This is a genomic window from Rheinheimera oceanensis (genome assembly GCF_018831085.1).
Lineage (GTDB): Bacteria > Pseudomonadota > Gammaproteobacteria > Enterobacterales > Alteromonadaceae > Alishewanella > Alishewanella oceanensis.
The window spans coordinates 1-57,671 of record NZ_JAGPNM010000013.1 but is presented as its reverse complement, the minus strand read 5'-3'; the positions used below and the strand labels follow the sequence as shown (position 1 = coordinate 57,671).

Annotated in this window: 51 protein-coding genes and 2 pseudogenes (1 of these 53 running past the window's edge); 24 read left to right on the top strand and 29 right to left on the bottom strand. The window is 46.8% G+C overall.

Going from position 1 to position 57,671, the window contains the following annotated elements; all coding sequences use genetic code 11:
- On the top strand, window positions 1–1,425 hold the 3' portion of the coding sequence (locus tag J3B89_RS19475; protein WP_215399305.1) for an esterase/lipase family protein. 549 nt of this gene lie to the left of the window's left edge; only the last 1,425 of its 1,974 coding nucleotides appear in the window; its start codon lies beyond the left edge, outside the window; it ends in the stop codon at window positions 1,423–1,425.
- Window positions 1,426–1,466: 41 nt separating this feature from the next.
- Here the strand turns inward: J3B89_RS19475 and J3B89_RS19470 are convergent, their stop codons facing one another.
- From J3B89_RS19470 to J3B89_RS19460, 3 genes are read right to left on the bottom strand one after another with little or no spacing between them, the layout of a single operon-like run.
- Window positions 1,467–2,591, bottom strand: coding sequence for an ABC transporter permease (locus J3B89_RS19470; protein ID WP_215399304.1), 1,125 nt, complete (start codon window positions 2,589–2,591; stop codon window positions 1,467–1,469).
- Window position 2,592: 1 nt separating this feature from the next.
- Window positions 2,593–5,316 carry a ribosome-associated ATPase/putative transporter RbbA gene (rbbA, locus tag J3B89_RS19465; RefSeq protein ID WP_215399303.1) on the bottom strand — a complete coding sequence of 908 codons (2,724 nt, stop codon included), beginning with the start codon at window positions 5,314–5,316 and terminating at the stop codon, window positions 2,593–2,595.
- A complete protein-coding gene (locus J3B89_RS19460; RefSeq protein ID WP_215399302.1) occupies window positions 5,313–6,386 on the bottom strand; it encodes an HlyD family secretion protein in 1,074 nt (357 codons plus the stop codon). The genes rbbA and J3B89_RS19460 overlap by 4 nt, the downstream gene beginning before the upstream one ends.
- A 545-nt stretch (window positions 6,387–6,931) precedes the next feature.
- On the opposite strand from J3B89_RS19460, the gene J3B89_RS19455 reads away from it, so the two are divergent.
- The 7 genes from J3B89_RS19455 (at window position 6,932) to J3B89_RS19430 (ending at window position 11,187) form a co-directional block, all read left to right on the top strand.
- Window positions 6,932–7,942, top strand: coding sequence for a phospholipase A (locus J3B89_RS19455; RefSeq protein ID WP_215399301.1), 1,011 nt, complete (start codon window positions 6,932–6,934; stop codon window positions 7,940–7,942).
- An 18-nt stretch (window positions 7,943–7,960) separates the two neighbouring features.
- Window positions 7,961–8,566 (top strand): LysE family translocator, encoded by a 606-nt coding sequence (locus J3B89_RS19450; protein WP_215399300.1) that lies wholly within the window; start codon window positions 7,961–7,963, stop codon window positions 8,564–8,566.
- 154 nt (window positions 8,567–8,720) lie between these two features.
- Entirely contained in the window at window positions 8,721–9,389 is a 669-nt protein-coding gene (locus J3B89_RS19445; protein ID WP_215399299.1) for a TetR/AcrR family transcriptional regulator, read from the top strand.
- A gap of 41 nt (window positions 9,390–9,430) precedes the next feature.
- Entirely contained in the window at window positions 9,431–9,622 is a 192-nt protein-coding gene (locus J3B89_RS19440) for a hypothetical protein (protein ID WP_215399298.1), read from the top strand.
- A 217-nt stretch (window positions 9,623–9,839) separates the two neighbouring features.
- Window positions 9,840–9,950: a hypothetical protein gene (locus tag J3B89_RS21610; protein ID WP_349814238.1), complete on the top strand. Its 111-nt coding sequence runs from the start codon at window positions 9,840–9,842 to the stop codon at window positions 9,948–9,950.
- Between the two features lie 270 nt (window positions 9,951–10,220).
- A complete protein-coding gene (locus J3B89_RS19435; RefSeq protein ID WP_215399297.1) occupies window positions 10,221–10,421 on the top strand; it encodes a hypothetical protein in 201 nt (66 codons plus the stop codon).
- Window positions 10,414–11,187 (top strand): type I restriction enzyme endonuclease domain-containing protein, encoded by a 774-nt coding sequence (locus J3B89_RS19430; RefSeq protein WP_215399296.1) that lies wholly within the window; start codon window positions 10,414–10,416, stop codon window positions 11,185–11,187. Before J3B89_RS19435 ends, J3B89_RS19430 begins: the two co-directional genes overlap by 8 nt.
- Window positions 11,188–11,588: 401 nt before the next feature.
- Here J3B89_RS19430 and J3B89_RS19425 read toward each other — a convergent pair.
- Window positions 11,589–12,581: pseudogene (locus J3B89_RS19425) on the bottom strand (IS3 family transposase); the annotation flags it as partial.
- Between J3B89_RS19425 and J3B89_RS19420 the strand changes: the two are divergent.
- From J3B89_RS19420 to J3B89_RS19400, 5 genes are all read left to right on the top strand, one after another.
- Window positions 12,556–12,978: a hypothetical protein gene (locus J3B89_RS19420; RefSeq protein WP_215399294.1), complete on the top strand. Its 423-nt coding sequence runs from the start codon at window positions 12,556–12,558 to the stop codon at window positions 12,976–12,978. The pseudogene J3B89_RS19425 and the gene J3B89_RS19420 sit on opposite strands and share 26 nt — an antisense overlap.
- Before the next feature lie 390 nt (window positions 12,979–13,368).
- A complete protein-coding gene (locus J3B89_RS19415; RefSeq protein WP_215399293.1) occupies window positions 13,369–14,115 on the top strand; it encodes an SIR2 family NAD-dependent protein deacylase in 747 nt (248 codons plus the stop codon).
- Window positions 14,112–14,855: a hypothetical protein gene (locus J3B89_RS19410; RefSeq protein WP_215399292.1), complete on the top strand. Its 744-nt coding sequence runs from the start codon at window positions 14,112–14,114 to the stop codon at window positions 14,853–14,855. Before J3B89_RS19415 ends, J3B89_RS19410 begins: the two co-directional genes overlap by 4 nt.
- 283 nt (window positions 14,856–15,138) lie before the next feature.
- On the top strand, window positions 15,139–15,384 hold the full coding sequence (locus tag J3B89_RS19405) for a hypothetical protein (RefSeq protein WP_215399291.1): 246 nt from the start codon (window positions 15,139–15,141) through the stop codon (window positions 15,382–15,384).
- 36 nt (window positions 15,385–15,420) lie between these two features.
- The gene (locus J3B89_RS19400) at window positions 15,421–15,987 is read left to right on the top strand and encodes a DUF2262 domain-containing protein (RefSeq protein ID WP_215399290.1); all 567 of its coding nucleotides are present in this window, start codon (window positions 15,421–15,423) and stop codon (window positions 15,985–15,987) included.
- A 127-nt stretch (window positions 15,988–16,114) separates the two neighbouring features.
- Here the strand turns inward: J3B89_RS19400 and J3B89_RS19395 are convergent, their stop codons facing one another.
- Genes J3B89_RS19395 through J3B89_RS19385 form a run of 3 tightly spaced genes read right to left on the bottom strand, consistent with a single transcriptional unit; the run spans window position 16,115 to window position 18,083 of the window.
- Window positions 16,115–16,537 carry a hypothetical protein gene (locus J3B89_RS19395; protein ID WP_215399289.1) on the bottom strand — a complete coding sequence of 141 codons (423 nt, stop codon included), beginning with the start codon at window positions 16,535–16,537 and terminating at the stop codon, window positions 16,115–16,117.
- Between the two features lie 50 nt (window positions 16,538–16,587).
- On the bottom strand, window positions 16,588–17,283 hold the full coding sequence (locus tag J3B89_RS19390; protein WP_215399288.1) for a hypothetical protein: 696 nt from the start codon (window positions 17,281–17,283) through the stop codon (window positions 16,588–16,590).
- A 14-nt stretch (window positions 17,284–17,297) separates the two neighbouring features.
- Window positions 17,298–18,083, bottom strand: coding sequence for a PP2C family protein-serine/threonine phosphatase (locus J3B89_RS19385; RefSeq protein WP_215399287.1), 786 nt, complete (start codon window positions 18,081–18,083; stop codon window positions 17,298–17,300).
- 164 nt (window positions 18,084–18,247) lie between these two features.
- On the opposite strand from J3B89_RS19385, the gene J3B89_RS19380 reads away from it, so the two are divergent.
- Window positions 18,248–18,982 (top strand): hypothetical protein, encoded by a 735-nt coding sequence (locus J3B89_RS19380; protein WP_215399286.1) that lies wholly within the window; start codon window positions 18,248–18,250, stop codon window positions 18,980–18,982.
- Window positions 18,983–19,020: 38 nt separating this feature from the next.
- On the opposite strand, the gene J3B89_RS19375 is transcribed toward J3B89_RS19380, so the two are convergent.
- From J3B89_RS19375 to J3B89_RS19315, 13 genes and pseudogenes are all read right to left on the bottom strand, one after another.
- A complete protein-coding gene (locus J3B89_RS19375) occupies window positions 19,021–19,689 on the bottom strand; it encodes a DnaA ATPase domain-containing protein (RefSeq protein WP_215399285.1) in 669 nt (222 codons plus the stop codon).
- 56 nt (window positions 19,690–19,745) lie between these two features.
- Window positions 19,746–20,750 (bottom strand): helix-turn-helix transcriptional regulator, encoded by a 1,005-nt coding sequence (locus tag J3B89_RS19370; RefSeq protein WP_215399284.1) that lies wholly within the window; start codon window positions 20,748–20,750, stop codon window positions 19,746–19,748.
- A 55-nt stretch (window positions 20,751–20,805) separates the two neighbouring features.
- Window positions 20,806–21,744: an FtsZ/tubulin family protein gene (locus tag J3B89_RS19365; protein ID WP_215399283.1), complete on the bottom strand. Its 939-nt coding sequence runs from the start codon at window positions 21,742–21,744 to the stop codon at window positions 20,806–20,808.
- Between the two features lie 107 nt (window positions 21,745–21,851).
- Window positions 21,852–25,037 (bottom strand): site-specific integrase, encoded by a 3,186-nt coding sequence (locus J3B89_RS19360; RefSeq protein WP_215399282.1) that lies wholly within the window; start codon window positions 25,035–25,037, stop codon window positions 21,852–21,854.
- Window positions 25,016–27,553: a hypothetical protein gene (locus J3B89_RS19355; protein WP_215399281.1), complete on the bottom strand. Its 2,538-nt coding sequence runs from the start codon at window positions 27,551–27,553 to the stop codon at window positions 25,016–25,018. Before J3B89_RS19355 ends, J3B89_RS19360 begins: the two co-directional genes overlap by 22 nt.
- Window positions 27,546–28,259, bottom strand: coding sequence for a hypothetical protein (locus J3B89_RS19350; protein WP_215399280.1), 714 nt, complete (start codon window positions 28,257–28,259; stop codon window positions 27,546–27,548). Before J3B89_RS19350 ends, J3B89_RS19355 begins: the two co-directional genes overlap by 8 nt.
- Before the next feature lie 206 nt (window positions 28,260–28,465).
- Window positions 28,466–28,768 carry a hypothetical protein gene (locus tag J3B89_RS19345; protein WP_215399279.1) on the bottom strand — a complete coding sequence of 101 codons (303 nt, stop codon included), beginning with the start codon at window positions 28,766–28,768 and terminating at the stop codon, window positions 28,466–28,468.
- A 10-nt stretch (window positions 28,769–28,778) separates the two neighbouring features.
- The gene (locus J3B89_RS19340) at window positions 28,779–29,933 is read right to left on the bottom strand and encodes a tyrosine-type recombinase/integrase (protein WP_215399278.1); all 1,155 of its coding nucleotides are present in this window, start codon (window positions 29,931–29,933) and stop codon (window positions 28,779–28,781) included.
- A 765-nt stretch (window positions 29,934–30,698) separates the two neighbouring features.
- Window positions 30,699–30,881: pseudogene (locus J3B89_RS19335) on the bottom strand (YfhL family 4Fe-4S dicluster ferredoxin); the annotation flags it as partial.
- 2 nt (window positions 30,882–30,883) lie between these two features.
- Complete coding sequence (trhP, locus tag J3B89_RS19330) at window positions 30,884–32,194, bottom strand: prephenate-dependent tRNA uridine(34) hydroxylase TrhP (RefSeq protein ID WP_215399276.1); 1,311 nt, start codon at window positions 32,192–32,194, stop codon at window positions 30,884–30,886.
- Window positions 32,195–32,390: 196 nt separating this feature from the next.
- Entirely contained in the window at window positions 32,391–32,831 is a 441-nt protein-coding gene (locus tag J3B89_RS19325; RefSeq protein ID WP_215399275.1) for a nucleoside deaminase, read from the bottom strand.
- Between the two features lie 86 nt (window positions 32,832–32,917).
- Window positions 32,918–33,877 carry a GlxA family transcriptional regulator gene (locus tag J3B89_RS19320; protein ID WP_215399274.1) on the bottom strand — a complete coding sequence of 320 codons (960 nt, stop codon included), beginning with the start codon at window positions 33,875–33,877 and terminating at the stop codon, window positions 32,918–32,920.
- A 365-nt stretch (window positions 33,878–34,242) separates the two neighbouring features.
- On the bottom strand, window positions 34,243–34,773 hold the full coding sequence (locus J3B89_RS19315) for a DinB family protein (RefSeq protein WP_215399273.1): 531 nt from the start codon (window positions 34,771–34,773) through the stop codon (window positions 34,243–34,245).
- A gap of 303 nt (window positions 34,774–35,076) precedes the next feature.
- On the opposite strand from J3B89_RS19315, the gene J3B89_RS19310 reads away from it, so the two are divergent.
- Entirely contained in the window at window positions 35,077–35,754 is a 678-nt protein-coding gene (locus J3B89_RS19310) for a class I SAM-dependent methyltransferase (protein WP_215399272.1), read from the top strand.
- A gap of 181 nt (window positions 35,755–35,935) precedes the next feature.
- Here the strand turns inward: J3B89_RS19310 and J3B89_RS19305 are convergent, their stop codons facing one another.
- The 7 genes from J3B89_RS19305 to J3B89_RS19275 all read right to left on the bottom strand — a co-directional run bounded on the left by J3B89_RS19305 (window position 35,936) and on the right by J3B89_RS19275 (window position 46,766).
- Window positions 35,936–36,337: a YbaN family protein gene (locus J3B89_RS19305; RefSeq protein WP_215399271.1), complete on the bottom strand. Its 402-nt coding sequence runs from the start codon at window positions 36,335–36,337 to the stop codon at window positions 35,936–35,938.
- A gap of 159 nt (window positions 36,338–36,496) precedes the next feature.
- On the bottom strand, window positions 36,497–37,303 hold the full coding sequence (locus tag J3B89_RS19300; protein ID WP_215399270.1) for a LytR/AlgR family response regulator transcription factor: 807 nt from the start codon (window positions 37,301–37,303) through the stop codon (window positions 36,497–36,499).
- A complete protein-coding gene (locus J3B89_RS19295; protein WP_215399269.1) occupies window positions 37,291–38,361 on the bottom strand; it encodes a sensor histidine kinase in 1,071 nt (356 codons plus the stop codon). Before J3B89_RS19295 ends, J3B89_RS19300 begins: the two co-directional genes overlap by 13 nt.
- 108 nt (window positions 38,362–38,469) lie before the next feature.
- Window positions 38,470–41,001, bottom strand: coding sequence for a glycoside hydrolase family 3 protein (locus J3B89_RS19290; protein ID WP_251372584.1), 2,532 nt, complete (start codon window positions 40,999–41,001; stop codon window positions 38,470–38,472).
- Between the two features lie 62 nt (window positions 41,002–41,063).
- On the bottom strand, window positions 41,064–41,843 hold the full coding sequence (locus J3B89_RS19285; protein ID WP_215399268.1) for a family 16 glycosylhydrolase: 780 nt from the start codon (window positions 41,841–41,843) through the stop codon (window positions 41,064–41,066).
- Between the two features lie 83 nt (window positions 41,844–41,926).
- A complete protein-coding gene (locus tag J3B89_RS19280; RefSeq protein ID WP_215399267.1) occupies window positions 41,927–44,617 on the bottom strand; it encodes a TonB-dependent receptor in 2,691 nt (896 codons plus the stop codon).
- Window positions 44,618–44,849: 232 nt separating this feature from the next.
- Window positions 44,850–46,766: an acetyl-CoA hydrolase/transferase C-terminal domain-containing protein gene (locus tag J3B89_RS19275; protein WP_215399266.1), complete on the bottom strand. Its 1,917-nt coding sequence runs from the start codon at window positions 46,764–46,766 to the stop codon at window positions 44,850–44,852.
- Window positions 46,767–47,344: 578 nt separating this feature from the next.
- On the opposite strand from J3B89_RS19275, the gene J3B89_RS19270 reads away from it, so the two are divergent.
- From J3B89_RS19270 to J3B89_RS19240, 7 genes are all read left to right on the top strand, one after another.
- Window positions 47,345–48,805: an aldehyde dehydrogenase family protein gene (locus J3B89_RS19270; RefSeq protein WP_215399265.1), complete on the top strand. Its 1,461-nt coding sequence runs from the start codon at window positions 47,345–47,347 to the stop codon at window positions 48,803–48,805.
- Window positions 48,806–48,903: 98 nt separating this feature from the next.
- Window positions 48,904–50,028 carry an alkene reductase gene (locus tag J3B89_RS19265; protein WP_215399264.1) on the top strand — a complete coding sequence of 375 codons (1,125 nt, stop codon included), beginning with the start codon at window positions 48,904–48,906 and terminating at the stop codon, window positions 50,026–50,028.
- An 87-nt stretch (window positions 50,029–50,115) separates the two neighbouring features.
- Window positions 50,116–51,354 (top strand): MFS transporter, encoded by a 1,239-nt coding sequence (locus J3B89_RS19260; protein ID WP_215399263.1) that lies wholly within the window; start codon window positions 50,116–50,118, stop codon window positions 51,352–51,354.
- 112 nt (window positions 51,355–51,466) lie between these two features.
- Window positions 51,467–52,048: a TetR/AcrR family transcriptional regulator gene (locus J3B89_RS19255; RefSeq protein ID WP_215399262.1), complete on the top strand. Its 582-nt coding sequence runs from the start codon at window positions 51,467–51,469 to the stop codon at window positions 52,046–52,048.
- Between the two features lie 113 nt (window positions 52,049–52,161).
- A complete protein-coding gene (locus J3B89_RS19250; protein ID WP_215399261.1) occupies window positions 52,162–52,851 on the top strand; it encodes a type 1 glutamine amidotransferase domain-containing protein in 690 nt (229 codons plus the stop codon).
- Between the two features lie 125 nt (window positions 52,852–52,976).
- A complete protein-coding gene (locus J3B89_RS19245) occupies window positions 52,977–53,717 on the top strand; it encodes an SDR family oxidoreductase (protein ID WP_215399260.1) in 741 nt (246 codons plus the stop codon).
- A gap of 85 nt (window positions 53,718–53,802) precedes the next feature.
- Complete coding sequence (locus J3B89_RS19240; protein WP_215399259.1) at window positions 53,803–54,456, top strand: SDR family oxidoreductase; 654 nt, start codon at window positions 53,803–53,805, stop codon at window positions 54,454–54,456.
- 126 nt (window positions 54,457–54,582) lie between these two features.
- On the opposite strand, the gene J3B89_RS19235 is transcribed toward J3B89_RS19240, so the two are convergent.
- Entirely contained in the window at window positions 54,583–55,164 is a 582-nt protein-coding gene (locus J3B89_RS19235) for a TetR/AcrR family transcriptional regulator (RefSeq protein WP_215399258.1), read from the bottom strand.
- Between the two features lie 148 nt (window positions 55,165–55,312).
- Between J3B89_RS19235 and J3B89_RS19230 the strand changes: the two genes are divergently transcribed.
- Window positions 55,313–55,711, top strand: a complete 399-nt coding sequence (locus tag J3B89_RS19230; protein ID WP_215399257.1) for a RidA family protein — start codon at window positions 55,313–55,315, stop codon at window positions 55,709–55,711.
- A 119-nt stretch (window positions 55,712–55,830) separates the two neighbouring features.
- Here J3B89_RS19230 and J3B89_RS19225 read toward each other — a convergent pair whose 3' ends face one another.
- The gene (locus J3B89_RS19225) at window positions 55,831–56,736 is read right to left on the bottom strand and encodes a LysR family transcriptional regulator (protein ID WP_215399256.1); all 906 of its coding nucleotides are present in this window, start codon (window positions 56,734–56,736) and stop codon (window positions 55,831–55,833) included.
- A gap of 322 nt (window positions 56,737–57,058) precedes the next feature.
- On the opposite strand from J3B89_RS19225, the gene J3B89_RS19220 reads away from it, so the two are divergent.
- Window positions 57,059–57,571, top strand: a complete 513-nt coding sequence (locus J3B89_RS19220) for a DoxX family protein (RefSeq protein ID WP_215399255.1) — start codon at window positions 57,059–57,061, stop codon at window positions 57,569–57,571.
- Window positions 57,572–57,671 lie beyond the last annotated feature (100 nt).

Sequence of the window (57,671 nt, the reverse complement as noted above, 5' to 3'; positions counted from 1 at the left end):
GTCAGTTCTGACATCGCCCCATTTTCCATGAGTGGCTGGTTAATCAAAACAGATTTGTCAGGAACCAATATTGCGCAAAGTGAGCAACCGATCCATAACTTATTTGCCGCTCCCTCTCTAGCTTTTACGGGGCTTCGCAGTCAGTATCGACGCGATGGTTTTGGTGCAGAGTTGGTTGCTGACCGAAGCGTGAAAACTAATGCTGGCGTTCTAACCAGAAATAGCGATAGCAAAGATCACGTTGCAGCCAGACCGACCTGGAGCGAGATGCCGTACCCGGTTGTTACCGCTTTATTGCGCTTTGAAAGTGATTCCCTTGCAGATATTTTAGCCACTACTGAAGTGACTTTCGCGGTGTATGATCCTTACCGGTACTTTGCTACCCAGCTATACGAGCAACATATCCCTTTAGCCGGACACTTTACCGCAGGCTATGGGCTGTGGCTGGCTCAGGCGGGTTTTGCCCGGCAGTCGATACGTACCTTACTGGGCCGTGAGCAAAACTTCGACAAACCACATGTATACTTGATGCAGCCATATGATCCGGATCGAAGGGTTATCTTAATGATCCATGGACTGGCTAGCAGCCCTGAGGCCTGGGTAAATGTAGCAAATGAAATAATGGGTGATGAAATACTGCGCGAAAAGTTTCAGGTGTGGCAGGTATATTATCCCACTAATATTCCTATTCCGATTAACCACTTCGAGATCCGTAATGCCATCAATGCCGTGTTTCATCATTATGATCCACAAGGCTCGGCCACCGCATCAAACAACATGGTCGTGATAGGCCACAGCATGGGCGGTGTTATAGCGCGGCTAATGGTTTCGTCTAGTGACAACCTAATGCACGAATTGCTCCAGGATGTTGAGTTCAAACCCAAACAGCTGCAGCGCATTGAAGAGCGCTTAGGCCCAATATTAAAATTCTCTCCTATGCCTGAAGTGTCTCGGGCAATCTTTATTACCGCACCTCACCGAGGTACTCCCTTTGCAGGACAAAGATTAGGCCGTTTTGTCGCAGGCATGATCAAACTGCCGTTAACTATTCTTGAGGATTTTGCTGATGTACTGCAGGGCAGCGCTGATGCTAGCGGAACAAACCCAAAGCATCGGCTATACCTCCCAAACAGTATTGATAACTTAAAAGCAGATGATAGCTTTATTTTAGCCTCTGCTAAGCTTCCAATTTCCTCGACAGTGGACTATCACTCTATCATTGCCAGAACGCACTCTGATGGAAAGCTAGAAGACAGTGATGATGGCTTAGTTCCCTACCAAAGCGCTCACCTGCCTGAAGCGGTATCTGAAACAGTTATTGTCTCTGGCCACAGTGTTCAGGAAACCGCTGCGGCTATTTTAGAGATTAAGCGTATCCTGTTTGACGATTTAGAAAACACTGCAGCCATTAATATTATAAATTAAACCTAAGAAATAAACGTATGCTGGCCTTAGCAGACAGTTGGTCACGCCATTTGCGTAATAGCTTTACGAAAACGTGATAATGAAAAGGTAAATAAAACACTGCCGATAATCACTAGCCAAAGAAATTGGGGCCAAACAACATCCAAGCCGGCACCACGATAAAGAATAGCCTGCGCTTGGCTAACAAAATGAGTGGTGGGTGCCGCCAGCATAATATTTTGGACTAGATCAGGCATACTTTCTCTTGGCGTAGAACCGCCGGAAAGCATTTGCAGCGGCAATAAGATAAGTATCATCAGCATGCCAAATTGGGGCATATTCCGAGCAAGGGTTGCAATAAAAATACCTAATGACGTTGTTGCGAACAGATGTAAAGCAGCGCCCAGCAGGAACAGCATGACAGAACCTTCAATTGGTACCTTTAAAGCGCCTTGAATCACAAAAGTCAAAGAAAACGCGGCCGCAAACAACACTACAACGCCCATCGACCAAATTTTTGCCAGCATAATCTCTGTGGGTGTAACAGGCATTACCAGCAAATGTTCAAGGGTACCGTGTTCACGCTCTCGTATCAAGGCGGCGCCCGTTAGGATAATCGATAGCATCGTCACATTATTGATAATCTGCATGACGGAGCCAAACCACACCTTTTCCAACGTGGGGTTAAACCTAACCCTTAATTCAAGATCTACAGGGGTTGACGCTAGGCCGCGCTGATGCTGCAAAAATTCGCTGATTTCCGCCATGATAATTTGCTGAATATAACCGCTGCCGCTAAATGCCTGACTCATTCGGGTTGCATCTGTACTGAGCTGTATATTGGTTATGTTCCCAGCTAGAATATCGCTTTGAAAGTTAGGTGGTATATTAACCACAAAAGTATAACGGCCTGAGTCCATTCCAGGGTCCATCTGCTGCAGAGAAATTAACTCGGGGGTGTTAAACTGTGGCGGATAAAACGCCGATACAATGCGGGCAGAAAGTGGTGAAGCATCTTCATCAACTATCGCTATCGGGGCTTTATGCAATGTCTCTGGCATAGCAGTGGCTGTGGTATAAACCGATATTGTAAAGGTATAGAAAATCAGAAATAGCATGATTTTATCACGCCTTAAACTCCAGAGTTCTTTCACCCCTAAGCGATAAATATTAGCTAATGCTCGCATATTAACGCTCCTGCTTCTTCAGCAATAACACCGCCGCAGTAAGAATAACGGGTATTGCCAGTACCAATGGTAAAAACGAATGATATAAATCACTAAAATTAAGCGCTTTGCTGAAGACTCCTCTGCTTATGTCAATCATATGCGTTGCAGGATAAAGCTCGCCAATAAGGCGGCCAGCGCCTTCCATTGAAGATACCGGATCCAATAACCCGGCAAACTGTATTGCTGGGATCATCGTGGCTAACATGGCAAAAAACATAGCCGCTATCTGGCTTTTAGTAATCGTTGAAGCTAAAAGCCCCAAGCCTGTAGCAATAATGCAATATAAAACAGCTGCAAGCAGCAGGGTGATAAAGCTACCGGTAATGGGCACCTCAAACAAAGTAACAGCCAGCAAACACATTAACAAAAAATTGATTATCGCCAAAGCGACATAGGGTAACTGCTTACCTAGCATAAATTCTATTTTTGTTACCGGGGTAACATACAAGTTGACAATAGAGCCCAGTTCTTTTTCCCGCACTACTGCCAACGCCGTTAACATTGCCGGCATCATCAGTAACAACAGTGGAATAATGCCGGGTACCATCGCTGGCAGGCTACGCACATCAGGGTTATAGCGGTAACGAGTTTCAATACCTACGGCACTGCTAACGCTAGTGTTAGTTCGCAGACGGGCCTGCTCCATCAGCCAATGTTGATGTATGCCTTGCACATAACCTTTAACTGTTTCGGCCCGTTGTGGCATAGCGCCATCTACCCAGGCGCCCACCGCAGTAGGGGTTCCCCGTTCAATATCTCTAGCAAAACCAGACGGTATTTCCAACACTAAAGCAAGCTCGCCACTGCGCATTCTATTATCAAGCTCTGCATAGTCTCGTAGCGGCTCCTGTTCTAAGAAATATCGGGATCCCGACAAGCTAAGGGTGTAATTCTGGCTTAATACCGTTTGATCTCTGTCCAATACGGCATAGCGTAAATCTTCTACATCCATACTGATGCCAAAACCCATTACAAATAACAGGATGAGTGATCCGATTAAGCCCAGGGTACTTCTTACCGGATCGCGGCGTAACTCTAACGCTTCGCGCCACATGTAACTGAGCATACGCTGGACACTAAAAAGTTGTTTTGGCGAGGTCAACACTTTGCTCTTGGCTGGTGTCGTAACATCAAATATTTCAGGCTCTGCTGCTTGGCTGTCGCCGCTGGCTTCAATTAAGTAATCAATAAAGGCCGCTTCTAACGTTGTTTTACCGCGTTTTTGCATCAGTAGCGCCGGCTTATCACTGTCCAGCACTTTTCCGGCATGCATCATCGACATTCTGTCGCAACGTTCGGCTTCATTCATAAAATGGGTAGAAATAAAAATAGTCACCTGATCCTGCCTGGATAAAGCAATCAACAAGCGCCAAAAATTATCCCTGGCAATAGGGTCAACGCCCGAGGTCGGCTCATCCAGGATCAGTAACTCTGGCTCATGCACCATAGCAACAGCCAATGACAAGCGCTGGCGGATACCAAGAGGTAAGCTTTCCGGTAGTTCATCTGGCACTGCAGTTAAATCAAAACGCGTGATCATTTCGGCTACCCTGCCAGCAATATCTTGCTCCGCAACATGGAACAGCCGGGCATGTAACACCAGATTTTGTACTACTGTCAGTTCACCATATAACGAAAACGCTTGTGACATATAACCAACACGTTTACGGGTGTTAAGATCTCTGGGATCGACTTCCTTACCAAATAACCAAGCCTTACCTTCGGTTGCTGGTATCAAACCAGTAAGCATTTTCATCGTAGTTGATTTACCACAACCATTTGAGCCCAAAAAACCAAAAATCTCGCCACGGCGAATACGAAAACTGACATTATCAACGGCAGTGAAGTCGCCAAAACGCATCGTCAGCCCCTGAGCTTCAATAGCGATATCAGTTGCATCTCCGCTAAGAGGTGTTATTTCGACTGGTTTGTAGCCGTGTCTCTTTTCTTCCGGTAGAAGTTTAATAAAGGCATCTTCCAACGAAGATGATGAGGTTCGGACAAGAATTTCCTCTGGAGTCCCGGTAGCAAGTACTTCACCATTATCCATGGCAACCAGCCAATCGAAAGCGGCAGCCTCATCCATATAGGCGGTGGCGACAACCACACTCATCTGCGGATAATCTTGTTTAATCCTGCTAATCAACTGCCAAAACTGACTGCGGGCTAGTGGATCTACGCCTGTCGTCGGTTCGTCCAGAATTAAAAATTGCGGGTCATGGATTAGTGCGCAGCACAATCCAAGCTTTTGTTTCATGCCTCCAGATAATTTACCCGCAGGGCGGTCGAGAAATTTATGTAGCCCTGTTGATTTAGTTAAATCGTCAATTCTGCGACGACGCTCTGCAGTAGAGTGACCAAACAAACGGGCAAAAAATTGTAAATTTTCTTCCACCGACAAGGTGGGATACAAATTCTTACCGAGCCCCTGCGGCATATAAGCAATATGAGGGCAAATTTTGTCGCGATGCGCTTTACTGCTCATATCACCATCTAACACCTCTATCTGCCCAGCCTGTATCTTTTTTGCACCAGACAGTAGCGACAATAAACTGGATTTCCCTACCCCATCAGGACCAAGTAACCCCACCATTTTGCCAGATGGGATTTCAAGCGTTATATTTTTCAGTGCCTGATTTTTACCATAGTGCAGGCTTACTTGTTTGATACGAGCGACAGTCACGGTGTAACTCGCTCAGGGAGGTGGGCTGGCCATTGTGCATCGGTACTGAGCTTTACCCAGGCGACACCAGGTAAACCGGTTTTTACCTGAGTGATATGTTTTTGCAATAGCTCAGGGGGAATTTGAGCTTTTACCCTGAACATCAATTTTTCACGTTCACTGGCAGTTTCTACCGTTTTTGGGGTAAATTGGGCAACATCAGCTACATAGGATATCTGCGCGGGAATAGAAACATGCGGCGCCGCATCCAGAATAATCCGCACTTCACTACCAATCGCAATACGCCCGGCTTGTGCGGCGGGTAGAAAAAAGGTCATGTAAACGTCGGTCAGATCAATCATATTCAGTATGCGACCACCGCTGCCAACAATTTCGCCTGGCTGAGCCACTCGGTATTGGATCCGTCCGGCGCGCGGTGCTTTCAACACATTATCCTGTAGTTCTACTTTTACCCGGTTCACTGTGGCCTCTGCCGCTTCTGTAACGGATTTCGCCGACTGAATTTGCGCCTCTGCCGCCGCAATACCGGAATCAGCGGCATCTATCTGGGCTTTTGCCGCGGCAACAGCCGCTTCAGCGCTACGCAGTTGTGCCACATCATCTTCTGCAGTTTGCTTTGACGCAGCACCAGACAGCGCTAGGGAACTGGTGCGACGAGAGCGGCTTAGTGCCGCTGTTAGCTCAGCTTCGCGTTGAGAAAGTACCGCAACCAATGCCGCCTTTTCACTTTTCCGCTGTGCTAGCTGGCTGTATGCGGTACTAACTGCATTTTCAGCTTGTCGCTGCTCAGCCTCGGCCTGCTGCAATTGTGCAATAAGTGCTTCCGATTCTATATAACCCACCACCTGTTCGGCTGTTACATAATCCCCCTCATTCACTAAAAGCTCCCGGACACGGCCAGCATTTTTAGCTGAAATAGCAATTTCTGTTGCTTCAACCCGACCATTACCTGTAGCGATATCCGTAGCTGTTGTTTCAGAAAACCAGTACTTTTGCGCCAGGAAAACTGCGACAACGATAATACCCGCCGCAACAGCGAGCAGTTTTAGAGTATTTTTAGATAGATGCATACCTTGCTTTCCTTGGGATGTGGAAACTCAGATCCAGTAGAATTTGATACTAATCGCAACATTAACAATCTGTGGTATTAACGGATGGCTCCCCTGCCGGTAATCAGTTTCGGAATATCTAAATAGCATAGTAACAAATTTAAATTTAAATTCAAATTTAAGTTATCGTATTATTGATCCAGAACAACAAAACATCGATAACTAACACATTTCATAAATCCCACCAATACATAAGCAAACGCTGAACTTTACTTATGACAAATACTTAAAATGCAGAAAAAAAATTAAGTGTTTATTTGAATTAGACTTTTTCAGATTACATCACGTTGAAGTCAATACATAACCTCTAAGAAAACAACAAAATTTGACCTCAGTTAAAAGTTCTTGTGCCAGCCAACCCCATTGATTAAATTTGAATTTAAATTTAACCTAAGCCTTATAGGCTCCAATACCAGACCAGAAGAGTGACTCTGCTGCCCCAGCAAAGGCGTACACAACGCATCCACCACCATAGGTAATAGAACTATAAAATACGGGAAAACGGTATGATAAAAGCGATATTCGCCGCGCTAACAGCTATCTTCTCAGCCAGCGGTTATGCGCAGGAACACTGCAAAAACCTTGCTGATATCAAAAGGCTGCAATGTTATGATGATTGGTTTCTGACTGGATCTAATCTTAACTTAGCGGGCACCGAAGAATCAGTGCCCGCAGTCGAATTAACAGATATTGGTTCGGTGCTCAGAAGTTTGTGGGAATTATCACCTGAGGACAAACGCGGTACCTATACGGTTCGAACCTACCAAGCTAATTTTGTGCTGCCCTATCATTACAGCTCCAATATTAACAAGCAACCGACAACGCCTACCTTAGGTGCCGCAGATCTACAAGAAAACTATAAGCCTCATGAAGCCAAAATTCAGTTATCATTGCGTGCAAAAATGCTTGAAAACGTGCTGCTGCCAGATGCCGATCTTTGGTTTGCCTATACACAAACATCACTCTGGCAAGTATGGAATAGTGAAGACTCCGCGCCATTTAGAAGTACAGATTACCAACCTGAAATTATTTACGTGATCCCTACGTTAAATTATTTACAGCCGCTCCCCTTCGGCTGGAATATAAACATGGTACAACTGGGTTTCGTGCACCAATCTAATGGGCAGAGTGAACCGCTGTCCAGAAGTTGGAATCGCTATTATGTTGCACTTGCATTAGAGCATGAACAATTCGGGTTATTCCTTAAAACCAACAGGCGTATTAAAGAAAAACAAGAAGATGACGATAACCCGGACCTCACACGCTATATCGGTTCATCAGAAGTATCGTTCTCCTGGGTTCCGGGCCCTGGCTCAGCCACGATAACCAGACGTTTAAATTGGCACAATCACCGCCGTGGTGCCTGGCAATTGGATCTCACTTATCCGCTAAGTCGTTCAAATCCAGAAAGTCTGAGGCTACACCTTCAACTTTTTTCAGGTTATGGCGAAACCTTATTGGACTACAACCATAGACAAAACACCCTCGGGCTGGGTGTTATGTTATTTAACTTTTAGCCACGGCAGGCGCATTTAATGCTGGAATGGTTAGGCATAATAGCGTTATTTTCCATTGCGGCTTGTCTTAGCCCTGGCCCGAATAACATTATGTTGGTGCTGTCTGCCATTAATTTTGGATTGAAACGCACCTTACCCCATTACTTTGGGGTTTGCTTTGGATATCCGATAAAGATTGTATTAATTAGCTTGGGCATTACCGAGTTAGCAGCACATTTCCCTATGATAAGTTTTTTTGTCCGTTTAGGTGGTTCGCTGTTTCTGCTATTGTATGCCTTAAATTTATTAGTTAGCGTACCAACATCTACTAATAATCAGCGGCGTCCTTTAACGTATCGCGAGGCTTCACTTTTTCAGTGGCTAAATGTCAAAGGCTGGGTAATCGCTTTTAGTGCGGGTTCGTTGCTTCCTGATTATGGTACAGAGAGGTTTTTTGCCAGCCTAGTTGTGGGGGTGTGCTTTTTGGTTGTCAGCTTACCCTGTTACTATGTGTTTGTTTTTTTAGGGGCAAAATTTCGACACACTAAGGTGGGTCTTCGGTATAGCCAATATGTTAGCCAGTTTGGTACTGTGTTACTTGGAGCATCCGCATTAAGCAGCTTGTACTTGCCACTTAATGTATGACCATGCGGATAAAAAGAGCGTTTAAAACAGTTAACCATTAATTTTAATATAAAAATCAGAACTTAGCGATTAGTAAATCGATATAGTGCTTTAAAAACCAAAGGCTTGTTAAATATTGATAATAATAGCTCATTTAAATTTACAGAATAGAGCAATGACGAAGATAAAAAACAAGAACTACCAACGAGAAAATCGTACCGATGGCAATCATACTCGGGCACTGTTAATTAAGCATGCTGGCATAATGTTTGCTGAGCATGGTTACCAAGCAATTTCCAGCAAAGATATTTGCTGGGCGGCCAGTGTGACCCCTGCGTCCGTTAATTACCATTTCGGTAGTAAAGAAGGTTTATATCATGAAGTGTTAATGGAGGCGGAAAGAGTTATTTCATCCTCGGCAAGCTTCGAGCAATTGACCTCACCGAGCATATCAGCAAAAGATGCGCTTGCAGGTTTTTTATACAACCGGTTTTACGATACGATAGTCCACAGCGGAGCTTGGCAATATCAGTTGTTGATCAGGGAAGCATTTATGCCGTCTGGTGTAGCAGAGGCTTTTGAAGAAAATGTTATCCGCCCCCGATTTATCATTATTAAAGAGGTTGTTGCCAGGCATCTAGGTATGGTACCAGAGGATCCGAAAGTACAAGAAGCGCTGATTGCTTGCTTAACGATATCCAGTCCCTGGTCTGTGAAGCCTGAATTATTAAAAAAAAATATGCCCGCTATATATTCTTGCTCAGTAGAAGATCAAGCAAAAAGATTAACCGAATTTTGTATGGCAGGTATTGCAACGTACATCAAGCATGACGCTAAAAGTTAGTATCTAATGACTATCACCTCAATTAATTAAAGGAGAAAAGGATGGGGTTTATCGCCCGAATACTATTATTTTTAGGTGGAATAATCGCTAGTTGGTTTGTATCTACCGAGGTGACTAACTTTATTGCATATCAAATTGCTTTTACGTTACTACTGATTGCCGTGTTAGCGGCTATGCTTGCGTTTCTCCCGTGGTGGTTACAAAAGCGCAAGAAAACAAATAAAAGTGATTAGGTACTGATAAAGTTTTTGGCTTGTTCTTGCTTAGAGTGTATGTATCTTTCAAGCAAGCAAAGCTCCTAATGGGACCTTCAGATTAATGACAAACCCCGGTTTTTGACGCGGGGTTTGTTTTTTTAAGACTGAGATCTACTTGTTATACTTTTTTACCGATATTCAATCACCTCGCAAAGTGAGTACAATCGCTTAACGAGGTGTCTATGGACTTGCAATCAAACTACTTGATAAGATCTGGCGTGACGGTTATCGCTACGCAAAAGCAGGTGTGATGCTGTCAGATTTTTATGATGAAGGTGCCAAACGGTTTTTATCAAAGGAATAGAACCAGCAAGATACAAATTCTATTACCTTCGTTCATGAATTGTATCCAGGGTGGCCAAAATGACGATGAACGCCTTGCCAAGAAGGGGCTGGATTACAAACCCCATAGAGAACGCTTTTTAAAAGAAAAAATTGATGAGAAGTTCAAAGACCCTGACGATAACTGCAACAGGCTTTAGGACTATACGGAGGTGGTGTAGCTGAAGGTGGCGCAGGATATAGGGTTGATAGCCCTGCAAAAGACAAATCTGAACTGGTTGCTGCTTTAGGTGTGGCAATTAATGAACTTATTGTTTACCTGAATAGTGTTGTGATTGACCTAACGGAAATTGTCTCTGCACCAGCAGATGGCTTTGCTAAGCTCACGCTTTTAGACAATGCCAGCGAAATACTGCTGGAGCCCAAAAACAAACAAGAGTTTACCTCCTATTTAAGGCAGATCAACCGCATCTTTCAAAGCCATTATGCCTGATGATAGCGCAAACCAGTATGTGCTATACCGTATTGCTATCAACATTATCTATTCTCAAATGTGCTTGAAATCTGGCTTATCAGTTGATGATGAGGATGTGCTGGACGTAGTGCGTAACCAGGTTAATGAACTACTGGATGAGTCGATATCAACCATCAAAATCCAAAGCAATCTGCCAGAGCCCGTAAACATTGCCAATATCGACTTTGATGCGTTAGCGGCAATGGTTGCTAAGGTTGTGAATCCCAAGCAATCAGACGCGGAAAAACTTAAAAACCTTATTGAGCGTAAATTGCAGCCAATGGTGCTTAAAAACAAAACGCGCCAAGATTTACAGCAAAAGTTTCAAGAGCTTATTGAAGAATACAATTTAGGCGCATATACCGCTGAAGAATTTTTTAACCGCTTAAAAGCATTTATCACCGAATTAGAGCACGAAGACAAACGCACGGTGCGGGAAGGCTTAACGGAAGAGGAATTAGCCGTATATGATTTGATGATTCAGAAGGCACCCTTAACGGAAAAAGAACGTAACCAAGTCAAAGAAATTGCCAAAGAGCTAACAGCAAAGATGCAAGATATCCTAGTAATTGACTGGCGCAAGAAACAACGCACTAAAGCCAGAGTTAAAAACATGATTGAGGAAGTGTTAGACAGCTTACCTGAGTCTTATGACGAAGACTTATGGCCTAAAACCTGTAGCGAAGTTTATATGCACATCTTTGAAAAGTATCCTGGCAAAGGGAAAAGCCCTTATGCGCATTGAGTTACAGTTAAGGAACATCTGATTTCAGCAACTCAGTCCATATTTTGGGTTCAGAAAATTCACGCATTATTAACCTGTCATCAGGATTTAACGCATTCGGATTATACCTTGAGGGCATCACGATCTCTGAAACTAGCACCTTTTCTAGTTGAGAGTTGAATGGATTGATGTTTAGCTCTGCGCCATTAACGTTTTTTTTTGAATAAAATTGAATCATAAGCTGCGCTAACATGCTGGATTTCAAGGGTTGGATCGCCTTTGCGCATTGCTATTTTTATCGACTCGACAAGTAAGTGCTTTAGGGCTCTATTTTCACCTTTGCAAGCAGCAAAAAGTGGGACAGCAAAGTGTTTGTCTTCTAATTTCGGCGTTTTTCAAGCTAGTTGTCACCATTGACCGTTTTAAGCGGCCTGTTTTTCTATCTGTTTAGTCTGCTGTTTTTCAGGATTCAGCGTTGTCGATCCCACTGGTGTGCAGTTCCTAACCTCGCGGTTTCCCCAACGACTTGGGTTAGCTGCTTTAGCGGCTTCAATTCGTTCTTTGCGTTGAGCCAGTATCGCAACATCCTGCCCTGTATGGCGCTGATGTGGCGTGACGAACCGCAACTTACTGTGCTTATGCTCGTAGTTGTACCATCGCGTAAACTTCAGCACCCATCCCCTTGCTTCATCAAGGCTTTTAAAGCCTGCTGATGGCCAGTCCGGCCGGTATTTGCAGGTTCGGAACAGTGACTCTGCAAACGGATTATCGTTGCTCACCCGTGGCCTGCTGTACGATGTCGTCACACCAAGCTCATACGCTTTCATCCGCATGGTTTGCGATTTCATCGGCGCACCGTTGTCCGAATGCAGCACCACACCACTGTGCAGACACTTTTCCCGGATCAGCGTTTGCTCCAGCAGCTTTGCTGCGTGCTCACCTGATTCCTGTTCATGGACTTCACCACCAACAATTTTCCGGCTGAACAAATCTTCCAGCATATAAAGGTAGTAAAACTGCCCACGCACCGTACTTGGCAAGTAGGTGATATCCCAGCAAAACACCTGACAAGGCCCGGTTGCGGTATAGGTCGTTGGCAGCGTTGACCCCTTCGGCGCTAAACTCCGGCCACGATGATGCAACTGACCAAAGGCTTTGAGTACCCGATAGATCGTCGATTCAGAGCCATAATATTCATCATTATCCAACAGCGTTGGTACGATTTGCGATGGCGGCAAACTGGCAAACTTTGGTCTGTTACACACCTCGATGATCTTCGCTTGTTCAGCTTCCGTCAGCTTATTCGAGGGCGGTGGACGAACCGCATCCGGCCTTTGATCAGCGGTGATCTTGCCATCCCGATACCAGCGCCGATAGGTGCGCAATGTAATGCTAGCTTCTTCGCAGGCCGAATACTGGCCACACCTTGAATTAGTGGGCACCTTTCACTCTCATCCATACGAATCGCTTGAAGAAATGAAAAACCTGGCAGGTCCTGGCTGGAAAGCGTCTGACGGTGATAAAGATCACTGGCCTGAGATCCATAAGCAGATCGCGCCTGACCAGCCTAGTCTTGCACATCTGATAGTTACCATAACAGAATTATCCAAAAGAGGCTGGGCACTTCCAGAAAAATTCAAAGATAAAAATTGTGATGGTTATTCGTTTGTCACAGGTTACAAAAAACTTTGGCTTACTGCGTATGCCACACACGAAGCCTATACTGAGGAGGAGAGTCGGGTCTTTGATCTAACTGAAGGAGTGACGCTTGATGCATCGTCACTCACAACACGTATGATCCAAAACAATTAACTGAAACATGCCCTATCAGCCGCCGTTTAACCTCACCCACCCTATGCTATCGCTGGTTGCCGATTAAACTGAACTTATCGGCATCTGGAATAGCACGAAGAGTGGTAGGCTGGCGGTGCAATTACGCAGTAGCAACCAGCTTTGGCTTACTTGCCGGTAGAAAGCTTAATTAAACATTAGCAGGCCGATTATCATCGCTTGCAAAACCAGACTGATAAAACTGTTGATTACCCTGATTTTATTATGCTTTTGCTGAAAGCTATCGGCCTGCGCAAAAGCGGCTATTGGCAGGTGTTGTAACCTCAGTATTGCCAGGCAGCTTTACTGCGTCATAAGCTGACGCAGCATGCTGTTACTTTCATCGCTGATGTGATAAACGCAGGAGCTAAGATGAGAGCAGCACGAAATCCTTACAAAATTGTTGTGTTTAGTGGCGCAGGCCTGAGTAAAGCCAGTGGCTTACCTACCTTTCGTAACAGCCATGGCCTGTGGCAACAATATGACGTGTTGCAACTTGCCAGCCGGTCTGGCTTTGCCTCTAACCCTGAGCTGGTGCATCAATTCTATCAGCAGCGCCGTTTAGCGGCCTGTGCCGCTGAGCCGAATGCTGCCCATCTGGCTATCGCAGCGCTTGAACAACAATATGAAGTTATCGTTATTACCCAAAACGTTGATGACTTGCATGAGCGTGCGGGCTCAACTCAGGTGATACATTTGCATGGCAAACTGAACGAGTTGCGCCGTGTCTCAAAACCATACGCAGTTTACCAGATTGGTAATCAGGTTTTTACTGCCGACAGTACAGCGCCGGATGGCACCCCATGGCAAGCCAGCCAGTGGCGGCCGAATGTGGTGTGGTTTGGTGAGCGAGTACAAAATTTAGAGGCGGCTCACAAGCATATCCGCACCGCCGCTAAAATAATAGTGGTGGGCTGCTCGTTAGAGGTAGAGCCGGCAGCTTCTGTACTGCGCCAAAGCAGAAAGCGCGCGGAAAAGCATTTTGTCGATACCAGAGCCGAGCACTGCCCAATAGGGTTTCATCTTTGGCAAGGTGAAGCCGCTGAGCAAGTGCCTTTGCTGGTAAACAGCTGGCTAAAGTCGGCAATGGTGGATAAAAGCTTAAACGAGGTCAGATGATGGCGCTGCATCTTACAACTATTCCGGTTTTGCAACACGATGTACTTGTACCCGATTTGGTGTCTAGGCTATCGGTTAAGCCAACCTTAGCTGAGCTAACCGCGGCGCAAAAAGCCTGCTTTGTTCCCTTAAACTCTAAGCTATTGCGGCTAGAGCAACAAATACTGCAGGACGCCGTGGCACTTTACCGGCAAATATCCGATAAATGCCCGTTTAGTCTGAATGATTTGCACTATGATGCAACAGTGTCGTTTCATTTGCATGAAGAAGACAAATACTTTTCCGATGATTCAGACAACACTTTGTGCCTGATGAATATAGATTTTAACGTTGAAAACAAACAAAACTGGCCGTTGTCAGAGCTTAAGCTGCAAATGCAACTCGATTCTACCCTAACTTTACATAAAGACAGTGCTCAGTTGTTGTGCTCGGATGAGCTTAAAATTCACTATGCGTTGGCGCAGCCACCACACAGCGTGCTGCTGCACTACTTGCTAAAAGAAGTCATAACTTACCGAAACGCGGACAACCCCGGCAGTTTGGGCTTACTGGATCTGCTAAGAATTGGCACTGTGGGATATAAGCTGAAGCCCAGCCTGTATTTGTATGCTCCGTTACAATTAAGCTACCCGCAAAGCTTGCATCAACTTGCCAACGAGGTAACGCCGTACCAACCTTCAGAGCCACCGCGAAATAACCACGCTGCTTTTAAAGCTAGGGGCGAAACAGCGCATGGCTAAACTGAAAAATGCTGTTTTTTGACAACAGCTAAAAGCTGAAATTTATACTTACCGCCGGTTACCGGCCTGGCTGCAGCCAGTTAAAGCGCCGCCGCGCAGTGTTAAGTTTCGCCATGTTAAAAAACGAGGAATACCACTAACAATTGCGGGGCTATCGCCAGTTGTAGAGGTTTGGCTATCCGTTGAGGGCAATATCACTGTCACGGCAAACTGGGCCGGCAAATGTGATTTCCTCTATGACAGTGATCTTCTTGCTGCCAACAATACGCAGGGATATTACTGTATGTTATGCGAAGAACGCCGTTACTACCCTCAACACTTGTCGCTTTGGCACGATCATGTGCTGCACAGCTTTATCAGTTGGTATGAAAGTACATTATTAACTGCTGATTGTATTGTGTTTTTCGGCGCTAAAACGGGTCTGGCCAACTGGAAAGTCGCCCGTTTAGTGCAGCAAAGCAATATCAAAGATGATTGTCACGGCCATATTCTGCCGCTTTGGCAGCCATCAGCAGTTATTAGCCGCTAAAACCAGATTTTTGCCATTACCGTTTGGGAGATTACAGTGTCAAACCCGTCGCTACCGTTAGATAAAGCCATTGCTGACTTGCTGCTAACACCTGCGCTGAATGAGACTGATCACTGCAGCTTGCCGTTACCCGGCGTGATTGAGCACCCGCAACTTGGCCAACTGCATTATTTACTGCCGCAGCGCATAGTGCACCCACAGCTTGGCGTGCTGGAGTATGAAGCAGAGTACCATCGCTACAATGGCAAAGTTTTAGCGCTTGGCTACGAGATTGATTTGGCGCTTACTGTAGATCACAGCCAGCAGCTTGATGCCGTTCTTAACCGTGCGGTTCAGGTTATCCGGCAAATTGACACATTAAACGAGGCACTGCGCCAACAAGTTACCGCTTATCTTAACCGCTTTAGCAGCAGGCAGGCGTGGAATGATCATTACCGCATTTCACAGGCAGATTTTGACAACAGTATGTTGCTAATGTCCGTGTATTTATGGTCGCCTGAGTTAATCGATTTCTACTATCAAGACAAATTCAGCCAACACGGTGTCTGGTTTGAAGTGGCTGCCGATCTTGATAAGCAGCTGTTGTATATTGGCTTACAGTAAAAGCTGGCCAGCTAAACGCTTGCCAGTTTACTGTGTAATTGGTGCAAATAGGCGGTGACAAACTCAATACCGTAACAGCCTATACAATGACATAGTGATCTGCGCTGCAGCACCAGTCGAAACACCTTTACCAGCCTTGTTCTTCAAATAACTTGTCCCAAAATCCAGGTTCATCATGATGTTTGTTTTTCATTGCCTGCTCCAGTGGGAAATAGGCGAAAATCATATCGTCATAACGCATAGTACCGTCTGGATGCTCCAGGTAAGCCGATAGCTTTTTAAAGTCTTCATTATCCACATCATAGGGCACATCAACGTATAAAAAGCCGTTATATGAATCAAGGCCAGCTTCCTCAGATGCCTCGCCCATGCAGGGGTAATAGTGGATCTGATTTTTTTCCAACCATTTTATGACCAAATTTCGGCGTTTACAGGATTGGTAATCAAAGAAAAACGAGCGGTCATTTTTCTTTCGTTTAAACAATAAATACAGTACGTCCCGGTTTTTTTCTCTGGCAATTTTATCTATGTAATCGATGAGCTGTGGCATATCAGTTCCTGATGTTTACCGGGTTGTCGGGTTGCTTCAAAGCAAACCCATCACTCCCGTATACTGAGTTTGTCTGTTAAATAGTGTATCGCGTCTTGCTTGGATGCGAGCACTGCAACGCCTTGCCAGCACTGCATCAGTTGTAATAAATATTGCAACTCGCCGCTGCGATGCAATAAGCGTTCAGCCAGATAAATAATTAAATCTGGCCGCAGCCGATGCAAATGAGCAGCAACAAACTCAATACCGTAATGCTCGACACAATGACACAGTGATCTGCGCTGCAGCGCCAGTTCATAAGCAGGTAAATCCGGGCAAAAAACAGGGGCAGCAACAGCAAGATCTACCAATATTTTATGCCCAGCTTGTATTTGCATTAACTGGTGCAGCGCCAGCCAGAAACGATTGAAATGACGATAAAACGCCTGCTGCAAAGTATGGTGCGCATTGTCATCAAGTTCAGCAACATGATGATTTTCAATACCAAAATAACTGGCTGCTTCCAGGCAATCGGCAAGAATATCTTCCAGCGTCAGCGAGTTGGGCTTTGCCTGCTGCAAACGCAAATTTAGCAGTTCAGGATACAATACCTGTGCCTGTTTAAAACTGGTAGCATCTAACTCATTGATATCCGTTAGCTCCAACAACCGTTGTAGCAATACCCAATCGGCTACATCGTCGGACTCCATTGCAGTTGCAAGCTTACCCTCAGACCATAAACGGCCAATGACGATATTGGCTTCCATACAATAGCCGCACATTAGTAATCACCGCTGTCAGGCATAGGAAGCAGCCATAACAAACTGGCGTTGTCCGTTGCGCCTCGCTGTAATAACAGTTTTTGTAATCGCTGCAGCGCTGCGCCGCTATCAGCTACAGCCAACAGCTCCGCTAACTCTTCTGTGGTAACCAGGTCATGTACACCGTCTGTGGTGAGCACAAATTGATCGCCCGCTTGCAGCGCGCCGTCGGTTACGGTCACAGTAAAATCAGCCGCTTCGCTATCGGCAGCCAGATAACTGGTCAGCGCTCGATAACACTGTGCTAAGCCAGTTTGCTGCCTAAGCTCAGCACTATCGTTTTGCCAGTCATGATCCTCACTTAACTGTTGCAATTGCCCGTTGCGAAGCCGCCAAATGCGGCTATCGCCGGCATTAATGGCAACAAAGCGCTCAGCGCTTAGTTGCAATGCCGCTATGGTAGTTGCCGCACCAAAACTTTGCCGTTTTCGGCCAAGCGTATCGGCCAGATATTGCTGCGCCAGCCGAAGCTGCTTGCTGGAAAAACCTGCACCAGACCAGTGCTGCAGTATATAATTAACAACGGTATGGCTTGCTGAAGCTGCAGCAGGGCTGGCAGACACGCCATCAGCAACCAACAGCAATAGATCTGACGATGCCAGATCCACTACATTGCTTACCTCATCTTGCTGCAGCAAAGTTGGCGTAACACGATTAGCGACATAGCCAATTGCATCTTGCTGCGACCATTTAGCGCCTGTCGCGTTAAAACCACTTAGTTGTAATATCGCCAGTTGGTAAGGCATTAACAGACTCCTGTCATGAACGACTGCCAGCATATAGCGCAACTGCGTCATATTGTGTCGCACGGAGACTTATCATAGATTTACAAGTTTTTCTGTATAGGTTACAACTAAGCGCTAAATGATGGCCTGAGTAACTTTACATCATAAAAATAAGGAAATAGATAATGCTGGATCAAATTAAACCCTGGGCCTGTTCTTTCAGTGGTTGTGATGGTGGCAACCCTGAAGCAGATACCTGGTTATGTGGCATTGAGTGGGGTCTTGAGCCAGAGGCCGCTGATGAGTATTACATCAGGCTGAAACAGGAAATGCTGGCTGGTGCCGTAAAGTTGACTAAGTCTAACTTTGACTGGAAGCACAGCATAAGCTATCCCTACGGAGTTCGCTTTGCCAAGTTGTATCAGGCAATAAACCAGCAACCAGTGCAGTCTTATCGTTCAGTTGCAGAACTTAGCGGCGAGCAACTGTTTAAGCTGAACCTGTACCCTATTGCTTTTAACTCTACCGCTGATGAGCTTTGGCATAAGTACGGTTTTGATGAAGCAACCAGCTTCCCCACTAAGCAACTGTTTAATAACTGGTGCTTTTTTAATCGCTTCCCATTTTATACAGCATTACGAAACCAATATCAACCTAAGCTGATTATCTGCACCGGGGTGAATTACCTTAAAGATTTTCTGATGTTCTTTGCCGGAGTTGATGGTGTTGAAACAATAAAAAGTGAAGTTATCAGCATCAACGTCAATGAAAAACGCACTTTATACTGGAGCAAAGCAGGCAATTCATTGCTGGTAGTAGTACCTTTTTTCAGCGGCCGCTTCGGTTTAAACAGTGATGCTTTGCTTCAAGCCTACGGTAGCAGAATTGCACAACTCCAAGCTGAGATATTACAGGGTTAGCATAACAGCAAAGCGCCGGTGTTAGCTGGCGCAATCCTTTAATCATCTTGGCGCTTTGCCTCCGCCAGCGAGTAGCGCTGGATATTTTGTAATACAGCGTATCGGGTTAGCTTACCTTCTAATTCTCTGATATTCCCAGCCTGTTCAATGATTTCTTCGACGCTAGTATCGAAAGATATGCCCAGACTCTCTATTTTGACCATAGTTATTCTAAATTTATCAGCCCGTGTAGGAGTACCCAGGCGGCATACCGTTGCTGAATACAATAAGCCGAGATACGGTTGGGGTATTGCGTTGCCGATGTCGCTAGCCGCAATTGCAACCGCGCAGATCGTTTTCTTACCGGCACCGTTTCTGGCCACCAGCATATTAAAAATGTCTGCGCTTACTGCAGTAGGCTTATCAAATAAGAAATTTATGTCATCCAGTAGCAGGCAATCGATGCCCTGCAATTGGCCAAGCAAATTTGCATCTGATGCAGCTTCATTAAGCAACTTATACGCAGGGTAGCGGACAACCTTAAAACCGGTGCTTATAAGTTCATCTGCCAAACTCATCATTAAATGCGTCATACCGTCGCCATTACCAGAATGACTGTCGATAACCATCTGCACTGACGTAGGATCAGCAATAAATTTTCGGCCAATGTCGATTGCACTGCAGTTGTAATCTGCAGTGACAAAGTTGCTAAAGTTAACATCTTTCATTGTTCCCGGTGCTCCAGATAAAACATCGCTGACCGACTGATGCAGCTAAGCATCGACTAGTACTTCGCCAGAGCCTCAGTTAACTGCTGTTTAATATCCTCACGTATATCAAAAGGAGCCAACACGGTTAAATAACCACTTTGCGACATCAGCCATAAATTTAGTTGCCAGCCGTTATGTACTGTGGCGCTGATATGGTAATCACCATTTTCGAGCTTTTTACAGAACATATCTGCCGACAGTGGTGTTTCCAACAACAGCTCCGCCAATACTGGCTTTGCTATAAGTTCGAGCTTTATGGATTCGCCCTCACTAAACTCCATCGCGCCGCTGGCTAAATAACGTTGCAGGTTAAACTCAGCAGGTATTACTGCTGAGGATTCAGTAATCTCCACTTTCTGAAAACGATGAATGGCAAATCGCAGCGGATCGTTATACGGCTCAGCTGAGGCTATCAGGTAACTTATCTGGCCTCGCTGAATTAACCCAAGCGGGTTTAACCGATATTGTTTCACTGCGCTCTGGTGCAAAGCGTAATAACTGACGTCCAGCTGCTTATCCTCTAGCAACGCTTGTTGTACTTTTTGTAGCAGCTCGCCGTCTATTTTCGGCGGTAACAATTGCATACCGGCAGATACAGACGCCACCTTATCAGGCCAACGTGCACCGGCATTCATCGTATCCAGTGCTTTTAGTTTACTTTTTGCCAGATTAAAGCGGGCTTGCAAACTCTCTATAAGTGGCGCTGGCAATAACTGGCGAAGTTGTGTCTCGACCAATGTCAGACTCAACGCTTCAGCCAAGGTGATACCAGGAATATCCAGGCTGGCATCCCGCATCCAGTACCAGCCATAAGGCTTGCTTTTTTCGTTGCACTGCAACGGAAAGAGCAATGAAAGCTCCTGCAAATCACGCTCAACCGTGCGTTTGGATACACTAAAACCGGCATCCTGCAGTTGCTGTGTTAGAAGTCTGGCTTCCAGCCCAGGTGCTCGTGTCGGAATAAGCTTTAACAGTTGCCACTGTCGGGCGATGGTGTTCTGGCTGGGTGATGCTGACATACCAATTCCTATGATTTAGGCATTACGTCGTTTATATACAAAACAGTAAGTTAACTCAATCGACAACAATGCCACAGACTAACAGCAGTAGCTCCAACTGATCAGTATAATCCGCTTTTATCGACAACCCCTGAAGTATTAGCGACGCCTTTGGCAACGCTTGTGCTAAATGCAAGCCCGTCGCTTCAAACTGTTCCAGAGTAAAATCTGGCCCTGCCGTGAGATGCACCAGTACTGAGCTGGCCGATTCAATTTTCTTACTTCGCAGCAACGGATTCTGTAGTTGCTGTTGTAACAGCATTGGTAGATCATCACCTTTTTGAGCGGAGGCGCAACCAACTACCGCAATACCGGGCTGGGAAATTACACTGATGAAGTCGTTAAAATCCATGTTGATGAGTCCGGTATCAGCAAGCATGCGGCACAGACTCAATAACAGTTGCAACAATAGGCGATTACTCTCATCCAGCGCGTCTTCCAGGCGGGCTTTTGCACCAAGCGCTTGCTGCAGTTGGTCATTTGGCAGCAACACCACAGCACAACCATGCTGCTGGAAAAGTTTAATACTGTTTTCAGCCAGTAGGGATTTCCGTTTCCCCTCAAAATCAAAAGGCAAAGTGGCAAACACCAAGCCGGGGATCTGCATCTCTGCCAGCAAAGCCGCTATCGCAGTAGCAGCACCACTGCCGGTGCCACCACCAAGGCCTGTAACCATAAATACTGTATCAGCACCGGCAAACGCCTGGCGCAACAAGTCTGCTACCTGCTGAACCGCCTGAGTAGCCAACGTTGCATTACCACCCGTGCTGCGACCACCTGTTTGCGATTCGCACAATAAAATACTGCAATCTGCAGCAGTGCTACTTAATGCTCTTTTATCAGCGCTTACAATCGTGGTGGTAACTGCATCGGGTAACTCTGCCATAGCCAAACGCTGTAGCGCGGCGCAACCACGCCCACCAATACCCAGTATTACAATTTTGCCTTTTGCCATAGCATCTCCAGAATTTAAAACCCCAGAGTACAGATCGATACGACATCATGTGTCGCAAGTGCAATTTTGAACAACTACCTCGAGTAAATATACCCTCAATTCAGCATCTATTCCTGCTGGTCATTACCTCTCAGGTACAATCTGGTTTGGATAGCTACAAGTAAAAAATGCATAAACTTCATGACTGAACTGACTCTTTGTGGTTGCTGGCGAAGTTTACGCTTGCCACTTGAGTCGTTATCTTTATTTTCGCCAGTATCCTCAAAGTATAACCACACCACTCCTTGCTCAAGCGCGTTAACCCAGTAGCAAGGCTTTAATTCGGGCTTTATATCATAGTTTGCAAATGTTCTATCCCAACTGGTTAAAAACCACCTTATATCTTTGGCCATGTTCTCAGATTCGATAAAATGAAATATCACCTTGGGTATGATATTGCTTGGCAGAATTTCACGGCAGAGTGCTAGAAACTGTTCAAAGGGTTCAGGCTCCCTAAACTGAATTGTCCACCCCTGCTTGATAAGCAAACCTTTTAGCACCTGAAGTACATCAAAGATTCTCTTGTCACACCATTGCTTGCTGTCTAATAGCAACTGGGTTTTGGCCTGAAGACTTTCAAAAATCTTTCTGGACTTAGAAAGCGGCTTATCGGAACGTAGTTGAGCCTTGGAACGGGCAATTTCAGGGATCTTAGGTAACTTTGCACTTCGAGCCGGGTAATGCCGATGCACTTCATCGCACACTTCATTTAGCTTTGTTAGCCAACTTCCTTCAATAGTTATAACGGTTTCATCATGCTCAACACTGGTGATTTCATCTGGCTGTATTTTACCTAGCACTCGCAAGCCGCACTCAATCTGGCGTAAGCAAGGTAAAACAGTTATCGAATGTAACTCCAACTCCTGCAAATTAAGCAACCGGCTGTGCTTGATTTCTGGCGCGGGTAAAATAGTTAACGTTTGTTTATCATAGGCTGAGCCAAAATGAATGGCTTCTAAGGGGAAGCGCAACACTAGTTCAGAATCGAGTTTTGCTCTGATAAGTAAACGACTTAACGCCTTTTGTGTAATACAAAGTTCTGATGAAATGAGTAAATAACTATACAAATCTCTCAAGTGCTGGTAGCTACTGAAGGTAACAGAGGGTTCGCTATGCCCAACCAGAGCACACAAAGTAAATATTGCCCGTCTACTAATCACTGGCAATCCGAGTTGAGAACGTGCCAAGCTGCATGCTGCATCAGAGAAATACTCGTGATCCAGACATGCTATATTTTCAGCGCGAATGCCCTTCAGCCTTGGCTGTAGCACCAAACGATAGTATTGCCAGCAAACGAACGAATGCCGTAAGTTGTGGTAAGTAAAACATTTATCGTCCAGATATGCCCGAAGCAACTGGCTAATCAACGCAAAATGTTGATCAACCGATTTATCAAATAAACAGGTTGTTTTTGAATATCCAGCAGCCTGAGCCAACTGTAACTTACAGATGAGTATTTCTAGCCACTGTTTTGGCCAAAAAACATTCAAATTAATAGTGCGAGTGCCGGCCTTGCTTTTTATAGTGCGTTCCCTAGTCGGGACTATGCGTAACGATACTCTGGTGCCATTACCTGACTGCACCATCTCAAAGTCACATATTCTGATAAATTTTGCCTCGCTGCGCCGGGTACCGCTATAAAACCCTAAACACAGCAATAAAATCGCATCGGTATAAGATTCTCCCGCCACTTTTAAAAACAGCAGCAAATGCTCAATCTGCGCAACGCTGATAATATCAGCATGTGCTCTGCCTGACTGGACAACGAAATCAAGATTTGCTGCCATAAAATCCGCGACAAGATCAAGTTGCTGGATATATTCAGCCAGATAATAAAGAACGCCTCGTTTGGTAGGCGCCATTAACTCGGCAACACAGTTCAGTTTTTCGGTTAAGATTCCTTCATCCAGTTTAAGCAAATCAAGATCGCTAAAAACGGTAATAAAGGCTCGTAAAGGAGCAGATACGTAGTCATGGATAGTTCTAAAACTCAATAGGTTTTTTCGGCTACCGCCATTTTTTAATAAATTAATAATATAATTACCAAAAAGCAGTACATAAAAATTTTGGCTGTACTCGGGAGTGCGAAGTTTTTTTACAATTCTGGTAATAATGGCTTGATGTGGCTTTTTCTTGTTATGAGTGAGTTCTGATGTATTTTGCAAATCCGATTGCTTTTTATCGTCAGCAGATTCTTTTTGTTTTTTTAGCTCAGCTATCAATAGCTTTATCAAGTTGATTGAATGCTCTATCTGCTTATAGTTAGTTACATCCTGTGATTGAAACGCTTGAATAGTATTCCTCGTTTTATTTATTTCTGGATCGACCTTGGAGGCAAGACCAGCCTCTAATGTTGAGTAGCTTTTATTTAGCAAAGTCCTATGAAAAATATCAGTTGGTAACAAAGCACTTTTCATACGTTGTAAAAAAAACATTGTTTCAACCGGGCTGTATTGGGCGATCCAGTAAATATTCCGGTAATGACTAAGTTGTGACAACGATATTTTTAAATTGCTTTTTTTACTAATAACACGCAGATATTTCTGGATATAATCCATCGACATTTTTGAACTTCGCGACGCGCGTTCCAGAATTGGATCAATCTTCTCATAACGTCTAATTAGCTGAATAAGCAATGCGGTGTATAACTGAATGACAAAACGCGTTTGCTTATTGGTATCTTCGGAGTCTTCAAGATAAATAATGTTACCTGCATAATATAATCGAAATTTGCGCACAACTTGAGAAACTGTGGCGAGATCTGGCAAACCTTCGAATAGATAAAGAACCGTGAGTAAGCGCCCAAGCTCCAACTGCCTACTGTTTAGTTTTTCAGGATACGCCAAGTCAGCTTTTATCAAATCGTATACTTCTAGAGCACGTTTAGTAAACATTAGCGCTGTAGGGTTTAATGCAGGTAGGTCACGATTTAATTTAATAAGCTGGGGTATTTTTACAGATTTGAGATTGTTGTTTCGCTTTGCGTATCGCAACACAGCTTCAAGGATCTGTCGTTGTCGAGTTTGTTCCGCAATGTCCTCAGAAAAATATTTGATCACTCTTTTTAGATAACGGGTATCAAACCCCGCTTTGTCAGAATCATCCTGCATAGCCTGCTTTAAAAATTTAGCTACCGATGCAAAAGTATACTGATACTCTATAGCTTCTTCTTTAGGAACACACTGCAGAACCTCAATCAAAATTGGATGTTCAGGACTGCGAACAATTTCGTTTACAAAAGCGCCGATTGACATGCGCGCCATCCTTGCTGTGCCATGAGTTGTTCAATTTGGGGAGCTAGCTCGGCTACAGAATCCATAATGCTCATAGAAGAGTGTTCAAATAATGGTGACTGGCCTTCTTGCCAATGCCCCATCTGAAAGTTGACTAATTCACTTGATACGCCTGAGGTGACTAATGCCGTTTTTAACCAGTGTCGCCCCATATTTACGGGTAATGCTTTAAATTGCCCACAACCAGCTTTTAACCATGCTGGATCGACTGGCCTAGCTTTTAATGTTTCATCCAGATAAAACAGCGGGCCAATCAGATCTTTGGAATTGCGGATTTTTTTAAACCAGCCTTCAACTTGCTTTTTAGTCATAAGTTCAAGCTGTTGTTCCATCTCAAGAACCTCGCGTACTTGCTGAAACAATTTAGATGATAGTAAAGCAAGCAGTTCTGCCAGCCTTACCAGATGAGACCTTAGATAGGAAAGTTGTTGATTTAGAATATCAGCAACAGCAACAACTCGGCTGTGGCTAAAAACAGCATCGTCTTTATCGCTTATAGATAAAAGTTGCAATGCCGGAACATGAAGTGTAAGCGTCGGTAGTGGATTACAAACTGCTCGGTAGCCGCAGCCAAAGCCTAACATCCAAGTTGTATAACGAATATATGCATTATGATAACTAATGATTTGGTTAAGTTTCAGAGTTGCACCGGGCTTAGCGTTGAATAAATCGGTTTGCAATTGCTGCGTAAACTGCCTACAAAAATCGTCAGTAGGCACATAACGCGAGCCAACTCGCGACATTTCTGTAACGGCAAAATCTGTCTGGGCCAAACCCGGTAAGGCATAAGCTGCAGGCTGAAAATATGTCGACACAGAATCATCACCACTATACGCCGCAATATCGCACCATAGCTTTTGAAGCATCTGATTACGCTCAAGATCGCTTAAGTTGACATAACTTCGGCTAACTCTGGTACTGAATAACTCTTGTTGGTAGCTAAAATCCAATACTACCGGATCGACAGTATCCGTTGCTTCAGTAAAACGTGACACAAAGCTTTCAATCATATCGATTGATATGTAGGGAGCTTTAAGCTTTTCTGTTATTCGTTGCAGTAATTTATCTATCCGCTTTCTTAGCTGCAGTTCAGGTAGTGAAAAGAGTTTAGTTTTTGTTTCAATGCACTTAGCATTAAGATAATCGCTTAAAACTAAAGAGCATGGTGTTTTTACCCAAGTATCCGAGCGATGAAAGTGCTCCGGCATACCCACCGGCGTAATGGCACTAACTCGGTGTTTGAATCGCCAATAGTAATACCCCGCAGCAAAGTAAATACCATTATCAAGTGATGCTTCATCGGTAATAACGTTCAGTTTTACAAGTTGTGTTAGTGAAATACCGGTTGTAAACATGCAATAAATTGCCATCACGGCTTCATTTTGTTCAACCTTATGTAATCGGTTTTCGCAGAGGATTTTTAGTAACCTGACACTGGCTGCCGACAAAAGTAAACGGCTTGATGTATTTAAATTGTTCTTTTGGCGCAAACTTCGGGTTAAATTTAATGAGCCAAGCTTTTGTTTATCTTTGTCAAAAATGGCTGCAATAGCGTTTTGTTCATAGCTTTCCCTTTCGCTATCCTCCTCAATCTCCTCAGCCAGGTGGGTGCGCAAAATTTCAACATCATGTATATCTACGCCGTCCTCATCAAGCAGCACCAGAGCAGGCCTGACCATGATATTGCTTGCCACCAACTCAGGTCTGGCCGACACTCTTTTACCGCCTCCCTGCCGTTTGTTTTTTTGTGGGCCAATCTGTCCACGCAACTTGGGTTTTGGCCAATCATTGGCAAAAAACCTAATCAAAATTTTAAGATAGCGAGCATTATCCTTATCCAAAGGATTATTTTGCTCAAAATGAACTAACGCCCGTGCAATTTCAGGAGCTCGCCAATTTACAATTTTGTCGGCCAACTGCAGTACGTTAAATGACGCTTGGCGTTTATCCTGAAGCATTCTAAGTGCCCGGCAGACCTCTTCGGTACGGGTACGGTTACTGGGTTGTATCTCTGGATCTTCAAGCACTGGTTTATTCAAAACGATGTGTGCGATAAAGGCATCCAAAAACAGCATACCCTCATTAGTACTTTTTAAACCCGAGGCACTGAAAAGTACCAAATATATTGGATTTAATTTTGCCCAATTATCGCCCCAGCTGTTATTAATATATTGATCGTAAGCGGCCTTGCTTAATACGAGTTGTAAATCGACCCGCAGCGCTGTAATCAGGTAGTCGCTTAGCGCTAATTGTTTTTGTAGTGAAGAGCCTGTTGTATCGAACAATTGCAACAGCGTTTGCGCAACGTAATAAAAGCCTCTTAGTCCGTCAGGCGCACTAGTCTGGACTAAAAATCGCTCAACTTCGACTATGATCTGTTGCTCAGTAATACCCTGGCTAAAAAAAGTAGCGCTCTTGATCGCTTCAGCAAGCAAGGCAGTTTTAATTTCATCAGCAAGAGCAATTTCACTATTCATTATGATTATCCCTGAATGTTTTACTGCTAATACCTTGCCATTTACAGAACTGATTTTTGTTTTTGATTCCTGGGTAAAGTGATTGCCATTCTTCAGAATTAAAAATATCAGTGGTTCCAAAGGGATGCCGCTGCAAATCAGCCTGACTAGTAGCTACAGTATCTTGGCTTGTTTGGTCGGAACCTGATTCACTGTTAAAAGTTGGGTTAACTGCTACTTTTTTTGGTTTATTAGCCTTAATCCCTTCTTTTTGAAACACAGCACAAAGCACATCACGCAGCTGCTCTACGCCATCCTTAGGCTGCTGGTCTAACAATATTCGGGTAAGCTCCGCTATAATTAATGAGCGGCGTACTTTAGGTATTGGAGGCTTATCATAGACAAATGCTGGAATTTCCGAGAGATTATGTGCAATGGCTTGTTGGTAAGCGAACAGTCCGGCAAGTATACGGAAGCTGTTTTTACGGTCAAAATATCCGCAAATTGGCTGCTGTAACCAGTCGTATGCACAATACCTAACAGGTTCTGTGCTTTGAATATTACGCGCCTTTAAGGTCCCGATAAAGTTTGCTTCCGTCAATAACTGTTCGCAGGCACTATCTAACATCATTGGTGTTTTATCGATATTCAGCGTAACCCAACGCACTTCGTGAACCAGCCTTTTTAGCTCATCTTCTAATTTTGATGCCTTACCACTTTTGCTCATAGCTGTCCTCCTTTACTGCTCAGTCAAAGGGGATAATAGCGGATTTTATTTAAAACGTTCCCAAATAAAAAAATCGCAACATGTTAGCTGCGATTTTTACCTGGCGGCCTTATAGCCTACTGATTTTTCGCTTCATAATAATCAGCGAAAACCTACGTCTCTATGAGATAAAACTTTCAACAGTCCTTGCCTAAATTAAACAGGGTCTATTCGATATATTCATGCTGAACCGCAATGTCCAACAAATACCTGACAAGCCGACGCTGTAAGGTTTTAACGTCAAGCTCGAGGATACAACTAGCACAACATGCTTGCTGGCGTACCCAACTGTAAATGACTGCCGCGTTATCCTTTTCAGTACCACTACCACATGTGCCAACAAGCGTTTTAGCATGCGGGTCAATGAACAAGGCTGTTATCAGTAATGTGGTAAGCTCGCCCACGCGACGATTGAAATGCTTTTCCACGATGTAAGCTTTGTATGCGTGTGTATGTTCAATGCTGATCATAAAATGTTCCTTATTGGCGGTCGTCGTTCAGGTTGTTTAAAAGGGAGAGAGATAAGCTTTGGTTGGTTTGGTGTGTTAATAAAGCACTTTGCTGTAGTGCAAACAAAGGCCACCAATTTATCAGGCCGAGCTGAGAAGCGACATGAGGAATACTCGCACCGTTAGCAAACAAGTCCAATGCCACTGTCCATATACATTGCCTGACACTTCTGATTCGCACGCCACTTTGCCGAAGCACCCGTTGCCATACCCGACCGGCGATAACATTGGCACTTACAGATCGGCGACTGTCATTGGAGAATACCCATTGTAAATGACTGGTTTTAAGATATTGCCTGCTTAGTGCCTGAAGCATTGGCGCTGTCAGCAAGATGTCTCGCACCCGTGCCGACTTGCGCAGCAGCTGCATCTTGTCATTTATCATTATATGTCGTACTCGGATAAAGCCGCGTTCAAAATCCACATCTGACCATTGCAGAGCACAAATTTCGGATAACTGCATACCGGAGAACAACATAAGTTGAAATAACTCTAACAAGATCACAGGCACGTTATGTAATAAGGCCGCTCTTTCTGCTGGGGTGAATGGATCTACATCCTGTTTGCGCCCTGTTAATAGCATTGGTTTAACCGGCGGTAAGAAGCCATACGTAACTGCTGCATCGGTTAGTATTTTATCGGCTAGTCGAAACACTTGATTCAATGTCGCTGCAGATGCTGTAACACTGTCATTGGGTAATTGCTGGCAAAGGTTGAGCCGTAACTGAAAGAGTTCATATTCGGTAATTGTGTTAACCTCATACTCACCGAATGTGGGCAGTAGATAACGTTTCAGCATTCTTCTTATATTCATAAGGGACGCTGGTGAAAGTCGAATACAATGAGACCCTAACCACTGTTTCGCATAAGAGGCAAATGTTGGCACTGAATGCTGCGGCGATGATAGCGTTCGCATCACCACGGCTTTAAAATCAGCGTTCAGGTAATCGTCCATATTAAAATTACCTGAAATGAGCTCAGCAGCAATTCTCCGGGCTATCGCCCTGACAATTTTGCGATTAGCGGTATTTTCCAGGTATGGGGTTCGAAGTTTTACAGCTGCTCCCAGATACTGAAATGACAGCACTAAACAATCTGTTTCGTTGCAGCGGGTGATTTTGATCATATGCCGTTCTCCAAGGCAAATTGGAACGAACGAGAAAACACAGCCTTAAAGCGTTCCCTCAAAGAACATTATACACACTAGAAATGTTCTTTCAAGGAACATTTTTAATATTTTTTTACTATGACGCCCTCTTTCCGTTGTTGATGTGTTTGTTTAGCTCTACAGAATTTAGTGATAGGTTACAAATTAATGAGACGCATGAAAGCTCTAATTAAGCACCAATCAAGATCCTAGTGTGGTTTGTAGTAGTTAGCTGGCTTCATTCAAAACATAGCGTTTAAAAGCAGAGCACGGTTATTAGCATCAGGCGGCTTATTCCTTGATGAAAACCATACTCTGCACTCACATCAATATAAGATCGTGCAAGAGAGCGGTACAAATATGCCCTGCACAACCCCTCTCCAAACACCTCTTGATATAGTGCGCAATATATTGATATTTAAATAAATTTAGTGCGCACTATATCATTTAATCGGCAAGGTGATGGTCAAAATGGAAACTTCTTTGCTGTGGCCTTTTTGTGACCATATTGCGTTGAAACTAACTTCTAAATACTAAAAAAACCGAATTGATAAAACTTGTTTATTGGCTATACTTCATATTAAATAAGGCTTTTACGCAATTTAACGCTAACTTAAACACCCAACATAGCTTTTAAATACCACCTTGACATGGTGGGGGTCGGTGGTTCGAGTCCACTAGGACGCACCAAAAATTCTAGTAAAAACGCCACCTTACGGGTGGCGTTTTTGTTTTTGCTCAAACCAGAGTAATACAATCTATCGGGCATACCGCAATACAGGTTGGTTTGTCGTAATAGCCAATACATTCGGTGCACAGCTTTGGGTCTACTTCGTAGTGTGTTGCAGTCAAACTAATGGCTTCGTTTGGACACTCAGGTACGCACATATCGCAATTTATACAGCTTACCTCAATCACCGCAGGCATAATCAGCCTGCCACGCTAATAGCTAAATTGTGGCCTTCCGCCGGCAATTGTTTTAACAACATAGCAAAACGCAAGTCGTGCTGCACCGGCAGTTGTACCTTTAACTGATAACAGGCGCCCGGCGCAAGGACTATGGCGTTATCCTGTTTATCGCGCAGTGCTGTAAGCGTAAAAGTGTGGTTGCCCTGTGGCGTCATCAGCATCAGCTGGTCACCAACTGCAAACTGGTTTTTTACCTCCAGCAAGGCAAAACCTTCGCTGTCTTGAGCGCCAATAAACTCACCGACTAACAGTTGTTGCCCCACGCTGTGGCTGGTGTCGTAGTTTTGTGTGTCCTGTGGTTTATGCCGGCGTAAAAAACCTTCGGTAAAACCCCGGTTAGCCATGCCTTCAAGCTCATTTAATAAGCCAACATCAAAAGCTTTACCTGCCACAGCATCATCAATTGCTTTACGGTATACCTGAGCGGTGCGCGCGACATAATAAGGTGACTTGGTGCGGCCTTCTATTTTCAGCGAATGCACGCCCATTGCGGCAAGTGCCGGTACATGCTCTACAGCCCGTAAGTCTTTTGAGTTAAGAATATAAGTGCCATGCATGTCTTCATCTATTGCCATCAACTCGCCGGGGCGGCCCTGCTCTTCGAGCATTGCCGGTGTGCTGATTGGCTGAAACCGGCCTACGTCGTCCTCGCGCGCGGCATGTACCTGATATGGCCAGCGGCAACTGTTGGTGCAAGCACCCTGGTTTGGATCTCGCTTATTAATATAGCCCGACAGCAAACAACGGCCCGAGTACGCCATACATAGTGCACCGTGTACAAAGACTTCCAGTTGCATATCTGGCACGGCGCGGCGGATTTCTGCAATCTCTTCCACCGCCAGCTCGCGCGATAAAATGACCCGCTCTACCCCCTGCGCCTGCCAGAACTTTACGGCGGCCCAGTTTACCGTATTGGCCTGCACTGATAAGTGCAGCGGTATTTGCGGGAAATGCTGTCGCAGCAAAAACACCACACCAGGATCTGACACAATTAATGCATCGGGATTAAGCGCCACCACCGGTGCCATATCGGCAATAAAGCTTTTTAGTTTGCTGTTATGCGGCGCAATATTGACCACCACATAAAACTGTTTACCAAGCGCGTGCGCCTCACCGATACCGGTAGCTAAACCGGCCAGATCAAACTCATTGTTGCGCACGCGCAGGCTGTAACGCGGCTGGCCGGCATAGACGGCATCAGCACCATAGGCAAAGGCCAGACGCATGGCTTTTAAACTGCCAGCAGGTGAAAGTAATTCGGGTTTTAACATACTTCCTACTCATAGCACTGCAAAATGGCGGGCTAGTTTAGTCGCTGTAGTAGTAACGGCGTTGATCTACCGCAAAGCGATGTAATTTAGTGCCATTTAGCGCAATAAGCAGGAAAACGCTAAATCATGACGGAATGCGGCATGAACATCGATGCTGTAGCGCATGCCTGCAGTTTTAATAACCATTGCTGCGTATTTATTCGCCAATATCTTCAAACCACAGCTGCGGCTTAGCAGCAATAAAATCCTGCATCAGTTGGATGCACTCGGCATTATGCTGGTTCTCCAGAACAACGCCGCGGCTTTGCACATAGGCCTCCGGCCCCTGAAAGCTTTGGTTTTCACCAATTACCACCTTTGGAATACCGTATAACAATACCGTACCGCTGCACATATCGCAGGGTGATAAGGTAGAGTACAGCGTAGCACGGCGGTAATCGGCGGCGCTTAAGCGGCCGGCATTTTCCAGGCAATCCATTTCAGCATGCAGTACACAGCTGCCTTTTTGCACCCGCTGGTTATGGCCGGCGCCAACAATCTTGCCATCAATAACCAGTACCGAGCCAATCGGAATACCGCCCTCCGCTAAACTTTTTCTGGCCTGGGCGATAGCCGCCTGCATATAGATATCTGTCATATTTGCTCCTGTTGTTAGCCGTTACCACAACACAATACTACAGAAACTATGTTGGAACCTGCTGCTACGGGTTAACTTTATTAGCATTAACAAAAGTGCTGCCTGTACTCACCGGGGGTGCAGCCAAAAGCGGCATTAAACAGGCGGATCAAGCTGCGCGGATCCTTGATACCCACTTCGCTACAAATACGCTGCAGACTATAACCGTCACACAGCAGTAAGCTGCGGGCTTTGTCCAGCCGCAGTTGCTGCAGATACTGTACCGGCCCCATGGCAAACCGGACGCGAAATACCCGGCGAAACTGACGCTCGCTCAGCGCAACTTGTTCAGCCATATCGGCTACGGTTAAGGGTTTAGTTAAATTAGCCAGCAACCATTGTTGTAATCGGATAAAACGCTGCTCGCCACTGTGCTGAATTTTTAACGGGCTGGCATATTGTGATTGGTCGCCACTGCGACGCAGGTACATCACCAGTTCCCGGGCGACCGCCTGCGCAATGGCTACGCCAAGATCTTGTTCAATCACCGCCAGACATAAATCTATACCCGCGGTCATGCCGCCGGAAGAGTAAAATTTGCCCGATTTAACATATAGCCCGGTGGCGTTTACCTGCACTTTTGGATATCGCGTCTGTAAATCAGCGGCAAAGCGCCAATGTGTTGCCAGCGGCAAACCGTCAACCAAGCCACTGTGCGCAAGCAAATAAGCGCCGGTACAGATAGATAACACCTTATCTGTGGCAATACTGCGCTGACACAGCCAGTGCATAAAATCCTGATTGGCCGTTAGCTTTCTGGCACCTGCCCCACCTGGAATAATCAGGTAGTCCAGCTTCGGGCAAGTATCCAGTGAGTATTGAGCGGTTAACTGCAGGCCATTTTCAGCAAACAGCGGTGCCGTGTTCAGCCCGATAATACAATGACGGTAATAAGGTTGTTGTCCGGCTGCAAGCAGTTCCTGGTTCGCCTGACCAAAGCAATCCAGCGCCCCGGCCAGATCCAGTGCCTGAATATCCGGATAAATAATAATGCCTACCGTAACCATAACACCCTCGTCGCCAGATAATTTTGGCTACTGTAGCAAACAAACCTCCGACCGAATGGACAATAAACTCACTTTTTCGGCCACTTTTAGGTTTAAAGCTAACAGATTGCCAATAGACAAGGTCGCACAAGCCTGCTGCTATCAAAGTAACGACGCCTTCAGGCGAGCCTTTGCGCGTAAGTTTCTAACGGCCCCGAATGCCTACCGCGGGCGGTTTCGCTGATGTATGTTCAATTTTGCCAGGTAAGGCAAATGTTTGATTTGCTAATGGCGATTCTGTTTTACGGCTTATCACCATTCTGAGAAACTGAAAAAACCAACCTGGTAATTAAACTGGCTGTTTTGTTCGTCTTGCTGCGGCCTTTTCAGGTTACATAAGCAACAAAATCGGTAACTCCTACATCGTGCCCCAGCTGATGTAATAGCGTACTGAGCTGGCCACGGTGATGGGTTTGGTGATTAAACATATGCGCCACCGCTACCCAGGTTGGGTGTTCACGCTGCAAGCCCTGTGAATTGTGGTACTTCATGGTACTGGCCAGCTGCGTATCGGTTAGCTCATCAGCAAACTGTGTAATCACCTTATCGGTAGCCTGCCTTTGCGTACTAAGCTCAGTAAAATCAGCATATAACTCTTCGCGCAGCGAGCTAAACTGCTGTACCAGCTGTGCCTGCTGCAACGACTCCATCGCAGGAAAGGCCGAGGCAAAACGGCCCAGCCAGATGCGATCAGCCAGCAGAATATGATTTAGCGTGCCGTGAATGGAGCCGAAAAAGGCGCCCAGATCTTTTTTGCGCTCGCTATCGCTTAATCCCGCCACCAACTTATACAGCCGGTCGTTAAACTCGCGGTTATATTTGGCAAAGCCCTGCATTTGCTGCTGATGTGCACCCATTTTTTGCTTCCTCTTGCCGCATTACTTTGACTTTGGACAGCGGCTTTAACCTCTGCCAATGCCTCATTTACTTTATACCGTCGTTGACATATGAACCCGCGAAGCACATGTAAGACATCGGATAGTTTGGTATCTAAACCTTAAATAATGCACTAAACACCCTGCGGGTACGAGAGTCGTTAGTCTGTTGACAGTCAACAGCACAATACGTATCATCAAATGATACATGAGTTATGTCTATTTGCTGCAACGCATCATCTAACAAAACAGACAGCCTAACCACGAAACGCCGGGGACATTATCATGAACGCATTACAAGAACCCTTCTTACAGCCAGCCCTGGTTGCGAACTATACTGAGCAGGCAGCGCAAAAAGTGCCGGGACTGGCTGATCTGCATTTGATGACAATGTTGTTGCTTAGTGAACGTGCACAACAAACAGCGCATATTTTGGTGGTTGGGGCCGGCGGCGGTATGGAAATTAAAGCAATGGCACACGCCCGGAAGGAGTGGGAATTCACTGGCGTTGACCCGTCTGCAGCCATGCTCGGGCTGGCCCGTAACACTATCGAACCCTATAATCATCGGGCTAAGATGATAGAGGGCACTGTCGATGCAGCCCCCTTAACCTTATACGATGGGGCAACATGCTTGCTCACTTTGCATTTCCTTAACCGGAATGAGCGGCTGCAAACTTTGCAAGAAATCCGGCGCAGATTAAAACCAGCAGCCCGCCTTGTTGTCGCCCACCACAGTGCGTCAGGTGCAAATGCCAATTGCTGGTTGACACGCTCAGCCGCCTTTGCCGACCGCTCAGATATTGATTGGCAAAAAGCCATGGCCTCAGCAACGAACATGGCCAACCGATTACCGCTGCTTAGCGTAGCTGAAGAAGAAAAGCTACTGGGCGAGGCAGGATTCACAGAAATCGAACTGTTTTATGCCGCATTTTCGTTCCGTGGCTGGGTAGCGACAGCCTGACAGCGCATCAAATAATTGCGGTTTACCGTACAGCGGCATGTCGACTCCGGTAAGAATTTTTAGCGCTTCCAGCGCCTGCATGCTGCAGCTCTCCCTGCAGGTAAGCAGTGCCAATATCTAATGCTGACGGCGTTAGCTGATGGTATTAGCGCATAGCTTGCTATTGACTTAACTGCGGGGGCTAAACAGTTTTGTCATATTTTTTATCCTGTGTTATTTGTTCAGGCCTGCGCCACAACCAGCATGCTACCAACAGCAAAAACAGCGGTAACAACAGCTTGAGTACTACCGGCGCAGCTGAAAATTGAATCAGTACGGCGCTCAGTGTCATCATGCCGCCGGCCAGATATTTAGCACGGCGCGGCACTATACCATGGGCGCGCCAGGCTAATACCGGAGGGCCCAATCGCGAATGTGCCAGCAGCCACTGCTCTAAAGCCGGCCAGCCTTTACCGGCTGACCATGCACTCAGCAGAATAAAGGGTACCGTTGGCAAACCGGGTAAAGGAATACCGATAAGCCCCAGGATCAAACTTGTTAACGCTAACAGCCGCCAAAAAAACAGCTTAGTAATATGCCACATGATTTCAACCCCAGCCGCCGTGCCAGTTTATGCAGGTTGCTCTGGAGTTATTCGCACAGACGCCCCGCAGAACTGTGATCAAATCTGCAATTAAACTTTCTTCCAACATAGTAGTTATGACCCTTGGGTTATTTTAACCCTGCTTTCGCTGGGCTCAATTTACCCTGCTTTGTGGCCAGATAAGCTTTCTTTCAGTTGCCTGCTATAGGTTCTGCTGACTTTCAGCGATTTATTATTCCCTAAAATAAGGTTGTACTCTGAATTGATTAACGGTTCGAGTTTAGCTACATGTTGCAGGTTAACGATGGTTGACTTATGAATACGTAAAAAGCCATCAGGCAGCACGTCGTTGATCAGGCTTTTTAATCTGGCCCGCATCACAAAGGTATCGGCTTGGGTATGCACACACATATAGTCGCCGGCAGCATCTATCCACAAAATATCAGCATAGGGAAGCAATTGTGCCGGATGGTGTCCATCCTGAATCACCAGCTTCTCCTGCTCAATGCGGTATCCACTGCCGGGCTCAGTCTGTCGCACACCGGGCCCATTTAGTACGATATCGCGTACTTCCAGCATATGATGTTTATTGCCGGAACTATCAGGCCGGGAGGATACCCTGGCAATAGCTTCTGCCAAACGCTCCTTCTTTACCGGTTTAAGCAAATAATCCAGTGCCCGCACTTCAAACGCCTCAACAGCATATTGATGAAAAGCGGTAACAAAAATAATAGCCGGGCATGACTCTGGCTGTAGCTGTTTAATCAGCTCAAAACCCGACTTCCCGGGCATTTCTATATCGAGAAAAATCAAATCCGGTGCCGATGCACTGATTAATGCCATAGCGTCATCAACACTGCAGGCATGCCCGATGATGCTGATCTGCGGAAATGCCGCCAGCCTGATGGCCAGCCCTTCAATGGCACTGTATTCGTCATCTACCAGCAAGGTTTTCAGTGGCTGCATTTAGTGTTCTCAACTGTTTCCAGCGGGATAGCTATGCTGATCCGTGCCCCACCATTTTTGTCGTTACCAAGGTTAAAATCACTGGCCCCCGGATAAATCAGCTGCAACCTTTCCTGACAATTTTTCATGCCAATGCCACCTGAAGCTGGAGCTGACAAGTTAAAACCGGTACCAGTATCACTCACACTAATGTGCAACCGGCTGGCATCGCAGCTAAAGTTAACGGTAATAGCAATATTACTTTTTTGCCCGATGCCATGTTTTAGCGCATTCTCAACCAACGGCTGCAGCAATAGCGATGGCATCAGAGCAGAGCGGCAGGCCTGGTCTGCATTAATGCATACATTAAGTTTGCTTTGAAAACGGCATTGTTCAATATCAACATAGGTTTGCAATATAGCGATTTCTTCCTGCACTGTTATTTTTGCCAAAGGCTCGGTGTATAAACTGTAGCGCAGAAAATCACAGAGTTTTTCCAGCATAGCTACCGCATTGGCGTTGTGCTGCTTAAGAATAAGGGTACAAATAGCATTGATACTGTTAAACATAAAATGCGGGTTCAGCTGATAGCGCAACATTTTAAGCTGTGACTCTTTTGCCAGATGCAGCGCTTCTGCAGCTTTATGCTTTTGCTCAGCATTGTCCAGATAGACTTTAATACCATAGTAACCGGCAGTCCAGGTTGCCAGCATGGTTAATGAAGCTGATGTCCAGGTGCCAAAGTCGAACCAGGTCATCTGCTGCCACCAGTTGCCATAAAACCACTGCAAGCTATGCCATTTAAACTGGGTCCACAGTAATGACGCTGCCAGTAAACAGATAATATGCAAGCAAATACTTACACCTGCCGGTTCCAGCCTGAACCAGGCATATAGCCTCCTTAACAGCAAAGTGATAAAAAAACCGCAGCAGGTATCCAGCAGCAAATGAGGCAAGTGAATACTCCACGGCTCCTGGCCGGGCATTTTAATCATCAGTTCGGTAAGCACAGCATAGGCTATCCAGCCACAATATTGGCATAACCAGAACAGCTGTGTTTTTGATTCTAACTTTATCACGTCACTATTACTTCAATCTCACTTCGCTATTACTTCAATACCACTTCACTTGCCTGGCGCAGAATATCGTGCCGGGCATATGGCCTGCCAGGCACGATATCACTGTAATTACTGTGCGCAGTCAAGTAGCTGTGCAGTTTGAGCAAGGCTGTTCACCAACGCGATATCTGCCAGCGCCAGACTAAACGGCTGCCTGGTGCTTAACCTTACGGCGTCTTCTGCTACTTGTGGTGCCCTGGCACCTTTGCAGTGTAACGGCAACGCGATAGTATGCCACTGTCCGCGCTCAAGGCTACTTAACAGCGGCTGCAGTGACACAGAGCGCAAACAACGCTTTTGCTGGCACATTAATTCAATACTGACATCCGCAGCGGGTATTTGATCAAGCCGGATACTCATTTGTAAAAATTTACTGTCACCAAGCACCGTTAATGGCTGCGCCGCCGTGTATCTCAGGCTGGCACTGGCATTGCCCCCCTCAGTTTGCCAGACAAACTTACGGCCATCTTCCTGATAGGCTAAATTAACTGACTGCATAGATAAACTTTTACCATCGCCACTCACCGCTGATGAGGCATTGACCGTTTTTTGCCCTGTTGTGCTGTCTGATAATGCCCACACCAGGCCGTCTGCCAGATTTCTGACAAACAGCGGCAGCTGTTCTCCGCTGTGTTGCTTTGGCACAGCGCGGGTCACTTCTGACAGCTGCGCCAGCCTGATGTTGTCGGCATAGGTAAGGCCGTAACCATAAGCAAACAACGGTTCGTACTGCGCATCTTTGACATTAAGCAGATACTGATCGTCATACTTTGGCCAGGAAAAACTGAGCTTACCGCTAAAGTCATGCTGTATATTGCCTTTGCTGTCAGTCAGTAACACATCGGCAATACCCTGCCCTTCCGAACCGGGTAACCAGGCCGCCACAAAGGCATCAGAAGCGTTCAGCTCTTTATTGACCCACAGCGGCCGGCCACTTAAAAACACCGTCACCACAGGAATATTTTGCTGCTTCAATCTTTGCAGCAGCGCCAAATCCCGCTTGTCACCGTACTGATATTCCAGTTGCTGAATATCGCCAAACCATTCTGCATAAGGCTCTTCGCCAATAACCACTATGGCCACATCCGGCTTGCTGCTGTATTGCCCGTCTTCGCTGAGTTCTACCGTACCACCTGCGGCTTCAATTTGCTGGCGTAAGCCCGCGTAAATTGATGTAGCATTGGGAAAATCGGCATTAGTGTTATCTGTACCCTGCCAGGACACACTCCAGCCGCCAGCCTGTTTGGCAATATTGTCGGCACCGTCACCGGCTATCAGTACCCGGCTTTTTGCCGATACAGGCAGAATGTTATTGTTGTTTTTCAGCAACACCAAGGATTTTCTTACTGCTTCTCTGGCCAACTCACGATGTTCAGGCGCATTAAACCACTCAGGCTTTAAAGATTCCGGCCGGGTTGAAGGTTTACCACGCTTAAATACGCCCCAGCGTATTTTGGCACGCAAAAACCGCCTAACTGCATCATCAAGCCGTGCTGCAGAAATAACACCGTCTTTTACCTGCTGTACGGTATTGTGATAAAAAGCTTCAAAGTGCTCCGGCACCATCATCACATCCACACCGGCGTTAAAGGCGGCGGCGCATTGCTCTAAATCGCAGCCATCTACAAATTTATGCGCGTTCCAGTCACTGATAACAAAGCCGTCAAAGCCCATTTGCTGCTTCAGTACTTCTGTTAGCAGGTAGTGATCGCCATGCACACGCTTGCCGTTCCAGCTGTTAAAAGACGCCATCACCGACTGCACCCCGCTACTTATCGCGGTGTAGTAACCGGCGGCATGAATATCGCGCAGGCTTTGCTCATCGGTCAGGGTATCGCCACGATCAATGCCGTTCTCGGTACCACCATCGCCGATAAAGTGTTTGGCGGTGGCAATACGGTGGTAAAAGCTTAAAAAGTCATCGCCAATACTCCCTTGCACCCCGGTTACCATAGGCCCGGCATAGGCGGCGACAACTTCAGGATCTTCAGCGTAGCTTTCATAGGTGCGGCCCCAGCGATCATCCCTTACCACGGCAACGGTAGGGGCAAACATCCACTCAATGCCGGTTGCTGCCACTTCTTTGGCAGTGGCATGGCCAATGCGGTGAATTAATTCTGCATCTCTGGCGGCTCCCAGGCCAATATTGTGCGGAAACAGCGTGGCACCAAACACATTGCTGTGGCCATGCATAGCATCAGTGCCCCAGATAGTTGGAATACTGCTGCCATCTTCGCTGCTGTCGACGGAAGCGGCATACATTTCATCAGCATATTTTAGCCAGGTTTTGGCATCAGCCTGTTTTTGACCATAAGGGGCCGTGTTACCGCCATTGAGGTAAGAACCAAAACCATATTTGCGCATTTGCTCAACACTCAGATAGCCAATTTCCGGCTGGACAATTTGTGCCACTTTCTGCTCTATGCTCATGTTTGCCAGTAAGGCATCAAGCTGCTGCTCTGTCGCCGGATCGGTTTTTAACGCCGTGTCGGCCTTTGGCCAGCTAACTTTTGGCGCATCTGCAGCAAAGCCGCTTAGCGGAAACAGCATTGAGCATAAAAAAAAGGTTTTACGAAGCGCTGCATCTGATAGTGAAAACATAACGGGATCCTTTGCATCTGAAACGGCAATACGAAGAAATTGCCGTTTCAGACAACTGCTCTTTAATGGGGAATATATTCAATGAAATCGTAATAGGCCCAGGCGTTGCCGCCAAAGTACTGGCCGGGAAAGTAAAAGCCATCTTGCGAGTTGTCGCCGTGCCAATGGTTCAGCATAATTTTGGTATTATCTACCGGCCAGGCATAGGCCGGTATTTCATCAGCGGCCAGATAACCATCGCCATTATCTTTATAAACCGTTCTGATAGTTTGCTCATTACCCGCCGCATCAAATACATACCAGCGGATTTGGTTTGCATTCCAGTCAAAGCCGATGGTAAGCAGATTCTGCTGAATATTCAGCCCATACTGTCCAAGGTCAATATCCTGCTCCCAGCTTTGATAAGTACCGCCCTGAGGCTGATAAATCACATTGGTGTGCACTACATTACCAAGCGAGGGCAGAAACTCAATGTCAATTTCCTGCCAGGCCCGGCCGGGTGCATCCCACCAGGAGGTATAGGTAAAAATAGACGCCACAGTGCCGGGGGTATTGCCGGTTCTCAGTGCTCCCTGCACTTTACCATAGCCATAACTGTTGCGGCTTTGCAGCTCTGAGCAACTGCCCTGGCTTAGTGCCAGCGTAATACCATGCGAGCTGGGTGAAATCATGCCGGGGGTAAAGGTACAACCAAAAGGTGAGCCGTTGTTCCCACTTCTGGCTGACCAGATACTGCTGTTAAAGCCCCAGCTGAAATCATCTTTAAAGTACTCTGCCTGCACAGTTGTAGTGCTACAAAGACAGACTGCCGTAAATATCACGGGCTTACATGTGCTGTTCATAGTAATGTCCTGTCGGTACACGAGATATTGCGCCCACGCCATATAACAGACTGGTTTGGGCGCCCGGTTAGCAGCCGCTTAGCTTAGAAATTAAAACCCGCTCTGATACCGTAGTAACGTGGCATACCAAAGCTGCCTTTGCTAAAGCCTTTGCTGGTGTTATTCCAGTATTGCACCACTTCATCGGTGGCATTATTCACAAACACTTCGGCATACCAGCCCTGGCTTTGCGGTTCATATTTTAATGAGGCATTAACCATGGTATAGGCGTCACGTTTGTCGGTAATGTAATGCGCCGCTTCATCGCTTACTGCAAAGTTCATATCATCCAGATGCTTATCCAGATTCCAGATGGTGGTGTAGGATTTATCTTTCCAGCTCAGATTAAACCAGCTATGTACATAGCCAAAACGGCCTAAATCAAAGCTATGGGTATAACTGACATTAGCGGTAAACCGCGGGGTCATGGCCAGATCATTACCTTTGAGATTGGTGCTCAGCAGGGTATTTTCCGGATCGATGGATTCTTCATAAGATAAATTAAACAAATATTCCGGATCGTAATCCCACTTGGTGAGCCAGTCTTTTGTCACACGGGCGTGGGTCCAGGTAGCATAACCGGTGATCCGGCCATTTTGGTATGGCTTCCAGTCAAATTCAAACTCAATACCCTTAATGGTTGAGCCCGGTACATTTTGCGTATAGTAGGCAATGACCGGCTGGTTTTGATAATCCAGCACCGGCATGCCGTTTTCATCAAGAATGGGCGCGCCATTTTCGTCTTCAACCGGCGATAAACGCTCTACATTGCCGATTGAGCCAACAGAGGCATACTGCATATCGGTATAGTCGGTGTAGAAAAATGCCGCTTGCAAATTCAGCGAGTTATTCAGAAAGCTTGATTTAGCACCCAGTTCTAACGTTAGTACTTTTTCCGGGTCAAACTGGGTTTCAAAGCGGTTAACCTCGCCGGTTCTGTCGTTCACCACTTCAAATACATCACCAATACCACCGGCTTTAAAGCCTGATGCCAGATAGCTGTACAGCATGGTGTCCTGGCTCAGGTTATAATCCAGGCCAATTCTGAAGTCATGATTACGCCACTGGCCTTTGTTGTCATTGGCAAAGTAAGACGCATACAGCGCCGGGTCGTTAAAATAGTCAGCCGGCAACGCATTAAGTACGCTGCGGTTAAACCAACCCGGTGCACAGCCATCAGCGTTCGAGCAGCGATAAGTGCGGCCGCCTTTATCCTGCTTGGTTTCATGGCTGTAGCGGTAACCAAAAGTAGCATGCAAATCATCAGTAATGTTGTAGGTGGCCTGACCAAACAGCGCATAAGCTTTGGTAGAGCGGTCCGGCTGGTCCCAAAATGCTTTGTCATCCATTGGGTTGTCGTAATAACCCAGTGTCGTTGTTTTTTCATAGAAGTAATTAACGCCGGTTATCCATACCAGATCGCCAAATTCATCAGATTGCAGCTGAAGTTCAGTTGAATAAGATGTCGCACCGGTACCTTTGAGGAAATAAATGGCACCATCCCAGGGGTCCAGCCCGGTTTCACTGTCCTGGGCGGACGATCTGTCCATATCCTCATAACCCAGTTGCCATACCAGGCTTAGTTCATCATTAATGCTGTAGTTCAGCGTATTACGCAGGTAGGTAATATCCAGATTCAGCTCACCCGGTACGTTAACCACCGCCTGATAGGTATTATCGCTGGGTAAAAACGATGAACAATCGCCGCCATATTCGTCAGGCCGGCCACGCAGCTGGTCACAGTTAACCAAGTCCAGCGTGCCGGCACTGTTATTCACATATTGCTGAAAAACAGTATGGTTGCTAAACCGCCCGTGTGCCGGTTGCCACAATGTGCTGATACGGAACGAGTGCTCATTGGCATTATTATAAAAATCTTTCTTGTCGGCCGGTGTAAGCGCCCGCACCCGCTGCGCCTCCGGGTCTGTACCGGCAGCATCTATCCACCAGTTTTCCCGCTGCGTAACGGTAGAACCAATGCCCTGGTAAGAGTCTTCAGAAATAACCGGCGCATTCAGTACCTCTTCGCTGAGACGGCGCGTATCGTACTGATTTGGATCCCAATAACCTTCCAGGTAAGAGTCGCGTTTTAAGCCTTTTGCAGCAATACGTACAGCAAACTCATCATTTAGCGGGATATTAATAAAACCGCCGAGGTTTTTGCTGTTAAATCTGCCCGCTTCCGCATTAATATTACCGGCAAAGCCGCTAACATCAGGCTTGGCTGAAATAACATTAATACTACCAACGGTGGAGTTACGGCCAAATAAAGTGCCTTGCGGCCCACGTAGCGCCTCAACCCGCTCCACATCGTACATTAACGCCAACGCGCCCTGCATCCGCGGCGAGTAAATACCGTCTAAATGCACACCAACGGCAGGATCACCCAGTTCAGTAATATTAGTAGAGCGCACACCCCGCATAGAAATAACCGGTGCAGCCTGATCGGTTGCGGTTGAAATATCCAGCCCCGGCACTAAGTCGGCAATATCTTTTACGTTGTTAACCCCGCTTTGCCGCAGCTGCGCCTCGCTTAACGCTGATATGGCAACAGGCGTTTCCATTAATTTGGTTTTACGCTTGGTTGCCGTAACTGAAATAATTTCAATTGCAGTGTCATTTTTTGCTGATGCCTGCTTTGCAGCATCATCCGCTACCGGCTCAGTTTCCTGTGCAGCCAGTGGCAATGAACAAGCCATTACAATGGCCATAGTTATAGTATTAAGTTTTAACATGTCTTATCCTCCCCGGGTATACTTAGTTTTTTGCAGGCACAACTACCCTGCTGTTGTTATTTTTTTAAGCACTTTAGTCGGGGCAACAAAGAGAAGGCTATATCATTTCGGTAAAGCGAACCGCTGATAATACAACCCGATATTTATGCGTTGGGAGGGAGTGGTGCCAGTCCGCCAGAACACACCTTAAATTCATACAAAAACGCCCCTCATTGCGGGGCGTTTTTGTTATTTAATGCGTAATCTGCGCCAGGGCCCAGCGTAGCATGCGGGCATAAAGCCATTGCTGTGGCCCGCGTGGCTTAGCCAGCCCCATTCTGGATAACGCTTCAGGTGCATCAGGGCCACCACGCAGCAATGCACTAACCATTTGTAATTTAGAGTGTTTCAGTCGTTTCATACGTTGCAAAGCAGCCATAAGCTTTTGCTCCAGCGCAGTAAAATCACTGCCAAAAGGGTAACGGGGTAAATTGCCCGTTAATCGCAGCGCATTTAAACGTGACTCGATGCTGGCAGGAGAATTCGTAGCGGCAACAGCTGGAATAGTCCAGTTTGGATCCAGTTTACCTGCTGTCACCGCCTTATGTTTCAGGTTCTGCTGAAAACGGCTGTCACTGATGCAAATAAGAGCTTTTATACACTCTTCATCTGTGGCGCCACGTAAATCAGCAATACCGTATTCGGTAACAACAATATCCCGCAAATGCCGTGGAATAGTGCAATACGGATATTCCCAGACGATACCCGATGTGATCTCACCGCCACTTTCACGGGTACTACGCAGCAGCAGGATCGAGCGGCCCCCCCGCATCGCATGCGCCATAGCAACAAAGTTGTATTGTCCGCCCACACCGGAGACCAGTTGATGATCTTTGAGGCTGTCAGACGTTGCCGCACCGGTTAAACTCACCATCATACAGGTGTTAATAAAACGGGCTTTCTGGCGCTGTAATTTCTCCAGTGCGGGGTTATCACCATACAACTGGTTGATCCGGCCTACCGAGCTCATGCGAAAACGGGGCCATTCCGCTGCAGTCAGTTGACGCAACCAGCGGTAAAAATCGTCAGTGCCGAGAAAAAATGCCGCATCTAACAAGGCACCACTGCCGTCAGTACCGGCTTCAGCAGCGATGCCCCCGGCATTAGCCAGGCTCTGCAAGTGTTCATCGTCAAATACTTCGCGCTTGAGGATCCCGGCCTGATACAAATGCATAAAACCATCGAGAAACATTTCACTGGCGCCATACAGTCCGGTGTCAAAGCTGTCATAGCCACCAATAGCATCTACTAGCGCCTGTCCGGGTAAGGCCTGGTTAAAATAGCCGCGATAGGCCTCGTTGTTTTGCTGCCGCTGGCTCAAGCTGTACACCAGAGCATCACTAAGTGAGCCAATACCGATTTGCAGCGTACCACCGTCGGCGACCAACGCACTGGCATTCATCCCCACTGCGTAATCCTGGCTGGTTACAGGGCTGCGCGGCAAAGCAAACAAACGCTGCTCAGGATTATCGTTGATGATCCGGTGAAAAAAATCTTCGCTAACCACCGCATCTCCGGCCATAAAAGGCAGCTCTGGGTGCACCTGAGCCAACATCAGGCACTTGCTGTCAGTACGGTGGCGAAGCTCTTCTGCTAGATCCAACGTAACATCCGGGTTACAGCTCAGGCTGTACTCCCAGCCTGACTCTGTCGGGCGCCGGGCGACCAGTTGTAAAATCAGATTAACGCCCCTGTCTGCCAGATCCCTTGCAACATGGGTGTAGTTACTGGACACATAGTGGCGCTGCGCCTCAGCATTACCCAGCATGCTACCCGACTGAAAGTAAAATTCTGTCACGGTAATATTAGCCGGTAACTGCTGTGCAGCCAGCGCATCGGCATAAGCCAGGCGTGGATAGTCTTCACCAAAATGACGCTTAAGAAAGGGTTGCAAAAAACGCTGTTCCAACTCGCTGCCGGGCTTGGGTGGATTAAGCGACAGTGCAGTGAAGATATCCAGCCTGATACTGCTGTCCGCACAGGCTCTGTGATAAAAAGCATTGATTAAACGGTTAGGTTTACCCAGGCCGAGCGGTAAGCCAAGCACCACATGCTTGCCAATTTGCGCTAAAACCTCATCAACGATAGAGGCATAATCATTATTGTGCATTGCTTTAACCTTATCCCCGTGTTCTGTACCACCGCATTGCTGCACTGTAATACGCTGCCCAAAGGTTGGGTGGCCCAAAACACCTATCACCTGACATTACCCAACCTTAGCAGACTATACATGCCGGGTACTACCAACATCGCCGGGTGAGCGCTAGCCGTGCAGGTTTATCACAGTAAGTCCAATGTCAGCCAAAACTCTTGCTTCCGATAGTAAACCATCCCAGAAGAAGTGAAGCCCTATCATCGATAGTGGAAACAACACAAAAGCATCAAAGTAAGGATACTCCGGAAAATTGTGCCCAAGCAGCACACCCGGCATTGAACATTTTTTGAAATTGTTCAATCAGCAAAGTATTTATCAGTTGCAAACCATAGACGACTGGTCTAAGATAGCATCTAGACGACTGGTCTATTCAATCACAATGCAAAACATTCCCCGTTTCCCTGCATTTGTGTAGAAGCGCGGTCAGTCGCAAACAAGCCTAATGTTGGGCTCTGTTAACACCTATCACCCGCCAGGTGGCTGCCAATAAAGATAGCTACCAAACGGAAAACGCTATATTCAGGAGTATATTTATGTCCACAGCACCACAAACCTCACAAAATGCCAGTATTTTCGATGGTCCCTACTATCTGAGCATCGCTGGCAAGCTGGTAGAGGCCAAAGACAGTTTTGATGTTATCAACCCGGCAACCGGTAAGGTGTTTGCCAAAGCACCAGCCGCCTCAGCCGAACAACTTGAAGCAGCCATCGCCGCCGCTAAAACGGCATTTAAGACGTGGTCAGCCATCAGCTATGATGAGCGTCAGGTCTATTTGGATCGCTATGCTGATGCATTACAGCAACATCGCGATGAGCTGGTTCGCCTGTTAACCTTAGAGCAAGGCAAACCACTTAATACCATGGCTGCGCCAGAAGTCGATCAGGCTATCTCCTATATCCGCCAGATTGCGGCCCGTCGTATTCCGGTTGAAATTGTTGAAGAAAACGACTCGCATGTCGTTGAGCTGCACCATGTTCCGCTTGGCGTCGTAGGCGGCATCACGCCCTGGAACTTCCCTGTGCTGCTTGCCCTGTGGAAAGTGGCACCTGCACTGATCACCGGTAACACCTTTGTACTTAAACCCACGCCATATACGCCGTTAACGGCTTTGCGTTTTGGTCAGATAGCACAAAGCGTACTTCCTGCCGGTGTACTGTCTGTTGTATCTGGTGGCGATAACTTAGGCCCACAGATGACTAACCACCCGGATATTGCCAAGATTAGCTTCACCGGTTCAACAGAGACCGGCAAGCATGTGCTGCGTTCGGCGGCCGGAACCGTTAAGCGTGTCACCCTGGAACTTGGCGGCAACGATGCGGCAATAGTGCTGCCAGATGCAGATTACAAAGCCATTATCCCACAGCTTTTCTGGGGCGCCTTTGGTAACCAGGGCCAGTGGTGTGTGGGTATTAAACGGCTTTACATCCACCGCTCATTCCATGCCGATTTCGTAGCTGCTTTCGTTGACTACGCCAAAACAGTGAAAGTTGGCGACGGTCTTGATCCGGAAGTTGGTCTGGGGCCTGTGCAAAACAAGATGCAGTTTGACAAGCTAAAAACCTTCCTTGACGACATCAAGGCAAACGGTCAGAAGATTGCATTTGGTGGTGATATTGATGAAACGCAGTCTGGCTACTTCTTCCCGATCACCGTTGTCGACAACCCGCCAGAGCACAGCAAAATCGTTCAGGAAGAGCAGTTTGGTCCTATCATCCCGATTATCGTTTATGACGATATCGACGACGCTGTGAATCGTGCCAACGCCTCTATCTACGGCTTAGGTGGCTCAGTTTGGGGGCGTGATACTAAAGCCGCGGTTGCCGTCGCGAATCGGGTAGAAGCAGGCATGGTATGGGTAAACGAAATCCATACCCAAGGCGTGGATATTCCTTTCGGTGGTCACAAGCAGTCAGGTATTGGCACAGAGCAAGGCCATGAAGGACGCCTGTTGTTTACCAATCCCAAAACCGTGTTGATCAAAAAATCATTCTGATTATTGGCATGACGTAGCGGATACCTGCGTGTATCCGCTTTCCCCGTTAACGCACCCAACGGTTAGCTAACACACTCAATATAGATAGGACACAGAACATGAAACACCAAAAGCTTTTTACCTCAATTAACCTGGGGCGCCATACGTTAAAGAATCGTATCGTGCTGCCGCCTCTTACGCGGCAACGCAGCGCTCAGCCGGGCGATATTGCCACCGAACTCATGGCCACCTATTACCGTCAACGCGCCAGCGCCGGCTTTATGGTTAGCGAAGGCACCCAAATCGAGCCGCGTGGCCAGGGCTATGCCTGGACGCCCGGTATTTACACTCAGGCGCAAATTGACGGCTGGCGTAAAGTGACAGAGGCAGTGCATGCCGAAGGCGGCGTTATTTTTGCCCAGCTATGGCATGTAGGACGCGTCTCACACAACGATTTGCAACCCGGCGGCGAAGCTCCGGTTGCGCCTTCGGCCATCCAGGCTCAGAAAGTCAAAGCCTTTATCCAAACCGGCCCGGGCACAGGCGAACTGGTTCAGCCACCGGTGCCGCGTGCGCTTAGCGTAACAGAGATCCAGCAGTTGGTTGTGCAGTATGCTCAGGCCGCCCGCAATGCGATTGCAGCCGGTTTCGACGGGGTAGAAATTCATGCCGCTAACGGCTATCTGGTTAATCAGTTTATCTCGGCCCACGCCAACCAGCGTGATGACGAATATGGCGGCTCGCTGCATAACCGTTTGCGCTTTTTGCGCGAGATAGTCGCTGCCGTAGCGGACGCCGTTGGCGCAGATCGCCTTGGTGTGCGTTTCACACCGCTGTTTACCAGTACAGAGCAAGACCGGGTTTACATTGGTTTGGTTGAAGAAGACCCGCATACCACATACGTCGAAGCGATCAAGGTATTGGAAGCCGCCGGCGTAGCTTACTTATCCATTGCCGAAGCCGACTGGGACAATGCACCGGATCTGCCTGAATCTTTTCGCCGTGCAGTTCGTGAAACGTTCAGTGGTTGCATTATCTACGCCGGTCGTTATACCGCAGAGCGTGGTGAGCGCTTGATTGACTCTGGCCTGGGCGATCTCGTGGCCTTTGGCCGCCCCTTTATCGCCAATCCGGACCTGCCGGCAAGAATAGCCAACGGTTGGCCATTGAATTCTGTCAATCCAGCCACTGTTTATGGTGGTGCAGAGCAAGGGCTTACCGATTACCCGGCGTATCGTGACTAACACAAGCTACCAGGCATAACCGCGCTTTATCAATAGCAATTGAAAGCGCGACGCCCGTGTAGCACACAACTGATTGGAGAATTGAGTATGTTAGTGCAGTGCAAAACCTTACCCCAAACGGCGGTAACCCCATTACCTGAAGAAACTAAGGGGCCATCTATTGCAATAGCCGTTTTATGTATTGTACTGGTGGCGCTAACGCTGCGCCCGGGTATTGTCTCTATTGGCCCCTTACTACCGGAAATAATACAGGAGCTGGGGTTAAGCTATATTCAAGCCGCGCTGTTAACCAGTATCCCAACCTTGCTGATGGGAGCTTTGGCTATACCCGCGCCCTGGCTAGCTCATCGCTTTGGTCGCGACCGTGTCATTCTGGCAGCACTGCTGGTGCTGGGCGCTTCGATTGGCTTGAGAACCTTAGTCGGATCAATCGGACAGTTGTTCTTCGCAACTGCCGGCGTAGGAGCAGGTATTGCTATAGCCGGCACTTTGTTATCCGGTTATGTCAAAGCCCGTTTTCCGACCAAAGTTGCTATATTTATGGGACTTTATACAACATCCATAGCACTGGGCAGCACCCTGGCAGCTGCTTCTACCGGCCCTTTGGCTGAAGCTGCGGAAAATTGGCGTTGGGCTGCCGGATTCTGGGTACTACCCGTTGCATTAGCTATCGGTGCCTGGCTTTTTATTGAGCGTAACGGGCGTCAGAAACGTGCATCCGGAGCCTTGTCTGCGGCACCTCGTCTGCCTTTACGCAACCCGACTGCCTGGCTGATTGCGCTGTTTTTTGCTTGTAACAATTTGGTGTTTTACGCCATGATCGCCTGGCTTGCGCCGATATATATAGAACTTGGTAACACGCCAACCGCAGCGGGCATGATTTTAGCAGGCTATACCCTGGGCTTTATGGTGGCCACCCCACTGTTTGGCTTTATCAGCCGAAACGATGATCGGCGTATAGTTTTGGCTGTGAGTGCCGGTATTGCTCTGCTGGGCAGCCTCGCTATAGCCGTTGCACCTAACACCTTACCCATGTTATGGGTTCCGCTGGCAGCATTTGGCACAGGCGGTGCTTTCACCCTGGCGATGACGCTGCCGCTGGATAATGCCTCTACTCCCGAGGAAGCGGGTGCCTGGAGTGCTTTTGTTATGCTACCCAGTTATATAGTGGCCGCTGTAGGCCCTTTGTTAGTTGGATTTTTACGGGACATAGGCGACAGTTTTCATCTATCGTTGTGGGTGCTGGTAGTTATAGGTGCGGTAATGTTGCTCGTTACACCTTTTCTTAAACCTAACCGCAATAATAAGGTATTGATTTCACCCTAAAGTGCAGATAGAACTAAGCCTGTGCAGGAAGTTTAAATTATTTAAAACAATTACTAGACGACTTGTCTATTTTGAGTTAAAGTAACGCACATGAACACTGGAGCTACACAACATGTCTGATGTACGTGAAAACATCCTTGCTACAGGCCAACGTATTATCGCTGGCAAAGGTTTCTCGGGTGTTGGTTTAAATGAAATACTGGCGACGGCTGGCGTGCCGAAAGGCTCTTTTTACCATTACTTTGGTTCAAAGGAAGCCTTCGGAGAAGCGATGCTGGAAAGCTATTTTGAGGAGTATCTTGCCGAGCTTGACCGGACACTCAATCAGCCTGCGCAGACAATGGCAGAACGGCTGATGAATTATTGGCAGGACTGGCAAGATAACCAGGTTTCCTTCGACTGTCAGGGCAAATGCCTTGCGGTCAAACTAGGTGCAGAAGTCGCTGATTTATCAGAAGCGATGCGATTGGCGCTCAAACGCGGCACCGCCGGAATTATCGAGCGTTTGGCCAAAGCGATTGAAACAGGTATGAAAGAAGGTTCACTTTCAATCGACGGTGATCCCTATAGCACAGCACAAAGCCTGTATCAGTTGTGGCTTGGCGCTAGCGTTATGGTAAAAATTGTGCGCACCAAGCAACCTTTTGAGACGGCCATGCGGACAACTCGCCAGGTTCTTAACCTTTCCACCTGACCGGGGAAAGGTTTTAAAAAAATCACTTCGTTTGAAGTGTTTTTTTGAACCAAATTAAAATACGACCGGTCTAATATAGATATTTTACTTAACTAGCAAACTGGAGACACAACATGAAAGTATTAATGGTTTTAACTTCACACGACCAACTGGGTAATACCGGCCGCAAAACAGGCTTTTGGCTTGAAGAGCTGGCTGCTCCCTACTACACCTTCAAGGATGCCGGAGCCGAGATCGTATTAGCATCACCTAAAGGTGGCCAGCCGCCACTTGATCCCAAAAGTAACGAACCGGCCTTTCAGACCGAACTGACCCGTCGTTTTGAAGCAGATGCTGATGCTCTGGCCCAACTTGCCAGCACCGTGCGGCTGGACAGCGTGTCGCAGGCTGACTTCGACACAGTATTCTATCCGGGTGGGCACGGCCCGTTGTGGGATCTGGCTGAAGACAAACACTCAATTGCTTTGATCCAGTCTTTCTTTGCCGCGGCCAAACCTGTTGCTTTGGTATGTCATGCACCTGGCGTGCTGCGCCACGTCAAAACAGCTGATGGACGTCCGCTGGTTGAAGGTAAAAAAGTCACCGGATTTACCAACAGTGAAGAAGCGGCTGTCGGTTTAACTGACGTGGTGCCATTTCTGATTGAAGATGACTTTACCGCCAAAGGCGGCATCTTCCTGAAGGGCGAAGATTGGGCTCCTTATGTTGTTAGCGATGGCCTGTTAATCACTGGCCAGAACCCGGCATCATCAGCACCTGCCGCTGAGGCGTTAATCGCACAATTAGGTAATAGCACGAAATAATTAAGTGCTTTTTACCAGCAGTCACCCTCGTCCCCTGCCATGAGCTACCGTAGCTCGCAACAGGGGATCGAGGACGACTCATTGATAAATTCCAAGACATCACCCCACTACTAAAAGGCGATTTTATGAGCAACGGTATTGAAAACAAAGTTATCCTGATAACCGGCGGCAGCACTGGCCTGGGCGCTGAAACTGCACGCTTTCTTGCTTCCCGCGGCGCGAAAGTGGCGGTAGCAGCACGACGTAAAACTAAACTTGATGAAGTGGTTAGCGATATTAACGCCAATGGTGGTACTGCCGGGGCCTATGAGCTTGACGTAACAAACAAAGCACAGGTAGAAGCGACTGTGGCCGCTGTGGTTGCCGATTTTGGCAAGATTGACGTTCTTATCAATAACGCCGGCTTGATGCCGATCCGTCCCATGGCCGAAGTCAATACCGACGAGTGGGATGCCATGATCGATGTAAACCTTAAAGGCACATTGTATGGCATCGCAGCCGTGCTGCCGCGTTTTATGGCACAAGAAAGTGGCCATATTATTAACCTGAGCTCAGTAGCCGGTATCAAGGTTTTCGCACCCGGCGGCACTGTGTATTCGGGTACCAAATTTGCGGTTCGTGCCATCTCTGACGGGCTACGGCAGGAAATCGGCGAGAAAATCCGCGTCACCTCTATTCAGCCTGGCGCAGTTGACAGCGATCTTAAATACAGCACTTCCGGCACTGCCGCTGAAACCGTGTTGAATTTTTACAAAGACGCTATTCCGGCTAATTCAGTGGCACGCGCCATTGCATTTGCCATTGAGCAACCGGCCGATGTCGATATCAATGAAATTGTGTTGCGTCCGACTAAACAAGAGTTCTGATTAACCAGCGGTGTATCCGGCGTTATGCGCTTGACGTTCAAGTGCTTAACTGCCGGCAATAAGGGGTTGGTAAGGAGAAACTAAGATGAAGATTTTTATTGTTGGAATTACCGGCGAGGTAGGATTTCGTCTGGCACGTATCCTTAAGCTAGGTGGTGATGAAGTTCATGGCCTCTACAGAAGCCCAAACCAGACTAAGGCACTTAATAGCATTGGTGTAACAGCCAGCTTAGGTGATCTTGTGAGCATTGAGCCACAGCAGTTGGCTGACGCCATGCGCGGAAGTGATGCTATTGTTTTCAGCGCAGGCGCTGGTGGCGATAGTCATGCGATGACCAAAGCGATTGACGGCGAAGGCGTTACCAAGTCAATTGCGGCTGCCAAGTTGGCGGGCATCAAGCGCTTCCTTCTTGTTTCGGTATTCCCGGAGGCATGGCGTGAAAGACATATGGATGAAGGCTTTGAACATTACATCATGGTGAAAAAACAGGCCGACATCGCGCTCTCAAAAAGCGACCTGGACTGGGTTATTTTGCGTCCATCCGCCCTGAAAAACGATCCCGGCACAGGAACGATTAGCCTTGGTGTCGCACAAATTCATACTGAGGTTCGCCGTGACGATGTTGCGGCAACGCTCGCAGAGCTAATCCACACCCCCGCAGTAAGCCGAAAGATCCTTGAACTGACTGAGGGAAGTACACCGATATCAAAGGCGGTTAGAACCATTTCTTCCAACTGAATGACATTGTTCTACCTTATCGCCAACATGAGGTGGGCTACTAAAGCCCCGTCCGCACTGGCGCGGGCTTTCAGGTGTAAAACCGGCGCCAGCCCCAGAGAGTGGTTGCAACAGCAATAGTGTTGTTTATTTAAGTAGCCCTGTCGCCAGCGCAGAAAACGCTGCAAGAGCTTTTGGTAGCACGTTCTGCGGGGCTGCACTTGCTGCAACCCAGAGTGCGGCATTAAGCGCCGCACCATTGAGCAAACGCGCCGCAGCTTCAGCATCAATTTGTTTTAATGTTCCCTCAGCAATTAACCTTTCAACAATCAGCTTTGTTGACTCCAGACAACTACTCTGACTTGGCCACTGTGATGGATCGCCCAAAACTGCCGGGCCATCCAGCAACACTATGCGCTGTACCTCAGGGTCAAGAGCAAGCTCGATATAAGCTGCACCTTCAGCCAGAAGCCCCTGCCAACCATCACCCGCCTTTGCCCGGGCTCTTTGAGCATGAGCCGCCATTTCTAAGTCGATTTGCTCAACAACTGCCGCCAACAATCCGCGTTTGTCGCCGAAGTTGTGATAAAGCGCACCGCGTGTCAGGCCAACATCGGCGGTTAAATCATCCATTGATGAGGCTGCATAGCCTTTTTCTGCAAAAGCTTTTCGAGCGGCTGAGATCAGTTTTGCCCGGTTTTCAGCCATTGATTTCAAACGTTGATTCATCGTAACCCCACTTTGACATACGAAGCGTATAAATTAAATTGACATACGAGACGAATGTGAAATACCATACATACGATGTGTATATTAAATTATTTTTATGCACGGCGCATAGCACAGTCTACAAATATCAATGTACAGAGGTTACAAAATGACTAAACGTGAAATCATCACTCCTGAGGGCAGACATGCTCTTTACGAACAACATGCTTACTCAGCCGCAATTAAATCCGGCGATTTGCTATTTGTCTCAGGGCAAGTAGGCAGCCTGCCCGATGGCAAACCAGAACCTGATTTTGCACTTCAGGTTGAATTGGCGTTTGCTAACCTGCAAGCCACCTTAAAAGCTGCAGGGTGCACACTCAATGATATTGTCGATGTAACAACATTTCACACCGATCCGCAGAACCAGTTTGATACGATTCTGGCAATCAAACAAAAGATATTTCCTTCAGCGCCATACCCAAACTGGACCGCAATTGGCGTGAACTGGTTGGCAGGCTTTGACTTTGAAATCAAGGTGATTGCCCGGATCCCGGCAACAAGCTGAGCTTATATCTGTCAATAAGTCACTTCTTAGCTGCCACTGTTTCAACCTGCCGGGGTCAATAAAGCCTGACCGGCCAGCACTGTGCGCAGCTAAGAGGTTAAATTTTAACGTTTAACGTATTAATCAGATAAAAATCTTGTTTTATATAATGCACTTACCCACTCAACAAACACTTTTACCCTTGGTGATAACTGGTTATTTTGTGGATACAGCACATATACAGGCAAAGCCGGGCTTGGCACATCACTTAAAATTTGTACCAGATCGCCGGATTCAAGATAACGTTTAAGACGGAATCCCGGTACCTGAATAATGCCACAGCCCGCTAATGCCGCCGCCGTGTAAGATTCGGCGTCATTAACCGATAACCAGCCTTTGGCCGGGAAGTTTTGTTCTTCTCCATCGATCAGAAAGCTAAACGGGTAACTGATATTGTGATCACTGGAAAAAAAGCCCACCGCCTGATGCTGGCTTAGTTGCTCCGGTTGTGTTGGCAGCCCATATTGCTGCAAGTAAGACGGGCTGGCGCAGACAATTTGTGGCAAAACCGCCAGCTTTTTACCAACTAAAGTTGAGTCTTTTGGCATGCCAATCCGCACAACCAGATCTATACCTTCGCGCACCAAATCTACCAGTCTGTCACCTGTGCTGATGCTGATATCCAACTGCGGATACATAGCCCTGAATTGAGGCAACTGCGGAATAATAATCTGCGCAGCATGCACCCCATGTAAACCTAACCGTAATAAGCCTGCCGGGTTAGCAGCAACAGTGCTCAGGCTGGCTTCGGCATCGTCCAGTTCAGCCAAAATACGCAGGCAGCGCTGATAAAATGCCTGGCCGTCCAGTGTCGGGTTTACTTGTCGGGTGGTACGTTCCAGCAGGCGGCAATTTAGCCGCTGCTCCAGTTGTTGCATAGCATAAGTCGCGGTAGCGCGCGGGATTTGCAGTACACCTGCAGCCTGAGTAAAACTGCCCAGCTCTACAATTTTACAGTACAGCTTTAAGCTGTCGAACCTGTCCATTAAGCTGCCTTTTGCGCCGATTGTTCATCTTTATTGAATTATGTTACCAATTTTTGTGCATTTATCCAGTTATTCTACCGTTCTACAGTATCCCGGGTAAGCAGTAGCAAAAAAGCTAAACCAAAAGAAATGTTACGACACATCAATCAGCAGCGGGTTCTGATGAGGTGCAGTCTATTTCGCAAAGTTACAGAAGTGAAAACAGATAAAAATCAACTGGTAAGTTTTAAGTAAGTCAAATTGCGGATGATGGTGCTGTTGTTCATACAGATCACCTTAACGGTTATATCAAGATAAATCTGTATTTTAAGGGGAGATAATAATGACAGATTCTCAGGCCAACCAGGCAACCGATGCTAAGCATAAACCGCCTTTTCATGAACGACTGGCTTTTCCAGCGTTAGGTATTTTTTACATGAAATCGGAGCCTGCTTTATATGCATTACTGCGGCTGGTCTTTGGCATCGTTATGTTTACCCACGGCCTGCCAAAGGCTTTGGGAACCTCCCATGGCTCCATGGCTGACCCGATGTCCGGCTCCATCAATCTTATCCAGAATGTGATGGGGCTACCTTTTGCTCCGCAGTTGGCATTTCTGGTTATGTTACTCGAAACCGTCGGTGCACTCATGCTTGCGATAGGTTTGTGGTCACGCCTGGTTGCGTTGGCTATTACTGTGCAAATGATCGGAATTTGTTATGCACTTGGCCCTACCTGGCCCTGGATAGATCGCGGTATTGAGTTTCCGGCGCTGATGGGTTTTCTTGCCCTTTATATCGCAGTGCGCGGTAGTGGAGCTTTTTCTGTCGATCGCAAACTCAAGTTTTCAATTTAACCAGCTAAATGTAGAGGATATGCTCATGAGCAGAAAAAACACGGTCAGAACTTTTATGTTAGCGGGCGTCGCCGCACTGGTGTTAACCGCTTGTGGCAAC

Excerpts from the sequence above, each read along its gene's own strand:
- J3B89_RS19415 (WP_215399293.1), top strand. The coding sequence starts at position 13,369 with ATGAGAGCAGCACGAAATCCTTACAAAATTGTTGTGTTTAGTGGCGCA.
- J3B89_RS19255 (WP_215399262.1), top strand. The coding sequence starts at position 51,467 with ATGTCTGATGTACGTGAAAACATCCTTGCTACAGGCCAACGTATTATC.
- J3B89_RS19360 (WP_215399282.1), bottom strand. The coding sequence starts at position 25,037 with ATGTCAATCGGCGCTTTTGTAAACGAAATTGTTCGCAGTCCTGAACAT.
- J3B89_RS19430 (WP_215399296.1), top strand. The coding sequence starts at position 10,414 with ATGCCTGATGATAGCGCAAACCAGTATGTGCTATACCGTATTGCTATC.
- J3B89_RS19365 (WP_215399283.1), bottom strand. The coding sequence starts at position 21,744 with ATGGCAAAAGGCAAAATTGTAATACTGGGTATTGGTGGGCGTGGTTGC.
- J3B89_RS19250 (WP_215399261.1), top strand. The coding sequence starts at position 52,162 with ATGAAAGTATTAATGGTTTTAACTTCACACGACCAACTGGGTAATACC.
- J3B89_RS19245 (WP_215399260.1), top strand. The coding sequence starts at position 52,977 with ATGAGCAACGGTATTGAAAACAAAGTTATCCTGATAACCGGCGGCAGC.
- J3B89_RS19470 (WP_215399304.1), bottom strand. The coding sequence starts at position 2,591 with ATGCGAGCATTAGCTAATATTTATCGCTTAGGGGTGAAAGAACTCTGG.
- J3B89_RS19275 (WP_215399266.1), bottom strand. The coding sequence starts at position 46,766 with ATGCACAATAATGATTATGCCTCTATCGTTGATGAGGTTTTAGCGCAA.
- J3B89_RS19325 (WP_215399275.1), bottom strand. The coding sequence starts at position 32,831 with ATGACAGATATCTATATGCAGGCGGCTATCGCCCAGGCCAGAAAAAGT.
- J3B89_RS19300 (WP_215399270.1), bottom strand. The coding sequence starts at position 37,303 with ATGCAGCCACTGAAAACCTTGCTGGTAGATGACGAATACAGTGCCATT.
- J3B89_RS19240 (WP_215399259.1), top strand. The coding sequence starts at position 53,803 with ATGAAGATTTTTATTGTTGGAATTACCGGCGAGGTAGGATTTCGTCTG.
- J3B89_RS19455 (WP_215399301.1), top strand. The coding sequence starts at position 6,932 with ATGATAAAAGCGATATTCGCCGCGCTAACAGCTATCTTCTCAGCCAGC.
- J3B89_RS19405 (WP_215399291.1), top strand. The coding sequence starts at position 15,139 with ATGTTATGCGAAGAACGCCGTTACTACCCTCAACACTTGTCGCTTTGG.
- J3B89_RS19355 (WP_215399281.1), bottom strand. The coding sequence starts at position 27,553 with ATGAATAGTGAAATTGCTCTTGCTGATGAAATTAAAACTGCCTTGCTT.
- J3B89_RS19450 (WP_215399300.1), top strand. The coding sequence starts at position 7,961 with ATGCTGGAATGGTTAGGCATAATAGCGTTATTTTCCATTGCGGCTTGT.
- J3B89_RS19315 (WP_215399273.1), bottom strand. The coding sequence starts at position 34,773 with ATGGGTGCACATCAGCAGCAAATGCAGGGCTTTGCCAAATATAACCGC.
- J3B89_RS19230 (WP_215399257.1), top strand. The coding sequence starts at position 55,313 with ATGACTAAACGTGAAATCATCACTCCTGAGGGCAGACATGCTCTTTAC.
- J3B89_RS19350 (WP_215399280.1), bottom strand. The coding sequence starts at position 28,259 with ATGAGCAAAAGTGGTAAGGCATCAAAATTAGAAGATGAGCTAAAAAGG.
- J3B89_RS19305 (WP_215399271.1), bottom strand. The coding sequence starts at position 36,337 with ATGTGGCATATTACTAAGCTGTTTTTTTGGCGGCTGTTAGCGTTAACA.
- J3B89_RS19370 (WP_215399284.1), bottom strand. The coding sequence starts at position 20,750 with ATGTCAGCATCACCCAGCCAGAACACCATCGCCCGACAGTGGCAACTG.
- J3B89_RS19340 (WP_215399278.1), bottom strand. The coding sequence starts at position 29,933 with ATGATCAAAATCACCCGCTGCAACGAAACAGATTGTTTAGTGCTGTCA.
- J3B89_RS19290 (WP_251372584.1), bottom strand. The coding sequence starts at position 41,001 with ATGTTTTCACTATCAGATGCAGCGCTTCGTAAAACCTTTTTTTTATGC.
- J3B89_RS19345 (WP_215399279.1), bottom strand. The coding sequence starts at position 28,768 with ATGATCAGCATTGAACATACACACGCATACAAAGCTTACATCGTGGAA.
- J3B89_RS19220 (WP_215399255.1), top strand. The coding sequence starts at position 57,059 with ATGACAGATTCTCAGGCCAACCAGGCAACCGATGCTAAGCATAAACCG.
- J3B89_RS19285 (WP_215399268.1), bottom strand. The coding sequence starts at position 41,843 with ATGAACAGCACATGTAAGCCCGTGATATTTACGGCAGTCTGTCTTTGT.
- trhP (WP_215399276.1), bottom strand. The coding sequence starts at position 32,194 with ATGTTAAAACCCGAATTACTTTCACCTGCTGGCAGTTTAAAAGCCATG.
- J3B89_RS19225 (WP_215399256.1), bottom strand. The coding sequence starts at position 56,736 with ATGGACAGGTTCGACAGCTTAAAGCTGTACTGTAAAATTGTAGAGCTG.
- J3B89_RS19375 (WP_215399285.1), bottom strand. The coding sequence starts at position 19,689 with ATGAAAGATGTTAACTTTAGCAACTTTGTCACTGCAGATTACAACTGC.
- J3B89_RS19460 (WP_215399302.1), bottom strand. The coding sequence starts at position 6,386 with ATGCATCTATCTAAAAATACTCTAAAACTGCTCGCTGTTGCGGCGGGT.
- J3B89_RS19235 (WP_215399258.1), bottom strand. The coding sequence starts at position 55,164 with ATGAATCAACGTTTGAAATCAATGGCTGAAAACCGGGCAAAACTGATC.
- J3B89_RS19410 (WP_215399292.1), top strand. The coding sequence starts at position 14,112 with ATGATGGCGCTGCATCTTACAACTATTCCGGTTTTGCAACACGATGTA.
- J3B89_RS19390 (WP_215399288.1), bottom strand. The coding sequence starts at position 17,283 with ATGGAAGCCAATATCGTCATTGGCCGTTTATGGTCTGAGGGTAAGCTT.
- J3B89_RS19445 (WP_215399299.1), top strand. The coding sequence starts at position 8,721 with ATGACGAAGATAAAAAACAAGAACTACCAACGAGAAAATCGTACCGAT.
- J3B89_RS19420 (WP_215399294.1), top strand. The coding sequence starts at position 12,556 with ATGCTAGCTTCTTCGCAGGCCGAATACTGGCCACACCTTGAATTAGTG.
- J3B89_RS19385 (WP_215399287.1), bottom strand. The coding sequence starts at position 18,083 with ATGCCTTACCAACTGGCGATATTACAACTAAGTGGTTTTAACGCGACA.
- J3B89_RS19280 (WP_215399267.1), bottom strand. The coding sequence starts at position 44,617 with ATGTTAAAACTTAATACTATAACTATGGCCATTGTAATGGCTTGTTCA.
- J3B89_RS19265 (WP_215399264.1), top strand. The coding sequence starts at position 48,904 with ATGAAACACCAAAAGCTTTTTACCTCAATTAACCTGGGGCGCCATACG.
- J3B89_RS19395 (WP_215399289.1), bottom strand. The coding sequence starts at position 16,537 with ATGCCACAGCTCATCGATTACATAGATAAAATTGCCAGAGAAAAAAAC.
- J3B89_RS19310 (WP_215399272.1), top strand. The coding sequence starts at position 35,077 with ATGAACGCATTACAAGAACCCTTCTTACAGCCAGCCCTGGTTGCGAAC.
- J3B89_RS19320 (WP_215399274.1), bottom strand. The coding sequence starts at position 33,877 with ATGGTTACGGTAGGCATTATTATTTATCCGGATATTCAGGCACTGGAT.
- J3B89_RS19260 (WP_215399263.1), top strand. The coding sequence starts at position 50,116 with ATGTTAGTGCAGTGCAAAACCTTACCCCAAACGGCGGTAACCCCATTA.
- J3B89_RS19440 (WP_215399298.1), top strand. The coding sequence starts at position 9,431 with ATGGGGTTTATCGCCCGAATACTATTATTTTTAGGTGGAATAATCGCT.
- J3B89_RS19380 (WP_215399286.1), top strand. The coding sequence starts at position 18,248 with ATGCTGGATCAAATTAAACCCTGGGCCTGTTCTTTCAGTGGTTGTGAT.
- J3B89_RS19270 (WP_215399265.1), top strand. The coding sequence starts at position 47,345 with ATGTCCACAGCACCACAAACCTCACAAAATGCCAGTATTTTCGATGGT.